Origin of the sequence: Parashewanella curva (genome assembly GCF_003675895.1) — a bacterium.
Taxonomy (GTDB): Bacteria; Pseudomonadota; Gammaproteobacteria; order Enterobacterales; family Shewanellaceae; genus Parashewanella; species Parashewanella curva.
In genome coordinates, this window is the sequence record NZ_ML014756.1 from 1 (window position 1) to 57,671 (window position 57,671).

Sequence of the window (57,671 nt, forward strand, 5' to 3'; positions counted from 1 at the left end):
AGTGGCTAAAGACAGTACCATTAGGCACATTAGTAACGGCGCATTTGGTTTTGTAGGAGGTTATGCGGCCAGCCAAGCGACAGAAGGTGCCATTAATTATGTAGCGAAAAGCATTCCGGTAGAAACAGCCACAAGCACTGGCTCAAGTGATAAGCCAGATGTCGTTACCGATAATAACAGCGATGTCTCTTATGATGCCCCCGAAATGGCTTCATCAATAAATATTACGTCTTCCCCTCAAGATGCTGGATTTAATGCATCTGATGTAGACTCACTCATTGATAAATTGCAGCAAAGGGCGGATAGGCCTCTAATACAAGCAAACGAACCTGTTGAAAACTTATATGCTGCTGGCTCCAAACAGCAGATAACGTCAAGGCGATTAATGGGAATTGCTGAAGATTATAATGAAAAGACAATTGGTGAAAGTCAAACTGAAGCGGCCTCTACGCACACAAGAGTAAAAAAACAACAAGAGTGTGTTAATTGTGTTGAAATGAAAGCTTCGGATAGTCGGGTGTGGTATATGCCCTTCACTAATCATGGTACTAGTGGGTGCGACGCAGATGAGCATCATTCATACTGCCCTGATGAACCATCATATATTTACCCATCATACTACTATGTAAAAGTTGTTAATACTAACTGCGATATAACCGTTCAAGGGGAATTATATTTTTCAACCTGTGGTCCGAGTATTAGCTATAACACGTGGACTGATTATAATAGACGAGATACAGGGAGTTGCTGCGGAGGGGGAAGTGGTGTTGCCATAAATACGGCGTGTGCTGGAAAAGGTGCTGTAGCAACATTGACCGCTAATGCAACACAATCTCCTTGTCGCCCCCCAGATTCAGTTGCCTATAGGTGTAAGGCAACCGAAAGTTATAATCTCATTGATGGGCCTCAATCTGTTTCATTTATATCCACAAGTCACACAGCTGCTCAAGCTAAATCAGGCATAAATAATGCAATATATGCCCCTTCTCGACACACGGTGATGACTAACGGTGGCTATCGACGAGTTTCATTTGGGGCACTTAGAGATAGGCTTATTGCTCAAGGTAAAACAGGTGTTATTTGCTCATCGGGACTACCTCAACAGAATACGATTAACTCGGATTTCATTTCATATTATGATTTGCTTCTGGCATTAAATCACATGGATACACCGCTTAGCCCTAGAATATGCCTCAACCCAAGCGCTATGCCAAGCAGCCCTTATGGAATCGCGGTGTCACTTTCTGATATCGCAAACCAATTTGCATCCGTCAGTAATCCAGTTCAATTTACAAGTGCATTACTCGTCGCGTCTGGAAACCAATTTACCAATTGGCAAAACATGGAAGCGCAGCTTAATGCCGCAAGCCACAATGGGGAAAAGTTATATGCTACCAATGGCTGCGTCAGTGCCGCTAATCGGTGGCGAGGCTTATCCATGCCAGTGTTGCAAGCAGCTTTCAATGGTGCGAGTAAAGTGACTGGGATATCATCGTCTGATTGTTCTTTACGGATTGAAGAGCCAAACCTGACGCCTATCAATGATACCGTTTCTTTGACGGCCATCGCTGAGTCCTATGCTTCCCAAAGCCCCTATTATGGTCAAGTTGGTGTTAAATTGGTCTCAGCAGAGTATATTCAGCATGGTAATGCACATTTACCTAAAAATTTAATAACAGGGTTTCTACCAACAAACAAACTCTGTACCCAACTTCCTTCCCAGCAACCTAGTATAAATGATGCGTATAAAGCGCTAACAAATAATGATTTATCGTCTGCATTTCAGGGGGCATGTTCAACTGTAGATTTAGTTACAAAAGTGTTAACTCTAGATTTTCATTATCCAATACGTTCGATCCCTTTATCAAACATTACTTCTCATCCAAACTATCCCTTTTTGGAATTGGAACCAAGATCCCCTTTTATTCTGTTAAGCTACAATGATAAAGTTGTATGCCTTGATGAATTGCTTGCGGCCATTCGTTCTTTGTATCCTAAGGCGAATAGTTTCTGTGGTGAAAGCAGTTACTCCCCTTTCAATTTTGCATCGATTCTGCAGGGGGATTTAGTGAAAGCGTTTAATGCAACTCCGAGTGCACCTCAGCAGTGTTCCAACTCCATATCACCAAGAAAGTTTGGCAATGTGGTTTCACTCCAAACTGTTGCAGATACGTTTAATCACTCACCATCAGTTAAGCTCGAACCTACCGATGTTGTCTATAGCACAGAATCACACGATGGTGTCACTTGGGGTAATCTAACATCTCACTTAACCAATAATACTCTGATATATAACAGCTGTGTAGATGATGAGTTTGCCTTTAGAAATATCAGTGCTGATGAGCTCGCGCAAGCACATGCTGCAGCTCCAGTAGCGAAGCCAGTCGAATTAGGGGATTGCAGTGAAGGAGTTGAGGTAGTTACAGAAAGTGACATTCTTCCGCTTGCTGATGCGGTCGCAGACGCAACCAGAGGATTTGGCAGTAACGGCGTGACAGGAGGTACACAAAAAATTAATGTTGAGGGAGCAATCGTTAATTGGACTGACATTGCAAAACAGTTGCCAGTAGAAAAACAGTGCCAAACCTTACCTGAAAACTCGACAGCTAATGCTCATACTACCTTTAAAAACTTAACCAAATCTGAAGTGGAAGCCGCTGCGGCTGAACACCTAAACCTACTATGTGATGAAGATACTGCGTTTGTTGCAGAAGAAGAAAGTCAACTTGGCGTACCAATTGAGAGTATACCAACTAAAGCCAATTTTCGAGCGCTAGCCACTGTTGATGAGAGCACCTTATTTTCAGATGGTACTTCAAAGGCGGTTAACCTCAGTCAGTTCACAAAAACATTAAACCAACTCTTTCCTAATGCCATTTGCCTTGGCGAATTGGGAGGCTCGGCACACTTACAAAGACTCACTCAAGCTGATTTACAGCAAGCCTTTGATGCCACGCCTCCGGCACCAATAGCTCAAGAGTGCATTGAAGCTGCACCGCCGAAGAAATACGGTACTGTGGTTGAACTAGAGGAGTTAGAAAATCAAATAATCCAAAACCATACGATAAAGCTCAATGGCACGGATTTAGTATTTGATAATGAATATGTCACTTGGGAAAGTATTGTTGAGCAACTACCCGAAGACTATTTTAAAGAGCATGGCTGCATAAATGATGAGCATACTTGGAGGCAATTGTCTCTTGAAGTATTTCGAGATGCATATGATGCTGCTAACACTACAGCCAACGTCACGCCTGATGATTGCTCAGCACGAATTGATAACTTTATGGCGCAAATGTCACCGACTTCTATCAGTGAAGTAGCATCGGCTTTTAATCGTTATCCTGACTTTGGTAATGCGGGGCTATCACTAGGGCAAGATTTGCAAATTAGGCTGAATGGTAGTGTCGTTCAATTTAAGGATATTTTACCGTTTTTTCCTGAAGAAAAGCGTTGTTACTACTCCCTCAAGCTACGCCTTCCAGTATGAAAGATAATAGATTTAAAGCTATAACAGACGAAGAGTTAACCTCTGCAATTTTAGAATACATCAGATCAGTTACACGCGCACCTACAGATGCTAGCCCTTCCAGTGGTATTCCTACAAACGATATTCCTAGAAATGATAATAACATCGGCAGTATTGTTGGTGGAGTAGTCGGCACAGTTGTAGGTGTAACCCTTATTAGCATTCCAATAGCTCTGCTTATTTATTTTGTAAAACGACAAATGCAGGCTCAAAGTCTTACTTTGAAAAAGACGGAAGAGGGGCTCGATGAAGCCTGTAAAATTACTGAAGGCGCTATACAGCAAGGGAGTGAAGGTATAACAGGGGTAATGCAACAAGCAGCTCGAGATTTGAACGTAAAATCAAATGCACAATATTATGTCGCAAATAATACCCCTCAGCATGATGCTTCTAAAATCCAACCAAGTACTGTGGTTAGCTTTAGAGAGCTTGAGCAAAGAAGCTTAGCGGAAGAAAGACTCTCTATAAAGCCAACAAAACCAAGTGCAACCTCAACTTCAACCAAAGTGCTACCGAGTGCAGTACCGCCAGTCTCACCTTCACCGAAGCAAGTAAAACTTCGGACTTTACCCGCAGCATGCGAATTGAATGAAGAGCTGATTTCAAGCTTGAAAGATGCTTGCTTTAAAGGTGACCTTGTACGATTAAAACGCACATCACCTAAAAACTTTAACGTTAATCAGCTACTACCACATCATAGTACTGGAGATAAAGTTAGCCTATTGCATCTTGCCTGTGCATCAGGGCAAACACATATTGTTCATTATTTGATAGAGCAAGGAGCCGATGTCAACCTTTCATCAGCTTTGAGCATGACACCACTTTATTTGGCCACTCTGCGAAGAAAAACGGAAGTAATAAAACAACTGCTAAAAGCCAATGTCGATATCAGTATTCAATCACAAAGCCAAACGCCACTTGAGTTAGCTATTGCTCAAAAGGATGATGAAACTATTCGTCTGTTACAAGGCAATCAATCAAAAACAAACCCAAAATAGTAGTAAATGACTTTAATGGTAATGCCTAAAATTTAATTAACGTGATTCTTGTTGAGCTGTTAGTTTTTGGTCATAAAAATACTTTTTGATTTTAGGTTTTTAAGTGGGGTGCACTGTATTTTTGTTGTGAGTTTATCCAAGTAATAGCAATGCTTAGAGTTTGTGAACTAGCGCATTTTTGTCCATTTTCGAGTCAATTCTGAACACAGGCTGACACGAAAATGCCCCTAAACTACTTAGTGTTTTCACTCTAACGCTCTTGAATTTAGATCCAGATTTTTCCTTTATTCCATAGACCTATTTTTTATTCTTTTTTAGTCGAAATTGGAGGTTAATTTTTACTCACAAATAGAGGCAGGTAATCAATGTGTTGAGTATATTTAGGCTAGTTCTAGTTATTGATTCAACCAAATAAATAATCGAAGCCTATTATTGGCAGCTTTAACTGATAACCCTACGGATACTGTTAGTATTTGAACAAGGGCTTTAAACAATTTTACTCACCTTTTAACTTAACTTTTCATTCAATATTTATTCATTGTATGTATGGTAAATAAAATACATTCATATATTTACTTAGAAAAAATATGGCGGCTCGGGCTGAAGTTTTATCTTGTGTTTCTCCTGATTCTGGTGCTCCTATTGGATACCAAAGCTACGCAGAAGGAGAAACAAATTATTTCACCTTAGATACAAGGCGTAGGTATATTGCTGAGCAAAAATGTGTTGATGGGGAAACTTTTCTTATAAGTGAAGGGATTAACGGTGGTAGACACTTCAACAGTAGTAATAGTAGAGAAAGAAGCCCTATTTTTTTTCGTTATAATCAAAAAGGTAAACGTGAGCATCGTCGACATCTTGAATCCTTAGATAGATTTCATCCTAGTCCTAGCCCAGAACCTTTCATAGTTGATGAACCATCACATTCACTACCAAGTGAATACGTAATTCAGGCTTTATCTTCACTAAAAAAGAAAGTGCACTCAGCTGATCTTGAGATTCGATTTTATCCTTGTGTTAGCGAATTTTTGCCAACCGATTTTAAAGTCTCTCAAGAGATTATGCGAAGATATTGGGAGCATTTCAATTTGTGTAGTAATGTCTCAATACTTGAACATTGTATGACCATATCTTTAATGGCTTGTTTCAATAACCAGAGATTAGTTTTTTCACAGAGCCTTCCCAATAACTTTCTTAATGATAGTGGCTATATTGCTTTGGCCTATAATGCTGAATACCCTAAGAGGGCATTTGGTAGCGAGCAGGTTTTCTTTAACTATATCGGACTTATTCGATTGTTACAGGATATAAGAAAAAGAGAATTTGCTACAGACGCAATAATCCGTTTTTGTAATGCACATAAAAAATATCCACGCCTGATAAAAGCACTTTTGCTCGAGCTTCATGTTATGGGGTTTCCAATTGAGACAATTTGTCCTGTCGCTATAAATGTTTTTATTGATGCATTAGCAATAGATGATAGGTGGTTAAATGATATTTATCAGCTTACATTGGTTTGTGAAAGCTACTCTTACGAAGTAATGCTTAATCTATACAAAACGATCGGTAACCACCTAAAGTCAAAAGATATTCCTGATAAATGTATATTACATTTGCTTAGGTTTTTTGACGATACAAGGTTCGAAACGCAAGGTAATAGATTGTGTTTTAATAAGATGCTGATTAAAGCATGGAGTAGAGCGATTACTAGAGACGTTACTTATATTTATCGATTTCAGGTTGATCGTTTTCAAACGGCGGATGAGCGAAAACAAGTTGTTAGTTTATATACGGAATGGGTTAAAGCTTTAGTTCGTTTGCAGGATAATGAGCAGCAAAAAGAAATAGTCACTAAACAGCTAGGTCTTTTAGAAGGTGTCTTTGATATTGTAAAGAAATACGTAAATGAATATGCAAATAAATATGATGGAAAAGAGGTTGCTTTCAGATTTAGCTATATAGGCTTGTTGGGTTATAGTTGCTTATTACATCAAGTAGATCATCAACTTATTAGAACCAGATTATCAAACTTTGAAAATGAGGTGCTTAATTTTGAAACGTTTTGTAAAAGGCCGTTAGCGCAATTTTATGCTAATTTATCATTAAATAACCCACAATATACTTGGTTTTCTGAACGTTACTTAGATGATTTAATGAAAAGTGGAAATGTTGATGATGTAAGAAGCGCGTTACATACAATTTCAATTTTACTAAAGTGTGAGTCTTTTACATATAAAAATTTCGAACCAAGAGTATTATGGTGCGTGAATCGTCATGACTTTGCTTTCTTTACACCGATAATCAAAGAAGCTTTAAATCAAAAAAGATATGAAGTTGCTTTGAACATTTTTGAAAAAGCGCGAGGAGTTGGAGTTATAAACGCAACACCTGCTTATGGTGTTAATTCTACTGATACATTTTTATCCCTCTATATGGACGGAAAACGTTTTTTTAAAAATGGATACAGAAAAGTCATACCAATTGAACTATGTTACATTGCGTTACTTTGGTGGGTAACAAAGGGAGTAAAGAGCAGGGGGGTTACACGTATTTCCTGTATTGAATGTATTATTTGTTTTCCGTATCCACCTAACTCTATCGTTGAACTTAAGCAGCTGATTAAAGCTCACCCACTTCCTAAAATAAATTATTTGAGGTTTCATGAAACTGAATCCAGTGTAGTTTTGTTTTGGGATAGTCCCATTAAAGTATCAGGTGATGATTATTATTTCTATTAGTTGTGTTTGCTTTCGGTACTCTGTGTGGTCAGACTAGTGTGATTTTTTATTTATACATTATCGCTACATTCATTGTTTAAAAAACCTCAATTCCTTAACTCTTTGATATTGGATAACAAACAGCATGGTTAGAGTTTATACTCTTTTGGTAGCCGTCTAACTAGATGATTTAATTAGAGTTGTGGCTCTTTTTTGAGCGTGAGTATTCTATTGATTTAAATCACAACAATCTATAACCTCCGCAAAATAACAATAGTTAGAAATCATTGTTTGGAGAGTTTTTATGCTAAAAAGAAATACCAAAATTACGACAATTACGGCATTGTTAGCCTCTGTACTTGTCTGTAGTTCGGCTATGGCTGAGCGGATCACCCTTAACCTTTCAAGTTCCATTTCCAATTTGCCTGTAAATATTGGCGATAACATTGAAGTCGTGTCACCTAAACCGGGCAGATTGATTAATGTATCTAAAGAAGCTTATGATTCTTGTGATATTGATGCTATCAAAGCTAGTCGCAAAGTGATGGGTGATTTTGCGAGTAATGAGGGCGAGTTAAGACCTGTAATATTGTTAATTAAAAAATTTCCACCTTTAGATATTTTCCCGATATATCGTGATGGAAAAAGTAATTATTTCATTGTTCAAGACGATGAGGATTCAAATCAAAGGTGCTTAGCCAATGATGGAAAATTTACTTTAAATATTATTGATCCCAACAGGCCTCCGAAAAGATATTCTTTTGATATTACAAACCCTATCCCAAATCTATCGGTTAGGCTCAATGATGTTTTAGCTGTTAATTCAGTTGAAAAAGGACGATTAATACGTGTATCAAAAGAGGCGTTTGAAACTTGTAATATTGATGCAATTAAACAAAGCCGCCTAACTATCGGTGATTTTGAACCTAAAGATGGAGAGCCGTGGACCTTATATATCAATGTTCGCAAGTTGCACGGTGGTTTAGATGGGATCCCGACTTACAAAAAAGGTCACACGTATTACTACATTGTTCAAGATGACAAAAACTCTAATCAAAAGTGCTTAGATGGTAATGGTAAGTTTACTTTTACAACAGAGGGTAAAGAGCCACTAATTACGCAAGAAGATATTGATAAAAGCCTTGTTGCTGATATCCGCATGATTAACCATGTTGAATTGAACAAACATAAACATACAGGTGAGTACAGAGTACGAAGCATTGATAAAGATGGCCGAATTAAACTCAGTTATTTAAACGGTATTCATTTTAATCATACCAATGTTCCATCCAGAAGAAATAAAGTATTTTGGGTTGTCATGCAAAATGATGTTAGATACGTTTATTCAGGTCAATTAGGTTGGCATGCGAAAGATGGTGGCTATGCTTTCTTAATTCGAGACAATAGTAGTGACCCTTATCCAAAAGTAAATTCTGGGTTTGTAATTGAGTCAATTCATTAAATACTTTTAATGTGCACTGCCTGCCAGTACATATTTTAATTGTCATCCATTTTACAAAATATTAAAGGCATCAAAGTGATGCCTTTTTCTTAGGTAAATCATTTATACCAATTTGCATTCAATAGTGATCGCTCAGCTGTAGCTAAAGGCTTCAAGAGCAAGGCGCAAGTTTGAAATACTATCGGGATAATATAAAAACTTGCAACGAAGCTATAGAAGCCTTTAGCGCAGCCCTTTGGGAGTGTGCCAGTGGCCCAATTACTGTCAAAATTTCTTTGACATAGAGTGGCTATGACTGCAGAAATTTTGTTTGTACTTGAACCACTGGCATCACTCTGAGTCGATCACATTTGAACGCAAATTGGTATTACTTTGAAAGTGAGTGAGGAAAAACCAACAAGCCTCTATTGCGATTACTATCAGTATCTATTTTCTGAGCCGACTCATAGAGTGCATTTGGGGATATTCAAACAGGTGGATATTTGTACCTAGCAACATCTTAAATTAAAAAACGATCAGATTTTGGGTTGTAAGCTGCAATAGGTAAGAAATGTCCACTTCCGACTTGTTTCACATCTTTTCTACCATAATTGATGATCACAAAACCATGGCTTAGGCCATCAATAATGATACGTTTAAATTGCTTTAAATTTGGTATGTTGCTGCCGAATATCATTTTTACATTTGGTACATATTTCTTACTCAGATTGTAAACTTCTTCTAATATTATGCCGTGATGATTAATAATGGCAGGTGGGATTTTTTTTCCAATACCTTGTTGTTATAAACAATGTTGTGTTGGTTGTAAATTTTGTAAGGGAAGTGCTCTGGAGCAGTAGTGGGCTTAAAGCCCATCGCATTCAAAACCATAACAACAGAAGCTGGACCACAGTAAGCTAAACCAGTTTCAGTCACATAATACCGTGACAATGACCAATAATCCTGGCTAAATTTTTGTGGCGATCTGATGAGTTGCAGAATACCATTAGCCGAAACGAGTCGAATTAAATTATGGGGAACGGGCAGGTTGTTGGAACTTGCAAAACAGCCGAAGCTGCAAATAAAAGAGAACAGAGTGATACTAAGTAGCTGTTTTTTCATATCAAATATATGTCCTGATCCTTGCAGATTAAGTTGAGCTTTTTAAAGTAGTAACGTTTTGATATTTCACAGTTTGTTTAATTTCCCAATGCATAAAAAATTTACTGGCTTGGGTAGTCATTACTGTTTTAACTGGAATGAGGAGCTTTGATGCTGGTTGATACCGATACTCGGTTTGAAACTTAAAATCATGGTTATTAATGTTCTTATGATAAACATTAATCACTTTATTATTGCTTACCTTTAAATTACTGCACTCTAATTTTTCTTCTCTAAAATACTCTGTGGCTTTACCTATGTCATCCATACCACCTTTTACCAATATTTTTTTATTTGAGTAACTGGGCTTCTGCTGTTTATAGATTACATGTTCTGTTAAGTCAGAGCGTTTTATGCCATCGACTAATACAGTTACTTGTTTATCGAATGAAAAGTCAGTTTGATTAAGGTGTGCGAGCCCTGCTTGAAATTGAGTGCAGGCTATTGATAAGTTTGATGTTAACAGCAAGCCTACTGCTAATAGAGTTTTCATGGCATATCAATTGAAAGAAATAATTCATTGATATTAGGTTGGTGTTTTATGTGTGTAAATGAATAACTGAGAATCGTTCAGCTTGTATACTCGTGATACTTGAAAGTTGCGTCTTCAGTTATCACGAGCATGATTATTAATTAACGAATTGATAGCAAATAATCTAATCCACCAGTAATTGCTGCTACCTGCGCCAAATTACATTCTTCTTCGGTTACACGAGGGCTGTCGGGATAAACCTCTGTAGTCGTGCAATAAGTGCGATCAGTAAAACCTGCACATAATCCTAGCGTTTTAGTCGGGTAGTTGATAACGCCATCTTGCTCGATGGGCTTACTTAAAATTTGTCCATCTTCTTCAGGTGGAGCAATATGAGTAATCTTGCGAACTGAATCAATAATGGCTTTTTGGAAGTCAGGTTGGGGTATATCTGAATCCCCCACAAGATAAAAACCATCAGGAATAGTGCCGGCAACATAATCTTTACCATCTCTTGCTGCAAGAGCAGGACGAAACTCTTCTTCGTCTGAGTCTGTGGTTTCATGCAGGTCTATATGTGCTAGAACCCTAACATTCAAGCTTTTGACAAACGCCATGGCTTGAGCGGCTTCTTCAGATGGACTGTTTGCATAAAAAGAGCGATTAGGATCCACAGCGTTTGGATTCCAGCGGTTGATGGTTTCATAACCCCAAGGGCTAATGCAAGGTAGAATTATAACGTTGAAGTGTTCAACATAGTATTTTGCATGTTGCTTTGCAAAAAGAATCGCACCTTGCACGCCGCTTGTTTCATAACCATGAACACCACCGGTAATTAAAATGGTTGGTTTATTGTCATGCCAGTGCTTGGAGGTTAACGCGTAAAGAGGGTATCGATTAGGTTTGATAGGCAAGCTACCGTACTGGCTGACTTTGAAAAGCTCTGATACAGCTTCCAGTTTATAGATTACTTCAGTTTTGTATTCGCGTTTAATTTCTGTTTGGGCTAACCAAGCCTGTTTTTCTGCTTGTTGCCAAGGTGTGTTAGGAGTGCCGATTGGGTAGAAGTTACTCATTTTGTCTCTTAATTTAGGATTTTCACATAGCTTAATACGAGAGTGATTTTAGTGGCAACAATTGCTTTTGGATTAAAGTATAAAGCCAACAAAATCAGTGAATAAAAGGCATCAGTATGAAGCAAGTTTAATTTATAAAATATTCAACTGTAATTCTTTAATAAATAGATTTTGATAGATTCATTAACAATCAATTAAGGTTGTGGTGAAAAAAAATTATGGCTTCATGTGGAGTTACACAAATTAGTCCTGTCGTCGACCCCAATGCTCAATTGTCAGATGAACAACAATTATTTAATCAAATAAAACAAGCAATAGCTAATAACAAACTTGAACAGTTCACTCAATTAGTGAACTGCTCCCAATTTAAAGTGGCATATCAAGATAGATCTCCTTCACCCGATCACCCTGCTGGTACACAAAATAATGTCATCCATGAAGTGTTAGGAGCGAGCAGTCATAGAAGAGATGAAATGTTGACTGTTCTTTTGAACAAAAAAGACATAATCCATGAATTGTTTGTTTTAAACGCCATGGGTAAAACAGCAGTACACCTATTATTCTCATCATTTAATAGGTGTACAGAACCTTGCTGTAAGCTACTCGTAAGTCATTTGAATCATGAATATTTAGTTCAAGCTATGAGTATGCCTGATTCTGATGGAAATACAGTATTTCATCTTTTGGTTGCCAGCCTTAAAAGCAAAAACGAATTTGAGTCTACACAAGCAACAGCAGTTATCGCCAAGAAAATGTTAACTTTAATGACAGAGACATTCAAATTAGCGCCTGAAAAACTCCCTTTGCTATTTAATAACAGGAATACCCAAGGTCAGTCAGTTGGTTGCATATTGGATGAGCTGGTGTTTGAGTTGAAAAAAGAAGGCGCGACTTCTCAGCAAAAAAAGTTAGCGGTGCTATTGATGAAAAACCAGCTTAAGCAGCTACTAAAGAAATATAATGTGGTACTTGAGAGCAGTGTTGTTAATAGTTTTACACTTTCTGAGCTGCGAAATGAAACACCTCAAACGGAAACTCCGTCGATGAAAGGTAATGACTATTTAGTAAGCCTGCCCGACGATGGACCCTCCCAAACACAGCCTGACAAATTCAGTATAATGGGGAAGCAAGTTAACCAAGCTTTTCCTTTAAGTGCCAGCGCTCCGAATGCATCGCTTACGCAGTCGTTTTTCATCATGCCAGTGGATGGTGCATCTAACCCTCAATTAATAGATGGGGAAAAAACGAGGGGATTGATTGATTGCTCAATAGCTAAGGTGCCTCAGCCTCAATATTTAACAGAACAAAAACAATGGGGGAATTTTAATCAAATCAAAACATCTTTAGGGGGAACAATACAAGGGAATGAGCAACATTCAAATCCGAGTTTTCAACTTGTACATAAAGCTGATGATTTCACTGCTTCTAGACAGTTGCAACCTAGCACGGTTTCAACATCTACTTATTATCCAAAAGCTTCAGCTTATCCTCAGCTTCATACTCCTTCATATCAAGAATTTGCACATTGGAGTGTAGATACAAGAGGTATTGTTTTAGCTAGACCTGACTTCTGTTTATCTGAGGATTTAATCACATCGCAATGGGAGAAAATGGTAGCGTTGTTTATAGAAGAGGTAAGAAAGACAGATAGAAATTTTTACACTCCAGAGGTATGTGTTCTCTTTCGTCAACTAATAGAAGAAGAAGAGATTAAAGCGTACTTTAAAAAAGACGTTTTTATAAAATGGCCTGGCCACGTTAAAGGTATGGACGCTATTCTTAATTGGTTGAAATTCGAACTCACACAAGACCTTCAAAAAAAACAATCTCGACTTACCAAACAACCTTTGATTGCAAACACTGAAGCCACTGATAGTCAACAACTTGCAGAGATATCTTCGAAACCTCAAATATCAGTCCCTGCAGTGCAGATTAAGTTATATTCAGAAGACCAATGGAATCTCGATAAAAAGCAGTTTATAGACGACTTAATTCGAAAAAAACCAAGAGAATTTTCTCATAAGGATGTCAGAGCATTAGAAAGAACGATTAACGCTAATAGACCTCGATTCGAAGTCTATTTTCAACATCGAGAAATAGGGGAGGCATTTACAGGAACATTTGTTTCATGGCTCAAAGCGGGGGGGGGTAAGTAAATTCGGGATAATGTCTCGTCAAGATTTTAAACCTGAGATATTCCCTGTAGAACTTTCAATTGCACCACAAAGGCCAGAACATCAGACGGCTGGAGATGATTGCACACCAGAGCAGACTTCTATGGCTTCAATGGTGCCTCAAATACCTTTAGAAAATACAAGAATAGTCGATCGACAACAAGGCTCGACAACACCAATAGAGCAAGATGAACCTGTAGTAATAGCAGCTGTTGATGTGCGCCAGCCTATATTTACAGAGGAAAAAAGAGCAATCGATGATGTGACCGAGAAGGAAGATAAGTTACCTACCAAAGGGGTGGTAGATATGTCGGCTGTAGGGGCTAGCATTACATTAGATGAGTTATGGAGAGCCGATAAAGATGAGTTATTTCGAGTCTTAACTACAAAATATTCTGGTACCTTTACAAGTCAAGATCGCCAAGCATTTGATTCTGCATTAGAAGCTAACAAAGATGAGTTTAGTGGCTTTTTTCGAATCTGGGATGCAAAACAACCCATTCACGATTGTCGACTCGCTAAGTTAGTATCGTTGGTTCATCCAAAAACTGTTCATGACAGTCCAAAGGCAATAGCAAAACTGAAAAGCCTTGGTGCAGCTACTCATCGTCACGAACTAGAGACTGTAAGCAAACAAGATAGCTGGGACATGACTAAAACTAAAGTCATGAGTATCTTGTATGAAGAAGATATGATGACATTTAGCTTCACGAATGCTCCTCTAGTAAGTCAAATCTTAGATGAAGTAAAGAAAGAGGCAATGGCGGCATATAACCCAACTCAACAACAACTAACACCTGAATTTGTAAAAAACATTAAAATGCAAATGCAATCTGCTTTGACTCCCCTTCAAAAAGTGATTGCAACCAAAACAGTGGATTCTCAAGCTTCAAGAGTGGTTTCTCAAGGGCAAGCAAAGCTGCATATTGAACAATGGGAGGATGTTAAAAATAGATTTGCAATGGCACTAAATAAGTTCAATGACGGCCTGTTTCCAATGGCTTGTTTAGAAGTGCTAAAACAAATTTTAGAGAACAAGAGAGTACATTATGAAGCAGCATTAGTTGGTTGGAATGGTAAACAACCATTTCCTGAGAAGTTCAATAGCATCATATCTGAATTAGCTGGACATCCAAATATTACGGCCATTTCGAGCTATAAGGCTCCTGTTATTAGAACCAGACGGCCAGAGCAACAACAGGCTGCTCCAAGAATCACTCAAGTGCCAAGATCTGATAATGTCGCTAAGCCTGTAATTCGTGTAGATCATGCGGCACTTTACCAAAAGCTCAATCGAGCTCGCTTGCTTAATGGTGAGCCTTCTTTCGATGAAATGATGCAAAAAATAAAGCCTGAATTCATGGTTGATCATGATGCATTTGCACAAAAGTTAAATATTTTCCGGTTACTGCAGCAATATAGTTTAGGACTACCGCAAGAGTCGATAAGAGGCTCGAGATATCTAATAAGACCAGATGACTTCTTTATGTTGGTGAATAACGATGTTTTAGTGTCAAGTGATTACGCCAGAGTTGAGACCAAACATGATGAACAAATTAAACCGCTAATTCGAAGACTCACTTTGCAGCATGCTGATCCAAAACTTACAGCCATTGGTCTGTCGCATTGGGGAAACACTTGTTTCTTCAATACTGCTATACAAATTATGATAAGAACATTGCCTGAAAGCGTATTATCTGAACTAGAACAAAAGCGTTTTCCTTGCGGCTACACCCAAAATGTTGCTGATGCTTTGGTAGGAATCATTTCCGAAGGCAAGCGAATCCTTAGGAAAGAGCAACCACCAGCTAGGCTTACTTACCATGAAAGGAAATTGCATCGAGCATCACATGAACTAGCAAAACAAGTTGGCTTTAAAAACTGTTTAGATGATGTTTTTACTCATACTAGGTTAAATGAGCAAAGAAAGAGTCAAAACGATTTAGTTAGGAAGCAGGAGATAGATGAATTAGTTAATGGTGATGCAGGTGATACCGTTGATGGATTTTATGAAGTCTTAGGGTTGAATACTAATCCTGTATTTGCTGTGGCTAAGCGTAAATGTGACGTTGCTTTATATGGTAGGAAACAGGTTGTAAGGCCAAGTGGCAGCCCTGAGAAATCTACCAGAAGTGTTGAATTATTTCCTTTTGGGTTTGTTGAGAAGGACAACACCAGAGGGCTTACTATGTTGGATTGGTTTGAAGAATATTGTAACCCTGATTTTGGGGCGAGAACTCCGCAAAGTAAGGTTTGGGAGCTTAGTTCAGCGACTTCCAATCGAGTTGAAGCAGTAAGATTACAGACAAAAGAAAAATCGATTTTAGAAATTGATCGCCAGAACTTCAGCCAATTGGATTTTAGTTTTTGTGTGCAAGATGCGCCTAAATTAAGAGCTATGTTGAGAGAGACATTCTGCAGAACTGGATTCAATTTGACTATTCCTGTTATCGATCATCATGGATGTTTTGGATCTTGTCTCTTAACTACTGAATTGATTGTATTACACCGCAATACTAGAGATGACACCATACGGTCACGTGCTGAAAATAAAAGTGAGCATGCACACGATTCAGGCGGTCACTTTATTTTGATGAGTAGAAGCGTTTCTGATGGCCACGAGTTCGTGACTTTTCAAGATGATTATAGAGATATGTCATTTAAAGATTTTCGTGAACACAACGATCGAGATGGTAGAGTAAAGGGTGAACGCATATGGACAAAGCCAATGGATGTGATTGCTGTAGATAATTTCACACCTGTAAGAGTGATCTATAAAGTACAAAAAATAGATTGGGATCGCTAAGTCAGTTAATATTTGCATTTACAAACCATTTGAGTCCTAGGAATTACCATGAGTAAAACACTATTTATTACAGGCGCAAATAGAGGTATTGGCTTAGCATTGACCAGAACCTATCTAAGTGATGGTTGGCAGGTAATTGCAACTTGTCGGAACCCTGAAAATTCAACAGAGCTAACCACCTTATTAGATGAGTTTGAAAAGCTCGATATCTTTGCTTTAGATGTAACCAATTACGATGATGTGGCAGAACTTTCAATTGAACTTAAAGGCGCCGAATTCGACGTTTTGATTAATAATGCTGGTTACTATGGCCCAAAAGGTTATGGCTTCGGGGAAACTGATATTAATGAATGGCGAAAAGTTTTTGAGATCAATACGATTGCACCACTTAAATTGATTGAATCCTTTTACCCACAATTAAAATCAGCGCGCGGCTTGGTGGTAAATATGTCATCAAAAATGGGCTCAATGGGAGATAACTCAAGTGGAGGAAGTTACATTTATCGCTCCTCAAAAGCGGCATTAAATGCGGTAACCAAATCCCTTTCTCTAGACGGTTTAATCGACGGTGTTAATGCTGTTGCACTTCATCCAGGTTGGGTGCAAACCGATATGGGTGGACCCAATGCATTGATTACACCTTTAGAGTCTGCTACGGGATTGAAATATGTCTTAGATAATTTTACAAAAGAGCAAAATGGGGGCTTTTTTGATCCTAAAGGTAACCCGATTCCTTGGTAAATATAAAAATAATTGGAGATTTGATGCTTACCATGTAGTGACTTTTACATCCTATACAGTCTAAATTAAGGATTGGTGTTGCTTAATAGATATTGGTCATAACTATATGAAGAGAATTAAATTTTGACCGTTCAGTATACAAACATATTTGCTTGTTCGACAGCTTTAAAAGTACAATCAAGATATCTGCAAAACTGTTTACCTGTTGATTCATTACTTTCCAGTTTACGTTATAACGGTATTAGTGGTAATGAATATGAAGAAGTGAAGGCCTGCACAACACCAAGTACACGAGCTGCAAAGTTAATTGGGTATATAATAACAAATACTAATGCTAACGGGGCAGAGGTGTTCTCGAAATTTATGAATGCACTTGAGGTGAATGGTAGTAAGGTAATAGCAGCTCGCTTAAAAGAACAGTATGTCGCATGTCGAAATTCACCTTCGAAATTTTTACAATACCTTGAACATGAAACAACAGTTACTAAACCTGTATCTGCATCTTTTGTACCTTCTGTTAATAAGTCGGAATTGGAGCAATTAATACAGCAGCAGGAAACGGAACTGTCGGATGTGAAAAAAAAAGCTGAAGAATTGGAAGCAAAACGATTAACGTTGGAAAGTAGTGAATACTCTCTTAAAATTAATCTAAGAAAAAGAGAAAGAGAATTAGAAGAAAAAACTAAAGAAAATGAGGTGAAAAATAGAAAGATTACAAAACTTGAAGAAGAACTAAGAAATCCAGAAACGCACCGAGGAGTGCTTCAAACTAATAATGAACTACTCAAAATTGAACTTAAGAAGATGATCATTGAAGCATCAGAGTTGGACGTAAAGCTCAAGAGCACAACAGAAAATTTTAAAGCTGTTTGCGAGCAGAGGGATGAGAATTCAAAGCGAATCATTCAATTAGAAGCAGAAAAGAGCGAATTAACTGGGGTCATCTCAAGGCAGGTCACAGAAAAAGCAGACAAAGACAGAGAAATTGCAAGTTTAAAAGAGCAAAACCGTTTGCTTACGATTAAGTTACAACATACAGAGGCAAAACTAAATCAGTTTAAAGTGAGCAATGGGGGATCTTCAATTGAAATGATGGATACCTTACCAGCTCCAGCTAAATTAATTGACGGCGACTACGCATACACTGATGTTCCAAATATCAGTGTGCGTAAATATGATGCTTGTTATTCGGCTGTAACAACAGCAATAGGCGAATCAGGGGTATCTGAAGCTCAAAAAATTGCTGGAAAATTATTTTCAAATGGCATTATATCAAATCGTCAAAAAGAAGAACTGCAAAAGTATGAGTTACACCGCTTCAGATATGCCGAAAGTCTGTTTGATCTATTGAGAAGGCAAATAAATGCTAATGATGGTAAAATTTCCCAAGATATGTGGAATTGCTTTCCTCTGTGGGTAAAAGACATATATATATCGTAAACATTATCCATTTATAAAAGCAAGCCCGATGTTATATTCGGGCTTATTCATCTATAGATACCTAAGCTAGAGTAAAAGATACAAAGGCCAGCCTAAGATAACCCCTGCCATACCTTCTTTATGCTCAATACGCTCAAGTTTTTCAGGTGTTGCACCTTCAATGACATGCTTTTGATACTTTTTCGCAAATTTGATGGTTTTGATAATTGAAGGCACAAAGCTTTTATTCAATTCACCCAAAACACTTTGTTGGAGTTGCTCAGGTAAAATCGCTAAGTTTTTGTCCATCAAATCGACGATGAATTCAGGCTCTAGCCATTCATCATTAAAATTCACATCAGTAATGCGTTTTTTTAAGTCTTCTTTGACTTTGGCATTAGCCCCAAAAAATAAACGATAGATAAGTGATTCAGCGAACATTTCTTCTAATGTTTCGCACTCTATTGGGTCAAAAACTGGGTTATTGAAAAACATGGCTTTAACGGCTTCAGCCGCTTGATAGCCCTGATGCTCTTTTAATGCATCTTGGTAATTGTCCCAGCCATTCCATTCGTCAGTATCAGCAGGTGCAGAAATGCTTTCAAGTAGTCGTTGCTCAACATCGCCATAGACAGATTTGCTATGCAATAAGCGATACTTACTGACCACAGTTAACATGCTCCAGCCTTTTTGGAAGCTTTTTACCAAGCCATCAGGCTTTTTGAGCAGAAGCATCGCCTTAACTTGATCATGACTCGTCAGTGCAGCAAGACCTAAACTGGCCACACCAATCACATCTTGTGAAGCTTGCTCCAATAAATGCATTTTGTATTTATTGTAAAATTTATCCGCAAGTTTTAGGCTCATAAGCACGCCCTTGTGCTTAATTTGCGCTATGTCTTCCTCGGAAAAAATTTCTTCTTCTTTTGCAAAATTCAAAACTTTAGACAGAAATGGAGCTTGATCCAAATCTCTTAATACGATTTGCATTGAGTATTCCTTAGTCTAAAAAGCTAAACATATCGTCAACTTCCGAATACTCATCTTTTGACTCATTCTTTTCTTTAGCTTGAGTAACAATTTCGCCAACAAATTTATTAATAATGGTTTGCCAACTTGAAGACTCATTTTTTAATAAACTTTTAATTTGCTTTTCTACTTCTGGAGCTAACTCTTTAATGAGCGCCAATAAGCTACGAGGATCGTCAATTTCTAAACTACGAGACTCTTCAGCTTCTGTGCGATCGGTATAGCCAACAGTGGTACCGTCATCTTCATCGTCGAATACATCAGCAATATTATTGTCTAAGTCATCATCAGATGGAGTCATCAGCAGTTCGATAAATGGAATCGATAGATAGAACAAACCCGCTGGTTCTTCTGCAATGCACTCAAGCACTTCAGTTTGTTTCTCTTCGCTTGGCTGAACGCGAATCAAATAAGTCAAAAAATCGAAAGTTTGTTGCATAAGTTCATCTGCATTATTTTTGACTTTTTCTTCCCAATAGAGAGGTTGTTGGCAAACTGTGTCTCGGATTTGCTCAGGTGTCATCAACTCGGACATGATTGATGGGCAAGAGATATCATGGTTACTGTTGATTTGAGTCAGGGTAACAATATCCATATTTTCAATTACTTCAACCAATTGTTCGTCATTCATAGTATTGGCGATCAGCTCGAACTTCTTGCTGGCTTGTTTTGGCTCAACATCGGCTAATTGTTTAATTTCTGCTGCAGTTAGTTCAATAAGACTATTCATTAATATTCCTCATCATAATCATACTGATCTTGGTATTCATCACGGTAATCATTCGAATCTTCATTAAGGTCTTCTAGACCCTCTTTTTTAGCCGTAGGCTTCGAGTTGGCAATCATCAATAAAAATAATGCGGCGCAGCTTTGCTTAAGTAATGATTCAGAAACTTCTTTTACAGCTTTTACAAGTGCAATGTCTTCGTTGTTAAACGCTACACTCACCTTAAATTCATCCCAAGTGGGCATAGTGTTGTTATCAATCCAGTCCTGCCACTTTAATTGCACTTGCTCAGGAAAACGAACATTGCCATAAAGCGCTACCGTGAGATATTCGGGTAGTGAGTTTAACATTTGCGCATCTGCCAATAGCGCTTTTTTCATCTGATTTGTATATTGAGCTAAGGCATCTGGTGTATCAGGGTCTTGATATGACTCAATATTTTCAAGAGCGTCTAATTTTAACTGGTTGACGTAATTAAGATCGAGTTGATCAGTCATAGTAATCTCAAGGTGCTTTTAGAATTAATAATAACCATCCCACAGCTCTTTCATAGCTGCGGTTGGGTCGTTAACGATGACATTATTAAAGTCACGGATGAATGCTTTTCGGGATTTTGGTGAAGATAATACTTCATAAGCATTTTGAATACGCTGTAATAGAGTAGCCGCTTGTTGCTTTTCTTCCTCTGAAGCGTTTAACAGTTTATCGGGGTGATATTTATTGGATAAACGTTTATATGCTTTTTTGATTTCATCGTCTTTTGCGTTGGCTTTAACACCAAGCACACTAAAGTGATTGATCATGTAGGTTCCTGACTTATATATGAAAATATATTTTTGGCAGAATAGTTTTAAAGGGACAAAAACTACCATGACCCAACATAATACCAAACAATTCAGATCTTGTCTCAGTCTGCATAGGTAGCGAGCAGTATTAAGTTAATAAAGTTTAACGGCATACTGGTTAAATCATAACTATTATTAATTAATTCATTGGCTTAATTTCTATATAGAGTGGATCATGGCAGAAATAAGGGTTGGTAGTACTAGTGTTAATACAAAGTTTGGTACAGAAATGGAAGATCTAGAGGCACGTCCATTCTCTAAAGACTTTGTAAAACTTTTTACACCATATCTTACATCTGAGTCAAATATGGCTGAACAGTTAAGACAGCTTGAAAGGGATTTAAAGCAAATCGAATCTGCGGATGATCCTATTAAGGGGAATGCAGAACTGATGGCTCAAGTTCAAGCACTTTCTGAGTTATTAAATTCTAAAGATTATTCAGAGGCTGTGAAAGCTCATGCCATTAAGGAAATGTTTGAAGCTTATGCTGCAGCAAAAGCAGGGGCGTCCAACTATCTACCAGATACTTTGCTTCTTAGTTTACCTGTTGGAATCATCAAGGGAGAAATCGAACTTCAACCTAAGCAGGCACGAAGAGAAATTACAGAAAAACTAATCAGAGCGGCAGTTGATGGATTAGATAGTGCAGCTAAGAGCTCTAGAGTTAGGCTATCGTGTTCGGACAAAAACGAAGCTATAAAGCAACTTATGTTCGAATATGGTGTTAGCGATCGTAGAGGCTCTTCTCACACACGCTCTGTTCCAAAAAGAATTAGTCAGATTAAGGATAAAGTAAGGCAAGCGCTCCCTCTAAGTTCAGTTAGGCATTTATATACCCATAACAAAGCCGTCGTGACAGCTGCAAACGGAGATAAGTTTGGAAGTGATGCACGAGGCGATATAAATACACCTGATGGTGTTCATTTTTATAAGCTTAATTCGCAAGATGGTCTTTATCATTTAGTTAAAGCAAAAGATCTCAAACTAAACGAGCTGAAAACACATGTTTGTGATTTTGGGCCTGCTTTAGGTTTGCAAATGATAGCTTCCATTAATGACTTAAGTGACTGGGGGCGCTTTTATGAAAACCAATTACAAGTTGGTGTTGGAGAACCACATCAACAAGTATTTGAACACGCAATGTTAATGGTTTTAGATAGCTTAGTAAAAGAGAAAAAGATTGAGCTTACTGAGCCTTATCAATGGAAAGATTCAATTCAAACAGCCCCTTTTTTACAAGTTGCCGTGGAATTAAGCTCAAGTCGTTTTGCCGATCGATTTACAGCCAAAGCGGCAAAAAAAATGCAGGGGTCTATCAGTTCAGTATCAATGGCTGTTGAGCTTATCATATGTAAACCAGGTCTTTCTCGCCAAATTGTAGCTCATCGTCGTAAGCAAATTTTAGATTGGTGTCTTGAACAAAAAGGAGCAGGAGCTGCTTTAGAGCGAATCACTAAGCAATCTCACCTTGCTCAGCTTGAGAATGAGCTACTAACGAAAGAACTTAAAGGCCTAGCTGAGAGTTTTGCAAAAAGAGTTGAACAAGAAATAGAAAATGCTAATTCGGTAGCCAAAGTAACAGAGTTGTATGAGAGAGGTTATTTACCAGATAATTTAAGCGCACCTGCTTGGACTTATTTGACTAATTTCTTTCAAGATCTAGCAAAAAAAGATTATCCCGTTACACTTCTTGATGTTCAATTTTGGAAAGAAGTCGTTACTGATATAGAAAAGCAACACAAAGGAAGTGTTAGACAAGGTGTTAAAAAGATCCCTCAATGTATGGATGCAGCAATAGCATCTCAACGACGAAAAGCTGCAGAAAATATAAAAGTAGTAAGAAGCCAACCTCCATTTCAAGATAAACTTAAGGACTTAAAAACACAAACAAATGTGAAAAGCTTTTTAACAGAACTCGCAGTATTGAAATCTGAGCAACCGTCAGAGTTTCAAAAGCATATAGAACAGTTAAAAGATATAGCGAAAGAAATAGATGCAAGGGAGCTGTTATCAGCTCCTAAAGTCAAAGAAATTTTTGTAGATTTTGTCCAACAATGTTCCATTGAAGAGCTACAGGTCGTATCACCATTTTTTATCCATTATGACCTACTTAAGCTAGGTATAAATAGAGCTGATGAGCTAGATGGCTTAGACCAGAGCTCGTATTTATTAAAAGGGAAAAATTTACTTGAGTGGCTGCCAGAAAACATGTTGCGCAAGTGCAGCGTTCATACAAGAGAGGTGCTACTACAACACGCGGTGGCAGCTAAAGTTGAAAAAATTGAAAAATTTTCTGATTTCCAAGATATCGATACAAACGTCCAAGATGAACATGGCAATACACCATTAATGAATGCTGTTCTTCATGGCAATATAAGTGCAGCTAAATTCCTTATGTCTCGCCTAGCATCAGACCTTAAACTTGTAAATAATAAAGGGCAGAACTTGCATCATTTGATCTTATTACATGGAAATGCAGAGCTTAAGCAATTATGGTTCAACGTTCAGAAGCCTATACCTGATATCAATGATGTAGACAAGCAAGAAGTTTCTCCACTTATGATAGCTGTCAGACAAGGAGATATGGAAATGATCGATGCTCTCATTGTAAGGGGAGCAAAAGCAGAAACATCAGTGGACAAAGATATCCTCGTACAAAGAGCGATTCTTTCAGGTAACCCTGAAGTGTTACATAAAGTGGTGAAACACTTTCAATGCAATATTCTATCGCTTGATCGCAATGGTAATAATTACCTGCATTTTGCTGTTGCCGAAGGAAAACCTGAATGCTTAACATTTCTTTTAGAAGCAGGAGTGTCATCATCCTTAAAAAATAATGTGGGCAGAACTCCGCTGGAGACTGCGGTTTATAGGAACACTGAGAGTTGCATAATACCATTATTAACTGAGCTTGATATGGGTAAAGTAGTTGCAAGTGATGGTAATCCATTGTTGCTCTACGCCATAGCTCACAACCATTCAGTGGCTGCCAGAGTTTTGATGGATAATACTACTTTTGATGAAACCTTTGTGGATAGAGATGGTTATAACGCTGCACACCTAGCTGCAATGAATACTGACTCTGATATAATGAAGCTACTCTATGAACGGGGATTTAACATTGATGCTGTAGTTGGTTGGGGTTTGCCACAAAACTCAATCACACAAAGTTCTCCTTATGTGGGTAAAACTTTTACTGAAATTGTGGAAGGGCGATATAGCGGTTTAGAATCAAATGCTGCTCGTTCAAGATATAGAAAGTTTTTAGAAGATGTGGTTAAGATTAGGGATGCCCAAGAATAAAACTTGTAAAAACAAAGCATTCTTTATAGGGAATGCCTTGTTATTTGGTATGTAAATTAAGAGGTTATTTCTTCAATAATCTTTCAATTTCGCTCCAAGGTACCCATTTAAATACTTGATTACCATCAGGCAATCGATTACGTCCATCTTGAACCGCTATCATTCCTTGTTGCCAAGCTCCTGTGCCAACTGCTTTTGAAGTTACGGCAAGCCCGTCGGTTTCAGAGCTTCCATCAATCCCTTTCCCAAAATTAGTACCAATTCTAAAGCGACCTTTATATTGGTAAGGGGCTTTGGCATCGTAAATCACATACGAGTCATTACCTTGGCTAGAAACAACAAGATAGGTTGTATCCTTACCATGGTACAAAGCCAAACCTTCAACATCGTCTGCAAGCTGATCGCCATCGACTTTAAGGATTAATTTTCCTTTATTGCTGGTGTTTGCACCTGCATTAAAGTGCCATACGCCGACATCTTCTTCACCAATGTATAAATCACCCGTTGCGTCATTAGCAACACAACCTTCAACTTGAGTGGGGACAGACAAGGTGCGTACTTTATTAATGCTTGGTTTCAAGCCTTGCCATTCAATTTTATATTGAATAGTTTTACCTGATTTTTCATTGGTAAAGGCATACAAGTCCTTGTTGTCGTAGTACAAGCACATACCGTATATATCAGAGTGTTCAGTATCTAACACTGCAAGTTGAGACACTTTACCATCAGCTACAATATCGTAAACCGCTAGCTTGTCACCATCACGTAAACTGGCAGCAGCAATATCATGATTTTTTCCATTGATATTAACACTCTGGCGAATATCAATATTGTTAATACGACCAGTAGCAATGCTTTGAACTTCATTGCCTTGCATATCAAATACCATCAAACCCCAACGCTTTTGTGCTCCAAGGACTAAACTTTTTTCGGGTTCAGTTGGGTGAACCCAAATAGCTGGATCATCCATGGTGTCACCACTGCGATCAGACGTATCACTTTCAACCCAAGCTGGAATTTCAGGCAAGGTATCAGTCGGTTTATCGGCCGTAATTGATGATTTAACTGATGCAAAACGATAACTATCGGTTTCATCGTCAAAGCTAACAAGCTCTAGTTGATCTGGTGTTTGTTTTGCTGAAAAACGCTCTACTTCTTCACCTTTGATTAAAGCAATAGGCGAATTACCATCATAGATTTCTCCTTTCTCAGTTTGATAAAGGAGCTGTCCATTTATTGAAAACAGCGAAGTGATGTCATTATCTGGCTTTGATAAAAACAACTTTGTTTCTGTTGCTGCTTGTGGTTGTGCTGGGTATTGCCAAATTCCGGCATTTTGTTCAGTAACAAATAAACTATCGGTTTCAGCTTGATAGGCACAATCTAAAGAGCCAACGGGCACAGATAATTGGCGAACTAATTTAGGCTTGAGTTCAGAGCCATTCGACAATAACCATTGCTCAGCTTTACCGTGCTCTCCACCTAACCAAAGGTAAGTCAGCTTATCGGCTGCTCTTGGTTGTAAACAAAGCCAATTAATTTCAAAGTCTCGCTTAGGAAGCTGAGAAACAGGAAAGGCCTCATTTTGCTTTACCAAAATTGGCTGCACTCTGTCGCTTCGGCGGTCATAGGTAACGACTAAGTTCTTATCGGTCGCAAGTAAAGTGAAATCACCTTGTAGCCAAAGCTTTGCTTGTGCAGAGTCAGTGTCGTTCATCCAAAGCAAACCTTGTTTTTCACTACTTACCAACCAGCCATTGTTAAAGGGCTGAGCTTGACCACCTTTTACTGATAGAAGCTCGGAATAAGCTGGAGTAGGAATTGCAGCAACAGATTGCTCAGCTTGAGATTGTGTGCTTGATTCGCCTTGGCAAGCCGTTAAGGTCAAAAGACCTGTAACAACCGTTGCCACTAGGCTTGATTTAGCAAAGTTTTTCATCGTCTTATGATTATTGTTATTCATATTTTAAACCTAAAGTAAAAAGCTAAAAGTGTTCTAGTCACAACCGAATTCACAGCTGTGACTATCCATGCGTCGACTTAAAGCCAATACTTAGAAGCTGACCATTTGTACACCAAGCTGGAAAGTTCTGCCATAGGCTTCATATTGGTTATTGAAGCGGCGAGAACCTGTATAGCTATAGAATGGTTCATCTGTAATATTGATGGCTTTGAAATATACCGTCACTTGCTCTGTAACATGAGCTTTAGCTACAAAATCCCACTGCAAATGGCTGTCTTCATATAAGTCATAGCGTGCATCTTCAAAATCAGAGACTTCTTGCAGGTATTCAGATTTATAGGCGGCGGATAGCCATACACTCGTATAAGCATTTTCGTAACCCAGAGAGAAATTAGCGGTTAAGTCTGACTGGCTTGGCAAAGGAATGACACGTTCCATTCTCTCACCGTCATCAAACCAATCAATAGTTGCTTCTGAGTCTGTATATGTGACGTTTGTGTTTAAAATCATGTCGCTGAATGGTTCAGGTAAGAAATTAAATTCTTGAACGTATACCAGTTCTAGTCCTTTAATTTCTGCATCAACTCCATTAGCAAAAGTCACTGCTTCATCGAACTTTTCAAAACGACCTTTTTGACCAGCTAAATCTGTTTGGTAAATGAAGTTCTCAATGTCTTTGTAGAAGAAGCCAGCAGAAAGTAAGCCAATGCCATCGAAATAATGCTCAATACTTAGGTCAAAGTTTACAGACTCAAGTGATTCTAGGTTAGGGTTACCAAATTCAGCTTTAATATCGCCATCGTCATCTTCAACAAAATACCCAGGGGCGATTTGGTCGAAAGTAGGGCGCGTGATGGTATTTGTCCATGCTGCTCGAACAATAGTGCTATCGTTGATGTTATATTTAGCGTGAAGAGCAGGTAGCCAGTGATCTTCATCTTTGTTGAATGAAGAGGAAGAGTAGGTTTCGTCTTCTTTAAATTCAACACCCGTTGAATATCTGTCCATAGATTCATAACGAACACCCGCTAACAAGCGAAGTTGGTCAAAATCCATGTGGCCCATTAGATATCCAGCGTTAATTTTTTCTTTGATGTCAAAATCGTTGATTACTGATTCTACTTCGTCTTTAAAGTCATCTGGATTCAGCTTATTCACTAAATCCCAAACTGGAGCTGCGTTGATTCTAGGTCCAAATTGACCAAGACGGTAATTAATGCTTTCATCAGCAAATTTGCTCATGTTGAGTGCATCTTCATTAATTCCGCTTTCATCAAGATCTTCAAATTTCCAAATGTCTTCACGGTTGGTTTTATCACGACTGCTGGTTTTAAAACCAAACTTAATGCCACCACTGTTCGAACCAAGTTCAAAGCTGCGACTAAAGTTAAGTTTGGCTGAAGTCATTTCGTCTGTGGTTTTAGAGTCAGCGACTTCAATCTCTTTCAGCTCGTACTCACCTGTATCGTAATATGCAGCAGGACCGATTAACCTTGAGATTTTTGTTTCAGAGTAACCCATGTTGTCTATGTCTGCCTCAAAATCGGCACCATCAATATGTCGAGGTTTTGCTGCAGAAGCTTCAGAATAGGCAACTTGGTAGTCAATCGTCCATTTAGTTAAGCGACTTTTACCACCTAATGCATAAGAAGTAATGTTTTGCTCTTCAGTACGAGATTTTAAAGAACGTTTTACTTCAGCTTCATGGCGTTGACCTAGTGGTAAGCCTTCTTCATCATCACCCACTTCCCAGCTGACTTCAGAACCATAGCGAGATTCCACATCATCGAATTGGCTATAAAGGGTTCGAAGATAGAGGTCATTATTGTCATTTGGACGATAGTCGAAGTTTGCTCCGATACCTAAACGTTCACGAGTAATGTCATAACTACGTGCTTCTATTTCTTCAAGAACAGCATTGTCATAGCCTGTGTCTTCTGGGAAGTCCCACTTACCACCAGTTTCAACATTGTCTGAACCAAATTTACGCTTATACCAGCTTGCAGCAATTGCGAAACCAAACTTGTCGTTAATCACATCGCTGAAACTGAAGGCAATCTTCGGGCTGGCTTTGTCTCGCAATTGGTTATAGCTGGCTTCTGTTGAAACATTGTAGAAACGACCGTCACGGTCGAACGCTGATAAACTTTTTACTTCAACAGCACCACCTAATGCATCAGCATCCATATCCGGTGTTACTGTTTTGCTTACTTCTACCGATTGAACTAGGTCAGAAGGAATAACGTCAAGTGCCACAGCGCGGCGGTCGTCTTCGGGTGCTGGCAGACGTGTACCATTCATCGAAACAGAGTTGAAATCAGGCGCAAGGCCACGAACACGAACAAAACGGCCTTCACCTTGATCACGTTCAATTGATATTCCCGGAACACGTTGCAGTGCTTCACTAACGTTACTATCTGGGAAATTACCCAAAACGTCAGAGCTGATCACACTTAATAAATTATCGGCACTGCGCTGGCGGTTTAAGGACTTACTTAAAGAGCCACTTTGACCAATAACTTGGATGCGTTCAATTTCACCACTGGTTAGCTTTATATTTAGGCTAGTGGTGCGATTGTCTTTTACTTGGATAGTTTTGGTTTGAGGAGCAGCACCAAGGTAAGTAATGGTTACGGTATAAGTGCCAGCCTTTAGCCCGTTGAAGAAAAATCGACCATCACGACCAGCGGTTTGTGTTTGGTTTAGTTCTTTTATTGAAACAATAGCGCCTGCCAAAGGTTGTTGGCTGTTAATATCACGAATATTACCTTCGAACTTTCCTGCTGCGACAGCAACATTAGTCATCCCCGCTGCAATCAATGACAGCGTAAGCATGGATAATTTAGTTGGCTTTTTCATCATTTTCCCTTTGAGTTCATGTCAAGTTGTGGCAAAAGGTAGAAAATGAAGTTTTCAAATTTGTGACCGTTATATTTCTTCTTTGTTTAAATGGCACTTTTAAAGGCATTTCAAACTAATGATGAGCTTAAATGACTTGCTCCAAACCCTTTGATAAGGGGACTACCTAAGCTGCAAGCGATAATTTCAATAAAATATGATAATTGATTGAGCTGATTTGACTGTGTGGATTTTATTACCAGAGATTGTTTTAGTAATAAATGTTTAATATCCCGAAGCTAACTTCATTCTAATGGCAAGCGCTCCCTAGGCTTCTATAAGGATTAAGATAATGAAATTTGGTGTAAACCCAATTAGCTGGTTATGGGTAGCAATGAGCATCACATCATTGCTACTGCCACTAATGCTTATGTTTCAGTTTTTACCAATAAAAGACAGTATTGCAGTTGACTGGTTCGATATTGTGACTGAGGGTGCATTATTTGTGGTCAGTTTTTGTTGGTTATTGGTCGTTTATAGTGCTAGACCCAAAGGAAATGTGACAAGCCTATTATTGGTTGGTCTTAGTTTTTATACTTTTGGTTGTTACTTAGATATTTTAGATGAAATCTTTATCCGTAATGATTTAGGCATTGCTCTGAATATCATAGAGAAATTACCCACACCTCTCGGGTTAACTATTCTAACATATGGCTTATGGCAATGGCGTCTAGAGCAAAGGGTTATCAATCAACAGTTACATAATCGTGAGCAGTTTATTCGTCAACATTATTTAGTTGATCCACTTACTCAGCTTAATGACATTCGAGGGTTTGAAGTCCATTTAAAACACTCTCTCGATAAAGGTTCAAAGTTCGGTTTAGTAATGTTTGATTTAGATAATTTCACAGAATTTAATCAAACTCACGGAATGGCTAATGGTGATAAGTTTCTTAATGAGGTCAGCCATTGGTTAAGTTATCGAGCTCGAAATTGCGATTTAATTTGTCGATATGCAGGGGATAGATTTATCGCAATGATTGATTCGAGTGATGATTATTTTGTCCCAATATTAGCACAGGAAATCACGGAGTCATTGACAGCTCAGAAAATACAAGTCAGTAGCTCTTGGATGCTTCCGACTGAAATACAGTCAGTTACAAATAACCAATGCTTTGAAGATGAAATAATGTTGTTCCGATTGATTGGTGTTTTAAACCAAAAAATGGAAACCATCAAATTTAGCAATACAGCTGTAAATAAATGGAAGCTGCAATGCTAGTTCCTGCGTTTTATCGTGATAAGTCCTTAAAATGTCAATCTCTTGTTGCCAGCATGGTGGCATTGTTTAAACAAAGAGGGATTTCGGCAGACAAACTTTTTAAAGGGACGGGGATTTTTGTTGCTGATTTAAAGCAAATGGACAAGTTGTTATCCCCACAGCAATTAAACCAGTTAATTGAAAATGCCTTGAAACTTTGGAAAGGCGATGATCTATCGTTTTTACTAGGGCAATTTTGGCTAGCTGAGCAATCACAACAGCTTGCAACTGGACTTATTTCATCTAGCGATATTTCTCAAGCATTTGCTTTTTGGAATAAATTTAAGTGGTTAACTCATCCTTGGCTACAGATACATCTATTAGAAACGCAAGATTATTGGCATGTCATTTTTAGCCTTGATGTCGGCGCTCAGCAACACCAAGATTTTTTTTATGAAAATCTGTTTGCAACCTTTCAGTCAATGTATAAACAGATGACTAAGCAGCAACTTAAGGCGGTATACAGTTTTCCATACCCACAACCTAAGCAGCTCGCTTACTATCATAAATATTTTGGTCAGGATATAGAATTTTCTGCTCCCGTTTGCAGAATGTCGATTTGTAAAGCTGCGCTGCAACCTGTGTATTCTCAAATTAGCCACAACACGTCTACAAGGTTAATTGAGCATAATGTTTACAAGGTTTTAAAAGAGCAGCCATTTCGTAAAGGTCTTCAGGGTTATATACGTAAACAGTTAAAGCAAAATAAAGTTAGCTTAGATGAAATGGCTGAGCAATTAGCATTAAGTCCTGCTTCTTTGAAAAGAAGGTTGAAAGAGTGCCAAACAAGCTACCAAGCTTTGCATGACGAGGCTCAGTTAATCAATGCCTTAATGGCTTTGTCTCAACATGAACCGAACGACGTAGCCAAACAATTGGATTATCGAGACAGTAGTAATTTTCGTCGTACTTTTAAGCGTTGGACAGGAGAGTTACCAAGCAATTATCGGTTGTGGTTGGCGTAGACCGCGTCTGAAAAGATAGTACAACTCTGAGTCTCGCCATTTTGAAAAACAACACGAATTTTCTCGCTTTGTTCATTAGATCTAGTTGTGGATTTTTTCTCAGGTGTCTTATTTTCTTTCCTATTGAATAATACTTTTGGTATTGAGCCAAGCCTAATGCTTTCAGGGACATTTCCTGCATCTTTAAATTGCTTCCAGTGTGGGATTACCAGTGTGGCAAGCTGATTTTTTTTAGTATCAATTATGCTAAATGGTAATAACTTGCTTGCCTCGTCCCAGTTTTTGAACACCGCTAATGCTTCAGGACAACAAGTAAGAATTTCATTAACGGTATTAATTTGCCCTTTTTTTATTGCGATGATTAATGGCGTTCCTTTTGGGGCGACTATTGAACGACTTTGGATTGCTGCTTGTCTAGCACTAGCTTCGTCAAAAATAGAGTCTTGATTATTTGTGTGCATAAGAGTGGAAAGTAAACCAGCAATTTCTCGATCAATGACTAAATGAAGGAGTGATGTGCCATTTTTATTAACAATAAAAGGATTCCAGCCGTTTCGAAGCATTAGATCAATCAATCTGGCAGTGCTCGGATAGTGTTTGATTAAGCTCGCCATAAATTCACTATCATTTTGAACTGGGTAGTTTAAGTCAACTCCGGAGATAATGTATTCTTCCATGACTCTCCATTTTTTCTGAGTCAATAGCTTTGGAAGATCCATTGTTTTTTTTAATTGAGTAGATAATTGGTGGAATGATGCAGAAATGTCTCTAGCTTCTTCTTGACTGATGTTAAGTGTGTACCAGAGTGCTTCTTGCTCATACTTTGTGACTGAGTTACCAGAATATAATATTCGGCAACTCCTGTTAGTATCTGTAATTATCGAATCAACTGTGAAAGTTGGGGGATGCTTAAAAGCTAAAGGCGTTTCATTTTCTGGTGATATAACAAAAAACTTAGCTAAATACGGTTTGTGCAAAGGGTCACTTTTATCAATAACTACTCTAAATACAACTTCATTCCCAAGCTTTGTAGTAAATGAAACATTGCAAGTATCAGTTTCACTCATTAATGAAAATGCAGACAACACGTTAGAAGTGAAAGTATTTTCATTTAACTTGAAGTTATAGTTTGCTGACGATGTTTGGTTTTGAACGTTAGCTGCAGTTGCCATACCCAATCCGTAAGTGATTAATATTCAATTAAATATCTAGGATTCTATAAGCTGTTTGATGTAGTTAGAAGTTAAATGAATGAAAATTCATAAAGTGTTCGAAGAAAAAACTTTTATGGTTTTCATTGATAATACGATTAAGTTATGAATATACTAATTTCACTCAAAAACAATTTGAGATAAAAACTTGTCGGAGTGCCAAATGGCTGAGATCGCACTTTCCTTATTGGAAACAGAAAGCGGGATCCGTTGAACCTGATTGGGTTAAGACCTACGAAGGAAACAAGAAAATTTGATTTAAAGGAATAACATCACATTGTCAGTGTGTGCGTTATTATTTAATCTTTTTTCCAGTCAATAAATCAGACCTTACTGGCTAACAGACAAGCAAACTCAAGAATAATATAATTGTGAGATTGCTTATGAGCACCAATATTCGAAAAGAGAGCCTTCATTCAGAAGGTCACTTTGAAAACAGTAACAAACAGCCACAAACTCGTCGTGAACGTCGTGAATCCGCAGAGCAATACATTAATAATTTACGACCTGAGCAATTTCCCAATTCTGAAAAAATTTATGTAGAAGGCAGTCGCCCAGATATTCAAGTGGGGATGCGCCGTATTCATCAAACCGATACCATTCTTGGCGGTACTAAAGAAAATCCTATCACTGAGCCAAATCCACCTCTCGATGTGTATGATTGTACAGGCCCATATTCCGATTTTGACTATGAAATCAATGTTCACAAGGGGTTGAAGCAAGTTAGAAAAGGCTGGGTTGAAGAGCGTGAAGATACAGAACTACTACAAAAAGTATCTTCAGAGTATACCCAGCAACGATTGGCTGATGATGGATTGGACCATATTCGTTTTGAAGATTTACCTATTCCTCGTCGTGCTAAAAAAGGTAAGCGTGTTACTCAGATGTACTATGCTCGCCAAGGTATCATCACTCCAGAAATGGAGTACGTCGCTATTCGTGAAAATATGGGGCGTGCAGAACTGGCTAAAACAGAGCTAGGCAAGCGTGATAAAGGCGAGAGCTTTGGTGCAATCATGGAGCCGATTACCCCAGAGTTTGTACGTTCAGAAGTCGCACGTGGCCGCGCGGTAATTCCATCAAACATTAATCATCCTGAAGCTGAACCTATGATCATGGGGCGTAACTTCTTGGTGAAAGTTAACTCTAATATCGGTAATTCTGCTGTGACTTCTTCAATCGAAGAAGAAGTGGAAAAAATGATTTGGTCAGTGAAATGGGGGGCAGACACCCTTATGGATCTGTCTACAGGTCGTTATATTCACGAAACCCGTGAGTGGCTGGTGCGTAACTGCCCAGTGCCAGTTGGTACAGTACCAATCTACCAAGCGCTCGAAAAAGTAAATGGTGTGGCTGAAGATCTCACTTGGGAAGTTTTCCGTGATACTTTGATTGAACAAGCTGAACAAGGGGTAGATTACTTTACGATTCATGCTGGTGTACTACTACGTTATGTGCCTATGACGGCCAAACGTGTAACAGGTATCGTGTCTCGTGGTGGTTCTATCATGGCGAAGTGGTGCTTAAGTCACCACAAAGAAAGCTTCTTATACACTCATTGGCGTGAAATCTGTGAAATTTGTGCAGAATACGATGTATCGCTTTCGATTGGTGATGGTATGCGTCCGGGCTCGATTGCCGATGCCAACGATGAAGCGCAATTTTCTGAGTTAGAAACTCAGGGGGAATTAACTAAAATCGCTTGGGAATACGACGTTCAAGTATTTATTGAAGGTCCTGGTCATGTGCCAATGCACAAGATCAAAGAGAACATGGAAAAGCAGCTTACACATTGTGAGGAAGCGCCTTTCTATACGCTTGGTTGTCAGGTAACGGACATTGCGCCAGGATATGATCACTTTACTTCCGCAATGGGAGGGGCGCAAATCGGTTGGTATGGTGTGGCAATGCTGTGCTATGTCACGCCAAAAGAGCATTTAGGTTTACCGAATAAAGAAGACGTTAAGCAGGGTATGATTGCCTATAAGATTGCAGCTCATGCTGCTGATATTGCGAAAGGTCACCCAACCGCTCAAATTCGCGATAATGCACTTTCTAAAGCTCGTTTCGAATTCCGTTGGGAAGATCAAATCAACCTAGGTCTAGATCCTGATACAGCGAAAGCGTATCACGATGAAACTTTGCCTCAAGAGTCCGCAAAAGTGGCTCACTTCTGCTCTATGTGTGGACCTAAGTTCTGCTCAATGAAGATCACTCAAGATGTTCGTGAATATGCGGCATCACTAGAGCAGGGCGTGGAAGTACAAAGTCATCAAAACTACGTTAATGCCATTGAAGAGGAAGTAATGGCTGGGTTTGAGCAAAAAGCTAAAGAATTTAATGAGTCAGGTGCTGAGGTTTACCGTGCGCTTAAGTCCGAAGAAGTATAAGGGGACTTAATGACTTCTTCACAAAGTAAAACTATAGGGCGGATTACCCGTCCTGTGGTCTGGACAATTGCTGGTTCTGATAGTAGTGGCGGCGCAGGGATTCAAGCGGACGCGGCAACCATTAATGATTTAAACAGCCATGCCTGTACTGTGGTCACCTCTGTGACGGCACAAAGTAGTGTCGCTGTAGACTTTGTTGAGCCAGTTTATCAGCAAATGCTAAAGCAACAACTTAATACGCTTAATGCTGATCTACCACCTAAAGCCATCAAAATTGGTTTGCTGGTGGATCAAAAACAAATTGAGCTCATTGCTGAATGGTTAAAGCAAAAACGTGCTATTTATCCAGATTTAGTTGTGGTGCTTGATCCTGTTTTGATTGCCAGCAGTGGTGATATTCTTGCAGAATCAAAAGGTTTAGATTTTTCGCCGCTCAAAGGCTTAATTGATCTAATCACACCAAATTTCTTTGAGTTGCAACAACTATCAGAAATCATTGTTACTGATAAAAGCGATATTGTTTCGGCAGCTTGTGCTTTATCGAAATCCTTAGCTTGTAGCGTGTTAGCTAAAGGCGGTGATAATTATGAATTTGTCGATAATCAGCTAGCGTTAGATTTTTTGGTTTGCCATCAAGTTGCTCATTGTTCCGATAATCATAACAATGCTAAATTCTGGTTTGCCAGTGAACGTATTGATACCGTTAACAATCATGGAACGGGTTGCACACTGTCATCTGCAATCGCGTCTGTTTCAGCATATGGTTATAGCATTTTAGATGCAGTTTCTATTGCCAAAGCTTATGTCTCTAGAGGCTTAAACCAAAGTTATCAGCTTGGTAAAGGCCCAGGTATTTTAGCTAGAACGGGCTGGCCGAAAGACATTAGTTTTTTCCCTACAATAACTTCTACCCAATCAGAGCTAGTAGCTATCAAACCTGAGGGTGGCTTTAAAGCATTAGGCATAGACTTAGATGTTTACCCTGTTGTTGGCAGTGTTGAGTTGATTGAAGATTTGCTTAAAGTAGGCTGCACAACCGTTCAACTGCGTTTAAAAGCAGAGGATCTTAACGATAAAGAATCTGAATGGCTCGAAGCGCAAATTGTTAATGCGATAGCACTTGGAAAAGAATATAAAGCTCAAGTGTTTATTAATGATCATTGGCAGCTGGCTCTAAAGCATAATGCTTATGGCATTCACTTAGGGCAAGAAGATGTCATTGGTGTTGATTTACAGGCTATTTCTGATGCGGGTATTGCATTAGGTCTTTCTAGCCACGGAACTTTCGAGGCATTATTAGCATACCAACTACAACCATCATATTTAGCGATTGGCCATATTTTTCCTACTTTAACTAAAGATATGCCTTCACTGCCTCAAGGCTTGGTTAAGCTTCAACAAAATACCCAGCTTTTTAAGGGACATATTCCCTTAGTCACAATTGGTGGGATAAATAAAGACAATTTGTCCGAAACAAAAGCAACAAATGTTGATTCCATCGCTGTTGTGCGCGCAATTACGCAAGCCGAATCCCCTCAACAAGCTTTTAAAGAATTAAAAGCAATGTGGATGGAGGATAAATGATCACTGATAACGACTTCATGCGCTACTCACGGCAAATTTTATTGCCAGAAGTAGGAGAGCAAGGGCAGTTAAAAATTAACAAAGCCTCAGTGGTAATAATCGGTGTTGGTGGTTTAGGAGCCTTAGTTGCCCATTATTTGATTGCAGCAGGTGTTGGAAAAATACACCTGTTTGATGGTGACAATGTCGAGCTAAGTAACTTACCAAGACAATTATTGTTCGCCGATGAAGATATTGGTCAGAATAAAGCGGAAACTGTGGCTGATAAGTTGTGGACACAATATGAAAAGTGTGAAATTAATGTGACTAACAAGCACTTCGATAAGCAAACGCTTCAAGAAATTGATGATACTGCTAGTGTGGTTATCGATTGTTGTGACAACTTTACTGCTCGCCGTAGTATTAATCAATTTTGTGTAGAACAGGAGATAGCACTAGTTTCTGTTGCGGTAGCCAATTTCAATCTTCAAGCCATGGTTTATCAACCAAATGTTTCGGGATGTTACCAATGTCTTTATCCTGAATCTACTCAAACCGCAGAAAACTGTTCAACCGTTGGTGTATTAGGGCCAATGGTGGGTATTGCAGCATCTATGCAAGCCTTGCTCGCTTTAAAGCAAATTTTGGGATTACCCAATATTTCAGGGAAGTTGTGGCACTTTGATGGTATCAATTTTAACTGGTTTGCAGCGGTGTTAGAGCGTGATCCTGAGTGTCCAGTTTGCAGCATTATAAAATGTGAAGAGGACAGTGTGTGATTCAAATAAATTACAATGGTGATCAAATTAGCATAGACAAGAATAGCACCATTTTATCTGCTATTGAGCAAGCGATTTTGCTCAGAGATGAGTCAATAAGTTTAAAAGGTATCGCAGTAGTTTATAACAACAAAGTACTACCAAGAAGATTATGGACTGAAACTGTTTGTCAGCAAAGTGACGAATTACAAGTTTTTCAAGCTGTGGCAGGAGGATAGGGGAGAATTATGCTTACAATAGCCGATCACCAATTTCAATCAAGGTTGTTTACTGGTACAGGAAAATTTAGTAATTCCAAATTGATGTTAGATTCTATTGCCGCATCAGAAAGTCAGCTAACCACATTAGCCATGAAGCGTATTGATGCTAAGAATGGTACTGATGATTTAATGCAACCTTTATTGGATTCTGGTGTTAAATTGCTGCCTAATACTTCGGGGGCTCGCAATGCCAAAGAGGCAATATTTGCTGCGGAACTTTCACGAGAATTGTTTAAAACTAACTGGGTTAAGTTAGAGATTCATCCTGATCATCGGTATCTGATGCCAGATCCAATTGAAACCTTACAAGCAGCAAAAGAATTGATAGGACAGGGCTTTGTTGTTCTACCTTATGTCCATGCTGATCCCGTTTTGTGTTGCCGATTACAAGAAATTGGCATTCATGCTGTCATGCCTTTGGGGAGTCCTATTGGAAGTAATCAAGGATTGGTATCTGAAGAATTTCTCAAAATTATTATCGAGCAAGCTCATGTGCCAGTCGTCGTTGATGCAGGAATAGGCGCACCTTCTCAAGCTGCTAGAGCCTTGGAGTTAGGTGCCGATGCGGTTCTTGTAAATACTGCAATCGCTAGCAGTTCAGATCCAATCACTATGGCGAAATGCTTTAAATATGCTGTAAATGCAGGGCGCTTAGCTTACGAAGCTGGATTAGGGGGTATATCAACAAGAGCGCATAATACCAGTCCACTGACCGGATTTTTACATGATAGCCAGTTGTCACCTGTATAGTGAGCTGTTTGAAATATAGAGAATCTGAGAAATGAATATTAGAAGGAAGGAATAGTGAGAACGCCAACGGAAGCGCACATCCATGTGCTGACGACCGTGACATCCTGTCACGGACGGTTGCCTTATCTCACAATCCCTCCCTCGGGTTTAGATAATCTGTCTTAGATACAGGCTTTTGTTGTATTCTGTGAGAAATAAATATGAGCTTTACAGAAAAATTTAATCAAATCGATCTTGACGATTTGAAACTAAGACTTTATTCAAAAACTCAAAAGGATGTTGATCGAGCATTACAGCGTCCCGAACGAAATCTTGATAACCTAATGGCGTTACTTTCACCAGCGGCAGAAGATTATATCGAGCAAATGGCGCAAAGTTCAGTCGCTTTAACACGCCAACGCTTTGGTTCAAATATTGGTATGTATCTACCAATGTATTTATCAAATTTGTGCGCTAATGAATGTGATTATTGTGGTTTTAGCATGAGCAATCGCATAAAGCGTGTGATCCTCAATAAAGAAGAAATTGAGGAAGAGTGTAAGATCTTAAAATCTTGGGGCATTGATTCCATTTTATTGGTTTCTGGTGAGCATGAAACCAAAGTGGGTATCGAATATTTCAAAAAAGTGGTATCCCAAGTTAAAAAGCACTTTAGCCATGTAGCGATTGAAGTACAGCCACTTACACAAGATGAATACCATCAATTGGTTGAGCTAGGACTCGATGCCGTGATGGTTTATCAAGAAACTTATCAACCTCACACTTATGCGCAACATCATTTACGTGGTAACAAATCTAAATTCGATTATCGACTAGAAACACCGGATAGGTTGGGTAACGCTGGAGTCGATAAAATCGGACTTGGTGTATTACTTGGGCTTGATGATTGGCGACTCGATGCTTTAATGATGGGCCACCACCTAGATTATATGGAAAAGAAGTATTGGCGCAGCCGTTATAGTATTTCGTTACCAAGGCTACGTCCGTGTGTTGGTGGTGTGCATCCTAAAGTGGAATTAACCGATGTAGGCTTAGTCCAACTAATATGTGCCTTTAGATTGTTTAATCCGCAACTTGATATCAGTTTATCTACTCGTGAAGAAGCAGGATTTAGAGAAAACCTGTTACCTCTTGGAATCACTCATGTAAGTGCTGGTAGCTCAACGGAACCCGGTGGCTATTTACACCCAAAAACTGAGTTATCACAATTTGAGATCAGTGATGAACGAGGCGTTTTAGAATTTGCTAATGTTATGAGGGCGAGGGGATTGAATCCAGTGTTTAAGGATTGGGAAGCTGAGTGGGTAAGCTAGTATTTGATTTAATTTTCTGACATTAAAAAAGCCAGTCAGAGACTGGCTTTTTGTTATCAGGTTCTAAGTGATATTAGAACTTGTATTTAATACCAACTTTCATTTCCCAGTTTGAACGACGAGAGTTGATCTCGTCATAAGTCTTACTATCAAATTCTCGAGGGCCATAAGTATATGACTTGGTTTGAGGGTTATAATCGAATTCAAGTATAGCTTTGTTTCCAAAGCGGCTTCGTTTATTGATACCCCAATCCTTATTCAACATATTAAGGACATTGCGGATATTGAAATATAAAACACCACGATGCTCTTCACTGAAGCCTGGAATTTCTTGAGAGAAATTCAAGTCAAGCTGCCTTGTCCAAGGTGAGTTTAATACACCTTTAGGAAGTATTTGCCCTTGGTACTTAGAGATACCAAGTTCGTCAATGACCTTCTTGAGGTCAGCATAGCTAAAGCCATCTTCATAGTTAACTTTCGCATCGTCAGCACCTGTTGGCAGGTACGGCAGATAAGCTCCGAATGAGAACAAACGGCTTTGCTCTTTAAAGCCGCCATTTCGAACTGGAATCATGGTCAAGCTAAGTGGGCGGCCTTTTCTCGCATTATAGAACAAATTAACATTTGTTTTATAACCAGAAAATAGTTCGGTTTGATAGCCTAGAGTGATGTTAAAGTTATGCGGTGTTTCATAACGACCTGTGCCAACATAAGCTTCGTTACGATCATAAGCCGTTGCAGTGTGCTTATAGTTTGACGATGCTTGAGATGAAGTACCTGGGAAACCTTCTTTAACACGGTTATGAGCATAACTAGTTCTAAATCTGAAACCATTATCCCATTCTTTAGCAAGAGTCAAAGCAATTGTAGCACTGTGACCATTGTTTTTAGCGTTAGTAAATAAGATGTCGTAGCGTGAAGTAGAGCAATCATCATTTGGACCGTGTGGCTTTAAGAAATCACAGGTTCTGTATACGGTTCTACCCGTACTATCTTTGCCTTGAGATTGACGAGCCAAATCCTTCCAAGCAACATCGTTTTCTTGCTTGATGTATAAGAAATCAGCAGCAACTTCCCATTTATCCCCTAGGATACCCCAATTCCATTCAGAGTTAACACCTAAGTTGAAACGCCAGTCTGAAGGGAGTTTAAAGTCAGGAGCAAGGGCATCAACATTACCGTCACCACCTTTTAGACCACTGTGAATGTCACTTGGAATAGTGTCAAAGTTTTGTGGTACTGTTTTATTCCAGCGGAAGTTAGAAAGACGCGTAACTCCATCACCTGAAAGTGTATTTGCAATCCAAACGGTTGGTTTTCCACCACTAAAGCGACCGATTCCACCCTTAACTGTAATATCGTCAGTTAGGGTATAGTTGAAGCCAATACGTGGTAGTAGTATATCTTTACCATCTAAGGTTGCATTATTTGCAAAGCCATAACGTTTTACAAAGTTTTGGTTTAATTGAGGCTCATTGCTTACAAAGATTTTCTCGTAGCGCAAACCAAAGTTTAATTCTAAATCATCGGTTACAGTCCAAGTATCTTCAACAAATAGTGCAAGTGTGCTCATGTCGATCTTGGCCGAAAGTTGATCTAAGTTTTTAGAAGCCGCATTGTTATATGCAAAGCGGCCAACTTTGCCAGCTTCAAAGTCAGCAATACTGAAGAATCTCCAATACCCTTTTTGTGCAGGAACAAAAAGATTCTCAACATCAAGTTTATTAAATTGGAAACCAAAACCAATGCTGTGTTCTTCTAATAGGTAATCACCCGCGAAGTAAACTTCAAGATTTTGGTTTTCAAGAGCATTAGCCTGACGATATTGATCTGTACCAAAGTGCACTGATACACCACGGTCTGTGTCAACTTGAACGTGGCCAATATTTAAGTTTTCAACAGGCTGTTGACTTGTTTGTGTATTTTTATGCGCAATTTTGAACTCAGTCGAAAAGTCATCATTCCAATCACTATATAAGTTGAAGGAATAAGTCTTGAGATCCTCTTCTTTGTCGTACTGATTACTCGAAAGGTTTAGACGACGAGAATTACTTGTGTTATGAGTTCTGTTACCAACGGTGCTTTGGTGAGTAAAAGATGCGCGGTGTGCATCATTAATAGTCCAATCAACCTTGAGAAGAAGTTTTTCGTCTTTTTCAACTGGAGTGTTATCTGCTACACCAATATTGCTCAAGCCATATTTGTTTGCAGCAATTTGCTTAACTTGGGCAAGTTGCTCTGGTGTTGTTTTAGTGGGGTTTGCACCACCTGGGGTATATTCTTGAACAGTAGGGGCATCGAATTTTTCATAGCTACCAAAGAAGAACAACTTGTCTTCAATGATTGGCATACCAAGAGTCAAACCATAAGTTTTTTCTTGGAATCGATTTTCTAATACATCGCCTTCATCATTTTCAGCCTTGCGACCGGCAAGCTTGTCACTAGAATATTCATAAAATACTGAGCCTTCAACTTCATTGGTACCAGACTTAGTAACAACGTTTACTTGTGCGCCACTAAACCCACCTTTACGGGCAGAAAATGGAGCAATATCTAATGCAACACTTTGAACTGCATCAACGGAAATTGGTGAACGCTGTGATGGATAGCCGTTACCGTTTAGTCCGAAGTCATCATTCTGAGTTACACCATCAACAACGAATGAGTTGTACTTAGGATTAAGACCTGCAACAGATAGAATTGAGCCATCACCGCCATCAGATACAACTGCAAATGGATTTTGACGAAGTGTGTCTTTAAGATCACGGTCAATGCTTGGAGAGTTTTCAATTGCTTGTGCACCAAAGTAGTTTGCATCTGCATAATCTACAAGTGATGCTGAACCAACAACACTAAAGCTCTCAATTTGATCTTGGCTTGAAAGAGAACGGTTTAATCTGAACGTTTCACCAACGTTTAAATAAACACCTTCAATTGTGTCATCAGCTAAGGACTCGGAATCTAAGATGATCTTATATGGACCACCAACGCGTAGACCCCTTGCGCTGAAGTTACCATTTGAATCAACTTTAACTTTACGGATAGAGCCAGTTGGTTCGTGAACAATAGAAACAGTAACATCGGTTACAGCCACACCTGATGTATTAGTAATATGCCCTCTCATATTACTTGCGGTATCAGCCATTGCTGGAGCAGCAAGGCCGTACGCCATACACAAGGCTAAGGCTACAGAGCTTATTTTACGATTTCGCGTTTTCATCGCTTTATTTCCCTTTATGTAGGTATTTAGGTTATTTATCTTGGTGAATTTTAAACATCTGTTAATTACAGGTTTATGACACTTCTTATTCGTGGCGTATTTTGATATCTTTGCAACAATTTTGCAATCTAGGTCACAGAATTTTTGCTGAAATAAATGTAAGAGGTTAAAAAGTGATAAATCAAAAAATTGGATGTTTGTTGGTTTCTGGTCTGATGTGTGGAATGGGGATTTCGAATAGCTATGCACACGGGCAAAATGGACATCGAATTATTGGTGAAATAGGGCAGTTAAACTTAACCCCTAAGGCTAAACAAAAAATAATGGCGATTACCGATAGTCAATCACTGGCAAAGCTGTCTACTTGGCCTGACGAAATCCGATCTTCTGGTATGTGGGACCATGCTTCACCTTGGCACTATATTAGTGCTGATACGGAAGCTGATTTAACAGGAAGTAATCGTAATCCCAGAGGTGATATTTTATCCACTCTTAACACACTGGAGCAGAAGCTAAAAAATCCAAGATTGTCTAAAAAAGAGAAATGGCAGTCACTGGCTTTTTTTGTTCACATGGTCGGTGATTTACATCAACCACTTCACGTAGGTTTTGCTGAAGACAGAGGTGGTAACAAAGTTAAAGTCAAATGGTTTAATGAGCATTCAAATTTACATCGAGTATGGGATACTCATTTAATTGACAATCAAAAATTAAGCTATAAAGAATACGTTGAATTTCTGCCCGTTTCTAAAAAAGAAAAACTTAAATGGCAACAGGGTACCTTTTTAGATTGGGCTAAAGAGTCTCTCCGGTATCGAGAGCAAACTTATAAATTTGATAGAGTTGAAAAAGGTATCCCAAAGTTAGGTTATAAGTATATTTATAACAATCGTGAGCTTTCTGAACAGCGTTTAAAACAAGCAGGTATTCGTTTAGCCTATAAGCTTAATCAAATTTTTAAATAATCAAGTTGATTAAATATGCAAAATAAAGGCCGCTTTGCGCGGCCTTGTGGTTTAGCTTGAGTAGTTGGTCACATCAACATAAAGACTTAAAGTCTGCCCTGGTTGTAAATATTTTTTAGCATCCAGTTGGTTCCATTTTACTAGGTCTTTAATACTCACTTTAAATTTGTTTGCAATCCTTGCCAAAGAATCACCATTTCGTACTTTATAGTTTACAGTTCGAATGATTCCAGATTTCTTACCTTTTTTCAGCCAAACTACCAATTTCTTGCCGACACTTAAGGTATCCCTTGGCGCCATGTGGTTCCAACGTGCTAAAGACGTCGACTTTACTTTAAATTGACGGGCGATTGTCCATAATGAGTCACCAGATTTTACGCGGTAATTGACCTTCACCTGACCGCGAGGCGTATTTTGTTTATGCGCCAGTCGAGAAGGTAAAGATAAGGTGTAATCTTCCCTTTCTCTCGCTGATATCGGAATTAATAAATGTTTACCAACAACAATAGTGTTGCTTTTTAAATGATTCGCTTTTTTTATAAAACCTATAGAAGTGTTATGGCGTTTTGCTATAAGACCTAAACTATCACCTGACTTGATTTTATAACGTGTCCATTTCAAACGCTTTTCAGGGCCATTTTCATTGAGAGCAAGCTCAAAGCGTTCAGCATTTTCAATTGGGAATAATAGGTTGTAAGTTCCATCAGGCCCTGTGGCCCATCGGTTAAAGCCTGGATTTAGTTTATAAAAATCGTCAATGCTCAAACCTGCAAAATCAGCAGCTAAAGCAAGATCGATTTGAGAATCGATTTGCACAACTTTTAACTGAGGCTTGTTTGGAATAGGGGCTAATTTTAAGCCGTATTTGTCTGAGTGTTTGATAATATCTGCTAAAGCAAGCAATTGAGGAACATAACGTTCTGTTTCCGTAGGCAAATCTAAGCCCCAAAAACTGGTGCTTTTACCTTCACGTCGATTGTTTCTTGCTGCGCGTAGTACTCGACCTTCACCTGTATTGTATGCTGCGATTGCATATAACCAGTTACCCTTGGTTTTTTTATGAAGGTATTCAAGCATATCGAGAGCTGCAATAGTCGCAGCATAGACATCCCGCCGACCGTCATACCACCAATCAATATCTAGTCCGAAATGACGTGCCATAGGTGAAGTAAATTGCCATAAGCCTGATGCTGAACCGTGAGAATAAGCAAAAGGATCAAAAGAGCTTTCAACAATAGGGAGTAGTGCAAGTTCAAGCGGTAAACCACGTTTTTCAATCTCTTCTACGATCAAATACATAAAAGGCTGGGCACGCTCGGAGACTCTAAGTAAATGCTTTGGGTGTTTGAGATACCATTTTCGATATTGCTTGACTAACTTTTCATTCGGAACTTTAAATTGAAGTCCGTCTCGAATGCGTTGCCACACATCTATTTCAGTAACAGGAGTTGCTGTAGGCTCTATTAAGGTTTTTGTCTCTTGGATATCCAAGACAGCCGCTTGAACATTGGTTTTAGCTTCTTCTTTTGGGGCTGTATTAAACGTTGATTGACAACCTGTTAGTAGAACAAGGCTTCCTGCAAATAAGCAATGGGACACACGCATAAAAAAATGTTTTCTCCAAACTTCACATTACAAACATTCAACAAATCAGATGAAGTTTGAAAGTATATTAGGTATTAATTTTTCGAGTATATATAGAAAATAAATAATATAAAGATCAAAAATTGGAATTGATTTTAACGGATTGATTAAAAAATGTCTTTCCATTTTCGCAAATATGTGAAGCAATCTATCGTATCCAATGAAGTTGAGAGGTTAAACTTTGTACTAACCTTGGATTGAATTTCTGCTTGGTCGCATCGCAAGAATGGGTTTATTTCTAATTCTTTTCCAATGGATGACGGTAAAGTTATTTCATTGTTTTGTCGTTGTTGTTTAACTTGATCGTAATAATCTAGTAGCAAAGAATTACTTGGCTCAGCCATTAAGGCAAATGTTAAGTTACTTAAAGTGTACTCATGGGCGCAAAACACTTTAGTCGCAGATGGCAGAGCACTAAGTTTTTCTAGCGAAGTGAACATTTGTTCTGCTGTTCCCTCAAAAATTCGACCACAACCACCACTGAATAAGGTATCGCCGCAAAATAAATTCCCATCAATTAGATAAGCTATATGTTCAAGTGTATGGCCTGTTACATTGATAACTTGGGCTGATACACCAAGCTCATTAATAAATATGGGAGTCTTATCATCAACAATATGGGTTATTTGAGGAATACGTTTTGAATTGGGTCCATATACTTGAATGTTGGTATCATAAGATGAAAGTAGTTCTTCAATACCACCGATATGATCGGCATGATGATGTGTAATTAATATACCCACTAAAACCAGTTGTTGTTTTTCGAGAAATCTTATCACTTCTACTGCCGAGCCAGGATCGACAACAACTGCTTGTTTTTGTTGATTACTGATGCACCAAATGTAATTATCGTTGAAAGCGGGTATGGGCTGGATTGTAAGCATATATCTTAATATTGTTTTAAAATTCTTATTTAATAATATACCCAAAAGGAACTTTGAATAAAAACTATGATTACTTCTAAACCTAAGTCTTGGTTGGAGCTGCCTAGTGGTGAGCAGGCACTTAGATCATTGTGTCCATACATCAATGAGCAAATGTCACAGGTTTTTGGGTACCACCTATTAAAGCTTGGCGCTTTGTCATCTGAGCTAGATACTAAAAAGTCAAGTATTGCACACCATTTCTCAATCGTAGAAAAAGGCAATGCAAGCTTATTGGCAGATTACACTCACTTGCCATTACAAAAACGCTCTATTGATTGTGTGTTAGCAGCATTATTATTGGAATTTGAAACCAATCCTTATCGAGTGTTACGTGAGGTGAGCAGAGTTTTGATCTCTGGCGGGCATTTAATTTTAGTTGGTTGTAATCCATTAAGTCCTCTTTTAGTCGGTAAAGCTTCACCTAAACATCGCCAGTTATACCCATGGAATGGTCGTTTTTTTACAGCACATAGGGTGAGGGACTGGTTAGAGGTTTTGGGGTATCAAGTTATAGATCAAAAAAAAGAAGTTTATCACCCTTTGATTGGTAAATTTTCAGATAATAGCTTGTGGCAACAATGGATGAGGAATTGGTTACCTTTCTCAGGCTCATTTTATGTAATTATTGCTAAAAAGGTGGAGTGTCCTTTAACTCCTTCAAAAGCTTGGAAAAAGCAACGTGCCACCAACTGGTCGACGGCACCAAGTGCAGGCAGGGTGAATAGAGGTTAGCCTTGATATGCTTCGTCTATTTGTGTGGGATTTGATTCGGCGGCTTCTCTTGCTAATTGATCACAGCGTTCGTTTTCGGCGTGACCTGCATGGCCTTTAACCCATTTCCAATCTATTTGATGGAGTTGTTGAGCTTTATCTAATCTTTGCCATAAATCGACATTTTTAACTGGTGTTTTATTCGAGGTTTTCCAATTATTTTTTTTCCAATTGTGTATCCATTGGGTGATTCCTTGACGCATGTATTGGCTATCACTAGTTAAAGTGACATTGCATGGTTCCTTTAATGCTTCAAGTGCGATAATCGGTGCAAGTAATTCCATGCGATTATTTGTGGTGTTTGCAAAGCCATCCTTGAGCTCTTTGCGATGCTGTTTGTAAATCATCACAATGCCATAGCCACCTGGACCAGGATTTCCTAAGCAAGAACCGTCGGTATATATACTGATTTGTTTCCGTTCTGCCATCAAATTGCTACCATAGTTAATAAATTAAGCCAAATTATACAAATTTTATTAATCTTAGCCTATGAATATTGTTTCCAGCGCATCACGACAGATTATTCTTGATACCGAAACCACGGGGATGAATCAAAGTGGAGGGCCTGTTTATATTGGTCATCGAATTATTGAAATAGGATGTGTCGAAGTGATCGACCGTAAATTAACGGGTCGCCATTTCCACGAATACATAAACCCAGGACAGGAAATTGATGAAGAAGCAATTGCCGTCCACGGTATCACTAATGAAAGAGTGGCAGATTGTCCGAGATTCCATGAGATTGCTCCAGCGTTTTTAGACTTTATCCGTGGAGCAGAAATTGTGGCGCATAACGCTCCATTTGATATTTCATTTATGGATCATGAGTTTTCATTATTAAACCCCAAAGGGCCGATTACCGCGGATATTTGCTCAATTGTTGACTCTCTTGATATTGCTAAGCATAAGCACCCAGGCGAGCGAAATAGCCTTGATGCGCTATGTAAGCGCTATTTTGTAGACAATTCACGCCGTGAGCTTCACGGAGCATTATTGGATGCCGAGATTCTAGCAGATGTCTATCTGCTAATGACAGGTGGGCAAACTAAGTTAAATCTTTCTGCTGATTCCGTCGGTGGGGACTCAGGAGGGATCCAAAGGTTAGCTCCAGATAGACAGATAGGTAAAGTTTTAATGGCTACAGCCGATGAACTTACTAATCATACCGAGCGACTCGGATTAGTCGCAAAAGGTGGGAAATGTCGTTGGAGCGACTAAGCGTCTATGAAGCAAACAGTATTATTATTTTTACAGGCATGTTTGGTTTCATGTCTATCTTACTCGTTTTCAGTGAAAGCAAACGATATCTCGACCGCTAGTGAATTACAAAATCGATTTAGAATCGATCACATGGTTTCAAAACTCACCTTAGTTGTGCAAAGAGAGTATGGTTCTCCGCCAGTGGTCATTGTATTGCCTGATGGCCGCAAATGGTATGCCCATCGTCACCCTGAGAATGTTAAATGGCATGATGGTATGACGGGCGATATGATTGAGATCACAAAACCTCAAGCTGGTCCATGGCAGTTACTAGGACGTATTGTTGATGGTTCAACAATCACAAAAATAAGTGAATTGAGTATTGATGTTGAACCTCTGCCCCGCGAGCTTTATGTAGGAGAACGTATTAAAGCAGTAGCTCAGTTAAAAGATAATGACTTGAAGGTCAGATTGCCTGGCTTAGATTATTTAGTCGAATGGTCAGTTGCATTTAAACGGCTCGCAGAGGGTGACGGGAAGCAGAATATCATTGGAAACCGCAGAATTGTAACATACAAAGATGACGGTAGATTATTAGATGAAAAGCCTGATGATGGAATATTTACAAGTACTTTTCATTTAGATCTTGAACCAGGTAAATACCTCTTTGATGTTAATGCCCATAACGAAGTATTTCAGAGACATTATACGAATACAATCGTATTAAAGCCTTCGCCAGTAACTACATCCATTATTGATTCAGCTATAAATTCTGCAGAACGTCATATTAAAATAAATAGTAATACAGCAGAAATTCAAATCGCAGATACCGTAATTGAATATAAAATTATGGGTCCAAATAATTTAAATGAGAGGTTTTCCGTTCAGGGACTCAAATCCAGCATCGAGCAGATTAAAATTCCGAGTGTAGAAGAGTATGGTAATTATATTGTTTCGGTTATGGCCGCTTCAACAACAGTTGGCGGTCGAGAGATATTAATTAAGTTGCCAGATATATCATTCAATCATGAGCCACCACCTGCACCTGCAAAATCAGCACTCGAACTAGCACAAGAGGAGGCTCAGAAACTTCAACAAAAAGAGAAATCAGCCAAACGTACTATTTTGACTTGGGTTATTGGTTTGGTTCTTTTGTTCACTTTGTTAATTGCCACTGGAATAGTTGTTGGGCGTAAATTGAAAGTAAGAAAACGAGCTTTGAAGACGGCAGAAAAAATGGCTGAAATGAAAAGTGGCTTGACAAAAGAGAGTGCCCCCGTAGAAAACATGAGCCTGAATGATATTGATTTGACCATGCCGGAAGATGTTGAGAGGTAAAAATCTTCTGTATTAGCTAAAAATACAATTGTTTAAATATTGGACATTTGGTGTGTTTGGAAACAAAAAGAGATTGACCCTTAATAAGTGTATTAGTAGTATTCAATCCCATTGGAGCGGTAGTTCAGTTGGTTAGAATACCGGCCTGTCACGCCGGGGGTCGCGGGTTCGAGTCCCGTCCGCTCCGCCAAATTTTTACAGCCTTGTCAGAAATGACAGGGCTTTTTAATTTCTAAAGCTAGGGTTATCTGACAGAGTAATGTTTGGCGTGAGTTTGGCGCATTCTAATAATAATGCATTTTTAATGCGTCTGTATTTGATTCATGAGTTGAACAAACTATATTCAAGGAATCAAGGACGCTTAAAAATGCTAGTTCATTATAATTTTCTATCTGGATATGAGGAACTTCCCCATTAATGCTTTTCAAGCAAACCTTCCATAATTCGTCTGATTTTTGCAATGCTACAGGTATGTTCTGTGGCAGATTTCCTTTAGCAACCTCGACATCTATATGTGCAATTATGTCATGGTCTTCTTCGGTGATTAGTCGATCTGCAAATAGTCGACGATTAAGATAGTCTGGGAACCCTTGAATTGCATTAATAAAGTTTACTCGTTCATCATCCCAAATTTTAACTTCAAGTATCACTGTCTGATGGGGTAGAGGTTTCATTGCAATCGAAGTGGCTGCTAAATCGGCAGTTTTTTTCGCTGGTTCCGCTTGTTTAGCTGTCGGTTTTTTAAAAAAATCTCTCAGCTTTGTAGCTGGTTCTGCTGGCTTAGCTTGAATATCAGTCCCATTAGCGCTTGTAATTCCGTCTCGTTTCCCTTGATTGGTAGATGGTGGAGGGAGGGGGTTCGAAGTAGTAGATGTTGTACGAGTCAACATTGTGTCGCTTCCTCCAGTTTGCTATTTGAATAAAAAAGCCTCAGGTAATAATACTGAGGCTTACAATTGGTGACAAGTTAATTTATTACGTTTATTCGTCTTTGTATTCTTTACCGTAGAAGCTATCTAACAAGATTTGCTTTAACTCTGCAATCAAAGGGTAACGAGGGTTTGCACCAGTACATTGATCATCAAATGCATCTTCTGCAATTTCATCCAGCTTAGCCAAGAAATCAGCTTCGTTTACTCCGGCATCTTTGATCGATGCTGGAATGCCAATCGTCGCCTTGATTTGTTCAATTTTTTCAATGAGCTTTTGGACTTTTTCATCATCAGTAGTACCTCCAAGACCAAGGTGGTCCGCAATTTCAGCGTAACGGCATAGTGCTTTAGGGCGGTCATATTGACTGAAAGCAGCAATCTTCTTAGGCATATCTGTCGCATTGAAACGGATCACGTTTGAAATTAACAAGGCATTAGTTAAACCATGTGGGATATGGAATTCTGCACCGATTTTGTGTGCCATCGAGTGACAAATACCTAAGAATGCGTTTGCAAATGCAATACCAGCAATAGTTGCACCATTGTGGACGCGTTCTCGGGCTACAGGTGCTGCTGAGCCTTTTTCGTATGACTCTGGTAAATATTCAGTAAGCAAGCTCAATGCTTGTAATGCCTGACCGTCAGAGTACTCATTTGCCATTATGCTTACATAAGCCTCAAGTGCATGAGTAATAGCGTCAATACCACCAAATGCTGTTAATGACTTAGGCATATCCATCACAAGATTAGGGTCGACAATTGCCATATTAGGTGTCAGCTCATAGTCTGCAATTGGATATTTTTGGCCTGTAACTTCGTCAGTTACTACTGCAAAAGGAGTAACTTCTGAGCCTGTTCCTGATGTCGTTGGAATCGCAACCATAGTCGCTTTTTTCCCCATTTTAGGGAACTTGTAAATACGTTTACGTATATCCATAAAGCGTAAGGCAAGGTCTTCAAAATGAACATTTGGATGCTCGTACATTACCCATAAGATCTTAGCCGCATCCATAGGAGAACCGCCACCTAGCGCTATTATTACATCTGGCTGGAAGCTTTTAGCAACGTCAGCACCGTGTTTAACCACCGAAAGAGTAGGGTCGGCTTCAACTTCGTAGAATACTTCAGTTTCAAGACCTTGAGCTTTCAAAACCTTGATAGTTTCATCACAATAACCGTTATTGAATAAGAATTTATCAGTAACGATAAGTGCACGTTTTTTATTGCTTAACTCTTCAAGTGCGATGGCTAAGCTGCCACGACGGAAATAAATTGAAGATGGTAACTTATGCCAAAGCATGTTTTCAGCCCTCTTAGCAACTGTTTTCTTATTGATTAGATGGCTTGGGCCAACGTTTTCAGAAATTGAGTTACCACCCCAAGAACCACAGCCTAATGTCAATGAAGGTGCAAGCTTGAAGTTGTATAGATCACCAATACCACCTTGAGAAGCTGGCGTATTGATCAAAATACGTGCGGTTTTCATACGGAAACCAAATTGTTTAACTCGTTCTTCTTGAGTATCTTGGTTGGTGTATAAACCAGAGGTATGACCGATTCCGCCTAATGCTACAAGGTCTGCTGCTTTATCTAGTGCTTCTTCAAAGTTGGCCGCTCGATACATGCCTAGAAGTGGTGATAATTTCTCGTGGGCAAAGGCTTCCGTTTCAGAAATTTCGGTTACTTCACCAATAAGAACTTTTGTTGAGCTTGGAACTTTTATGTCAGCCATTTCAGCAATGGTAATTGCACTTTGACCAACGATGTCAGCGTTTAGCCCACCATTTTTCAAAATGACTTTTTGGATAGCTTTGGTTTCTTTCTTATTAAGAATATAACCGCCATGAGTACCTAAACGTTCTTTAACTTGATCGTAAATGCTATCAACAATAACAACGGCTTGTTCAGATGCACAAACAACACCGTTATCAAACGTTTTTGACATTAAAATTGAACTTACTGCACGTTTAATATCAGCCGTTTCATCGATAATGATTGGTGTGTTACCAGCACCAACGCCAATAGCAGGTTTACCTGATGAGTAAGCCGCTTTAACCATGCCTGGGCCGCCAGTGGCTAGGATTAGGTTAATTTTATCGTGAGTCATTAATTGATTTGAAAGAGCAACGCTTGGTTCATCAATCCAGCCGATAATATCTTCAGGTGCACCGGCTTCAATAGCGGCATTTAATACTAAGCGGGCAGCTTCCGTAGTGGATGCTTTAGCTCTTGGATGTGGAGAAAAGATAATGCCGTTACGGGTTTTTAAGCTGATTAATGCTTTAAAAATAGCTGTCGAAGTTGGGTTAGTGGTTGGAACAATACCACAGATGATACCAACAGGCTCAGCGATTGTGATAGTTCCGAATGTGTGGTCTTCTTCAAGAATGCCACAGGTTTTATCATCTTTATATTTGTTGTAAATATATTCAGATGCAAAGTGGTTTTTGATCACTTTGTCTTCAATGATACCCATGCGGGTTTCTTGAGCAGCCATTTTGGCTAATGAAATTCTTGCATCAGCGGCTGCTAGTGCTGCAGCACGAAAGATTTTATCAACTTGCTCTTGTGAAAAGTTTGCGAATTCAGATTGGGCTTTGGCAACTCTTTCAACGAGTAGATCGAGTTCTTCAGCGTTTGTTACAGTCATGGAATGGATTCCTATAAAAATATTTAGCTAAATTCTTAAGGTTATTATTTGGCTAAATGTTCTTTTACTTACGAATTTACAGCTAAGTAGGACTTGAGTCTGTGATCTATGTGGCAAAAGAAAGGTCTGTATGTAATTTTATTACACTTTGTAGTGAAATTGTGACTATTGGAACATTATTAAGGCTTATATTCCAATCTAATCCTAGGAATTTAAAATAAATTTTTATAGTTAGCTATCAATATACAGATTTAACAAATTCTGACAGTTTAATTAAAATTCTTTTTGCTGAATCCAAGTGCGGGTCTTGTTGGAATCCGTTAATGTTCATCTTGAGGTGTTTATCATAAGTCTGATTAGCTATGGCAAGCGGACTTTGATCCTTTCGATTTCTGATTGTTAGATTTAAATTAGGTGTAGCTAATAGGTCTGTAACGAGATCTAAATGGGAATATAAGCAAGCTGTGTGAATAGCTGTGTTTCCGTTGATGTCTTTACTATTAACATTGATTCCCTGTTCCAATAAAGCGCGAATTATTGGGCGGAAGTTACGTGAAGCAGCAATGTTAAGTAGCTCAGCATTAAGTTTTGGGCTGAGTAACTCATCAGAAGTTGCCAGTAGTGTTTTTAGAGCATATAAATTATTTGAATATACCGCAGTTTTAAGGTGTTTATCTCTTGGCTGGATATTGGGGTGAAGAATAAGTTTATTAATCAACTTATTCTGTTTTGCTTTGATTGCTAAAGTTAATACATCGAGATTTGTATCGTTTGCAAAATTAATATCAGTTCCGATGTTATCAGACAGTTTTAACACAAAGTCCCAAGCTTGAAATATTGCAGCCGTTAATATTGGAGTATTGCCTCTATTATCAACGGCATTCACATCACACTCATTATGGCTTTCAAAAATAGGCAATAATGAATGTCGATCATACTGCGCCGCTATATGAAGAGGTGTTTTACCGTCATGGTCTACATCATTGATATTTGCGTGACGTTCTAGCAATAAACTCAGTGACTCAGGGCTGTTGTTTAATGCACACACATGCAGCCAAGGAAACTGAAACTGTTTTAGTCGTTCAATGGTGACGCCAGCATCTAATAGTTTATTCACTGCTTTTGTATTGTCATCACAAATTGACCGAAGCATGGCTGATTCAAGAGATTTGGGGCAAAGTGCACGAGCTAATAAAAAAGGCTCAATTTGTGCAATGATCTGAGGTTCAAATAATTCAACAGCTGTCCAAATATTTTTAGATTCATTTCTATGCTGTGGTTTGAGGTCTTGATTAATAAAATCAACAAATCTGCATTCGTTGGGCATTTGTTTTATCAAGGGAGATTTTGAGGTTGGTAAAGCGCCAATCTCAGGATTATGTACTTGATATTTCTGCGTGTTTGCCATGGATCACATTGAGTTGAACAGTAAACCAAAAATTACTGCTGATTATTCGATTATTGGATTGTGCAAGCTTACCTATGATTAGGGAAGTGAATATTTATTAATTGCGATTTCAGGAAAAAGCATGCTTACTTAGGTCAAGGTATTGAAAATAAGGCATAAAATAAGTTATTTTCTTAATGGTAATATATTAAATAAGCATGAAAGAGAGTGGTAATCAGCAAATGTTAGGGCACGCCCTAGGTTATTTGCTGAATATGACATGTTCTTTAATCCATTTCACCACATAGGTTTGTAGCAAAATCCTGTTTTACCTGTTCGGTCGTGAGGTTTCTTGACAACAGTATGTGAAGTTTGGCTAAAGCCGCTTCTATAGTTAGGTTTCCACCACTAATAACGCCTGCTGATGCAAGCGCATTGCCAGTGGCATATCCAGACATATTGACTCGCCCTTGAAAACACTGAGTAAGATTGACTAAAATTATTCCACGCTCATTTGCTTCTTTTAATACTGAGAGTAGTTCAGGGCTTTCGGGAGCATTGCCGACACCAAAACTCCTGATGATCAATGCCTTTACAGGTTGCAATAAAATGTTTTGGATTAATTCAGTAGATATACCAGGATAGAGCATCACCAAGCCAATGGGTTGTGGTTGGATGTCGATGACTTTGAGTGCGGATTTATTTTTAGGAAATGGCGTATTAATATGCTGTCGAATTTTAATACCTGCTTCAAGCATTACTGGGAAATTAGGTGAAGCGAAGGCATCAAAGCCATCCGCGTGAGCCTTGGTTGTACGATTTCCGCGAAACAGTTTGTTATTAAAGAATAAGCAAACTTCTGGAATAGGGTGGTTAGCCGCTAAATACAATGCGTTCAATAAATTTGCTTGTCCGTCAGAGCGCAGTTGTGCCAAAGGGATTTGTGAGCCTGTTACGATAACCGGCTTTGTTAACCCTTCAAACATGAAAGATAATGCTGAAGATGTGTAAGCCATGGTGTCTGTACCATGTAAGATCACAAAGCCATCATAATTATCATAATTAGCTTTAATATCATCAGCTATCATTTGCCAATCTGATGGCATCATATTCGAAGAATCGATCAATGGGCTGTATTCATTAATGGTGAAATTAGGCATTTCTTGATGATAAAACTCAGGCATGTTTTCAACACATTGTGTTAGAAACCCAGCTACTGGCACATAACCCTGCTCAGTTTGCTGCATACCAATTGTCCCGCCTGTATATGCAACATAAATTGACTTCTTGCCCATACTATTCTCAAATTTTTAAAGTATAGATAGATCTTACTATTGGCCAATAAAAAAGGGCAACTTAAGTTACCCTTTTTTTGTAATTATTATCCTTAACTTAGGCTATTGCGAACATTCTTCACAAAGCATATACAGATGATTAGGATCGTTAAATTGTTTAAGAGACTTGGTAGCATCTTCCACCTGAAGCAATAAACTATCAACTGGGGAGTGTGATTGACTTACTTGTGGTAAATAAACCGACACCTTGGCAAACATTTCTTGTAATAGCGCTTCTTCAGCGCTCAGTTCTTGTTTGATCTCTTTAGTGTGATAATTATCTAGATTCGCAAGTTCAGCTGCTTTGGTAATGGCGGTATTCATATCACCAATAGCATCAACTAACCCTAGTTTTAATGCTTTACTACCACTCCACACACGGCCTTGCGCAATTTTATCGACTTGCTGTAGAGACATGTGGCGTTCATTAGCTACTAATGAAATGAATTTATGATAGCCAAACTCTACTTTCTTTTGAATAACACGTGCCACATCAGGAGTTATACCTCTTACAGCAGACAAGCCTGCCCATTCAGAAGTCGATACTCCGTCAGCGTGGATACCTAAATAAGATAAAGAATCTTCGAAAGTATTAAACATACCGAATATGCCGATAGAGCCAGTTAAGGTTGTAGGTGTTGAATAAATATAATCAGCACTGGCTGAAATCCAATAGCCACCAGATGCCGCATAGCTACCCATACTCACAACTACAGGTTTTCCTGCTTTTTTCAGCTCAACAATTTGCTGTCTGATTTGCTCAGAAGCGAAAGCACTGCCTCCAGGGCTATCTACTCTTAGTACAACTGCTTTCACATTGTCGTCAAATCGAGCTTTACGTATAAGCTTGGCTGTACTGGTGCCACCAATATTACCGGGTTTTTGGTTGCCATCAAGGATTACGCCTTTGGCAACGATAATGGCTACTGAATCACCTGTTGAAAAGCTATGCTTAGGTTTTACAAGTTTCAAATAATCCAGCATATCAACTTGTTTAAAACTCTGGCCAGTACGAGCTTGACCAACTTCATTGATCATTTTGGTTCTAAACTGATCAATGGTTGCAAGTTCATCTACAAGTTTTCTTTTTAATGCAAGTTTCGCATCATCATTGCCAACTTTATTAAGTTCGGCTAAATAGGCTTTAGGCTCAAGAAGAACTTGGTTTGCTTTGATGTTTCGATTTGAAGCAACAATATTTGTGTAACTGTTCCAAATATCACTTAGTAGAGCTTCGTTAGCTTCTTTTGCAGCAGGGGACATGTCATCACGCAAATATGGTTCAACAGCAGACTTAAAAGTACCTACTCGAAAGACATGAGTTTTGATCTTAAGTTTCTCTAACGCTGACTTGTAATAAAGTCGATAACGACCCAGCCCCTCTAGAGCAATCATACCTTGAGGGTTTAAATAGATTTTGTTGGCGTAACTAGCTAATAAATACTGTTGTTGATTGTAATAATTACCGAAAGAAACGATAGGCTTGCCAGAATCTCTGAACTTTTGTAGCGC

The 57,671-nt window shown here is 38.8% G+C and carries 41 protein-coding genes, 1 tRNA gene and 1 riboswitch (1 of these 43 running past the window's edge); of the genes, 22 read left to right on the top strand and 20 right to left on the bottom strand.

Going from position 1 to position 57,671, the window contains the following annotated elements; translation table 11 throughout:
* From D5018_RS21600 to D5018_RS02620, 4 genes are all read left to right on the top strand, one after another.
* Positions 1-3,490: hypothetical protein (locus D5018_RS21600; protein ID WP_165904983.1), on the top strand; the 3,490-nt coding region annotated here is incomplete at its 5' end.
* Positions 3,487-4,527, top strand: a complete 1,041-nt coding sequence (locus tag D5018_RS02610) for an ankyrin repeat domain-containing protein (RefSeq protein WP_121837429.1) — start codon at positions 3,487-3,489, stop codon at positions 4,525-4,527. The genes D5018_RS21600 and D5018_RS02610, both read left to right, overlap by 4 nt.
* A 587-nt stretch (positions 4,528-5,114) precedes the next feature.
* Positions 5,115-7,265, top strand: a complete 2,151-nt coding sequence (locus D5018_RS02615) for a hypothetical protein (RefSeq protein WP_121837430.1) — start codon at positions 5,115-5,117, stop codon at positions 7,263-7,265.
* Positions 7,266-7,548: 283 nt separating this feature from the next.
* Entirely contained in the window at positions 7,549-8,706 is a 1,158-nt protein-coding gene (locus D5018_RS02620) for a cupredoxin domain-containing protein (protein ID WP_121837431.1), read from the top strand.
* Positions 8,707-9,205: 499 nt separating this feature from the next.
* Here the strand turns inward: D5018_RS02620 and D5018_RS02625 are convergent, their stop codons facing one another.
* The 4 genes from D5018_RS02625 to D5018_RS02640 form a co-directional block, all read right to left on the bottom strand.
* Positions 9,206-9,478, bottom strand: coding sequence for a phytochelatin synthase family protein (locus D5018_RS02625; RefSeq protein ID WP_121837432.1), 273 nt, complete (start codon positions 9,476-9,478; stop codon positions 9,206-9,208).
* Complete coding sequence (locus tag D5018_RS02630; protein ID WP_121837433.1) at positions 9,433-9,807, bottom strand: phytochelatin synthase family protein; 375 nt, start codon at positions 9,805-9,807, stop codon at positions 9,433-9,435. The genes D5018_RS02625 and D5018_RS02630 overlap by 46 nt, the downstream gene beginning before the upstream one ends.
* Positions 9,808-9,835: 28 nt before the next feature.
* Positions 9,836-10,339: a hypothetical protein gene (locus D5018_RS02635; RefSeq protein WP_121837434.1), complete on the bottom strand. Its 504-nt coding sequence runs from the start codon at positions 10,337-10,339 to the stop codon at positions 9,836-9,838.
* Positions 10,340-10,479: 140 nt separating this feature from the next.
* Positions 10,480-11,394: a M14 family metallopeptidase gene (locus tag D5018_RS02640; RefSeq protein ID WP_121837435.1), complete on the bottom strand. Its 915-nt coding sequence runs from the start codon at positions 11,392-11,394 to the stop codon at positions 10,480-10,482.
* 218 nt (positions 11,395-11,612) lie between these two features.
* Between D5018_RS02640 and D5018_RS02645 the strand changes: the two genes are divergently transcribed.
* The 4 genes from D5018_RS02645 (at position 11,613) to D5018_RS02660 (ending at position 18,555) form a co-directional block, all read left to right on the top strand.
* Positions 11,613-13,550 (top strand): MOLO1 domain-containing protein, encoded by a 1,938-nt coding sequence (locus tag D5018_RS02645; RefSeq protein WP_121837436.1) that lies wholly within the window; start codon positions 11,613-11,615, stop codon positions 13,548-13,550.
* A 10-nt stretch (positions 13,551-13,560) separates the two neighbouring features.
* A complete protein-coding gene (locus D5018_RS02650) occupies positions 13,561-16,374 on the top strand; it encodes a hypothetical protein (RefSeq protein WP_121837437.1) in 2,814 nt (937 codons plus the stop codon).
* A gap of 48 nt (positions 16,375-16,422) precedes the next feature.
* Positions 16,423-17,115 carry an SDR family oxidoreductase gene (locus D5018_RS02655; protein ID WP_121837438.1) on the top strand — a complete coding sequence of 231 codons (693 nt, stop codon included), beginning with the start codon at positions 16,423-16,425 and terminating at the stop codon, positions 17,113-17,115.
* Between the two features lie 123 nt (positions 17,116-17,238).
* A complete protein-coding gene (locus tag D5018_RS02660; RefSeq protein ID WP_121837439.1) occupies positions 17,239-18,555 on the top strand; it encodes a hypothetical protein in 1,317 nt (438 codons plus the stop codon).
* A 66-nt stretch (positions 18,556-18,621) separates the two neighbouring features.
* Here the strand turns inward: D5018_RS02660 and atcC are convergent, their stop codons facing one another.
* Genes atcC through atcJ form a run of 4 tightly spaced genes read right to left on the bottom strand, consistent with a single transcriptional unit; the run spans position 18,622 to position 21,093 of the window.
* Positions 18,622-19,524 carry a cold adaptation protein AtcC gene (gene atcC / locus D5018_RS02665; RefSeq protein WP_121837440.1) on the bottom strand — a complete coding sequence of 301 codons (903 nt, stop codon included), beginning with the start codon at positions 19,522-19,524 and terminating at the stop codon, positions 18,622-18,624.
* A gap of 10 nt (positions 19,525-19,534) precedes the next feature.
* Positions 19,535-20,293, bottom strand: a complete 759-nt coding sequence (gene atcB, locus D5018_RS02670) for a cold adaptation protein AtcB (RefSeq protein WP_121837441.1) — start codon at positions 20,291-20,293, stop codon at positions 19,535-19,537.
* Complete coding sequence (atcA, locus tag D5018_RS02675) at positions 20,293-20,787, bottom strand: cold adaptation protein AtcA (RefSeq protein ID WP_121837442.1); 495 nt, start codon at positions 20,785-20,787, stop codon at positions 20,293-20,295. The genes atcB and atcA overlap by 1 nt, the downstream gene beginning before the upstream one ends.
* A gap of 24 nt (positions 20,788-20,811) precedes the next feature.
* Entirely contained in the window at positions 20,812-21,093 is a 282-nt protein-coding gene (gene atcJ / locus D5018_RS02680; protein WP_121837443.1) for a cold adaptation protein ActJcold adaptation protein ActJ, read from the bottom strand.
* Positions 21,094-21,310: 217 nt separating this feature from the next.
* Between atcJ and D5018_RS02685 the strand changes: the two genes are divergently transcribed.
* Complete coding sequence (locus D5018_RS02685; protein ID WP_121837444.1) at positions 21,311-24,439, top strand: ankyrin repeat domain-containing protein; 3,129 nt, start codon at positions 21,311-21,313, stop codon at positions 24,437-24,439.
* Positions 24,440-24,503: 64 nt separating this feature from the next.
* Here the strand turns inward: D5018_RS02685 and D5018_RS02690 are convergent, their stop codons facing one another.
* Together D5018_RS02690 and D5018_RS02695 are read right to left on the bottom strand one after the other, a co-directional pair.
* On the bottom strand, positions 24,504-26,402 hold the full coding sequence (locus D5018_RS02690) for a phytase (RefSeq protein WP_243637367.1): 1,899 nt from the start codon (positions 26,400-26,402) through the stop codon (positions 24,504-24,506).
* Between the two features lie 90 nt (positions 26,403-26,492).
* The gene (locus D5018_RS02695; RefSeq protein WP_341538258.1) at positions 26,493-29,264 is read right to left on the bottom strand and encodes a TonB-dependent receptor; all 2,772 of its coding nucleotides are present in this window, start codon (positions 29,262-29,264) and stop codon (positions 26,493-26,495) included.
* 328 nt (positions 29,265-29,592) lie between these two features.
* Here D5018_RS02695 and D5018_RS02700 point away from each other — a divergent pair, with 328 nt between their 5' ends.
* Both D5018_RS02700 and D5018_RS02705 read left to right on the top strand, forming a co-directional pair.
* Positions 29,593-30,522 (top strand): GGDEF domain-containing protein, encoded by a 930-nt coding sequence (locus D5018_RS02700; RefSeq protein ID WP_121837446.1) that lies wholly within the window; start codon positions 29,593-29,595, stop codon positions 30,520-30,522.
* Positions 30,516-31,526 carry an AraC family transcriptional regulator gene (locus tag D5018_RS02705; RefSeq protein WP_165904984.1) on the top strand — a complete coding sequence of 337 codons (1,011 nt, stop codon included), beginning with the start codon at positions 30,516-30,518 and terminating at the stop codon, positions 31,524-31,526. Before D5018_RS02700 ends, D5018_RS02705 begins: the two co-directional genes overlap by 7 nt.
* Here D5018_RS02705 and D5018_RS02710 read toward each other — a convergent pair.
* A complete protein-coding gene (locus D5018_RS02710; protein WP_121837448.1) occupies positions 31,505-32,698 on the bottom strand; it encodes an ankyrin repeat domain-containing protein in 1,194 nt (397 codons plus the stop codon). The genes D5018_RS02705 and D5018_RS02710 overlap by 22 nt on opposite strands.
* Before the next feature lie 181 nt (positions 32,699-32,879).
* Positions 32,880-32,997: riboswitch (TPP riboswitch) on the top strand.
* Positions 32,998-33,120: 123 nt separating this feature from the next.
* On the opposite strand from D5018_RS02710, the gene thiC reads away from it, so the two are divergent.
* From thiC to thiH, 6 genes are all read left to right on the top strand, one after another.
* The gene (gene thiC, locus D5018_RS02715) at positions 33,121-35,127 is read left to right on the top strand and encodes a phosphomethylpyrimidine synthase ThiC (RefSeq protein ID WP_121837449.1); all 2,007 of its coding nucleotides are present in this window, start codon (positions 33,121-33,123) and stop codon (positions 35,125-35,127) included.
* Positions 35,128-35,136: 9 nt separating this feature from the next.
* Positions 35,137-36,711 carry a bifunctional hydroxymethylpyrimidine kinase/phosphomethylpyrimidine kinase gene (locus D5018_RS02720; RefSeq protein WP_121837450.1) on the top strand — a complete coding sequence of 525 codons (1,575 nt, stop codon included), beginning with the start codon at positions 35,137-35,139 and terminating at the stop codon, positions 36,709-36,711.
* Positions 36,708-37,469, top strand: coding sequence for a HesA/MoeB/ThiF family protein (locus D5018_RS02725; protein ID WP_121837451.1), 762 nt, complete (start codon positions 36,708-36,710; stop codon positions 37,467-37,469). The genes D5018_RS02720 and D5018_RS02725 overlap by 4 nt, the downstream gene beginning before the upstream one ends.
* A complete protein-coding gene (thiS, locus tag D5018_RS02730) occupies positions 37,466-37,687 on the top strand; it encodes a sulfur carrier protein ThiS (protein ID WP_121837452.1) in 222 nt (73 codons plus the stop codon). Before D5018_RS02725 ends, thiS begins: the two co-directional genes overlap by 4 nt.
* A 9-nt stretch (positions 37,688-37,696) precedes the next feature.
* Positions 37,697-38,479 carry a thiazole synthase gene (locus tag D5018_RS02735; protein WP_121837453.1) on the top strand — a complete coding sequence of 261 codons (783 nt, stop codon included), beginning with the start codon at positions 37,697-37,699 and terminating at the stop codon, positions 38,477-38,479.
* Positions 38,480-38,679: 200 nt separating this feature from the next.
* The gene (gene thiH, locus D5018_RS02740; protein WP_121837454.1) at positions 38,680-39,792 is read left to right on the top strand and encodes a 2-iminoacetate synthase ThiH; all 1,113 of its coding nucleotides are present in this window, start codon (positions 38,680-38,682) and stop codon (positions 39,790-39,792) included.
* Between the two features lie 73 nt (positions 39,793-39,865).
* Here thiH and D5018_RS02745 read toward each other — a convergent pair whose 3' ends face one another.
* Entirely contained in the window at positions 39,866-43,012 is a 3,147-nt protein-coding gene (locus tag D5018_RS02745) for a TonB-dependent receptor (RefSeq protein WP_121837455.1), read from the bottom strand.
* A gap of 173 nt (positions 43,013-43,185) precedes the next feature.
* On the opposite strand from D5018_RS02745, the gene D5018_RS02750 reads away from it, so the two are divergent.
* Positions 43,186-43,977 carry a S1/P1 nuclease gene (locus D5018_RS02750; protein ID WP_121837456.1) on the top strand — a complete coding sequence of 264 codons (792 nt, stop codon included), beginning with the start codon at positions 43,186-43,188 and terminating at the stop codon, positions 43,975-43,977.
* Between the two features lie 51 nt (positions 43,978-44,028).
* On the opposite strand, the gene D5018_RS02755 is transcribed toward D5018_RS02750, so the two are convergent.
* Together D5018_RS02755 and gloB are read right to left on the bottom strand one after the other, a co-directional pair.
* A complete protein-coding gene (locus D5018_RS02755; protein WP_121837457.1) occupies positions 44,029-45,582 on the bottom strand; it encodes a lytic transglycosylase in 1,554 nt (517 codons plus the stop codon).
* Positions 45,583-45,728: 146 nt separating this feature from the next.
* Positions 45,729-46,505 (bottom strand): hydroxyacylglutathione hydrolase, encoded by a 777-nt coding sequence (gloB, locus tag D5018_RS02760; RefSeq protein ID WP_121837458.1) that lies wholly within the window; start codon positions 46,503-46,505, stop codon positions 45,729-45,731.
* Positions 46,506-46,571: 66 nt separating this feature from the next.
* Between gloB and D5018_RS02765 the strand changes: the two genes are divergently transcribed.
* Positions 46,572-47,279 (top strand): class I SAM-dependent methyltransferase, encoded by a 708-nt coding sequence (locus D5018_RS02765; RefSeq protein ID WP_121837459.1) that lies wholly within the window; start codon positions 46,572-46,574, stop codon positions 47,277-47,279.
* Here the strand turns inward: D5018_RS02765 and rnhA are convergent.
* The gene (gene rnhA / locus D5018_RS02770; protein ID WP_121837460.1) at positions 47,276-47,746 is read right to left on the bottom strand and encodes a ribonuclease HI; all 471 of its coding nucleotides are present in this window, start codon (positions 47,744-47,746) and stop codon (positions 47,276-47,278) included. The genes D5018_RS02765 and rnhA overlap by 4 nt on opposite strands.
* 61 nt (positions 47,747-47,807) lie before the next feature.
* Here rnhA and dnaQ point away from each other — a divergent pair, with 61 nt between their 5' ends.
* From dnaQ to D5018_RS02785, 3 genes are all read left to right on the top strand, one after another.
* Positions 47,808-48,536 (top strand): DNA polymerase III subunit epsilon, encoded by a 729-nt coding sequence (gene dnaQ / locus D5018_RS02775; RefSeq protein ID WP_121837461.1) that lies wholly within the window; start codon positions 47,808-47,810, stop codon positions 48,534-48,536.
* 6 nt (positions 48,537-48,542) lie between these two features.
* Positions 48,543-49,856, top strand: coding sequence for a TIGR03503 family protein (locus tag D5018_RS02780; RefSeq protein ID WP_121837462.1), 1,314 nt, complete (start codon positions 48,543-48,545; stop codon positions 49,854-49,856).
* A 113-nt stretch (positions 49,857-49,969) separates the two neighbouring features.
* Positions 49,970-50,046 (top strand) — tRNA-Asp (locus D5018_RS02785).
* 94 nt (positions 50,047-50,140) lie between these two features.
* Here D5018_RS02785 and D5018_RS02790 read toward each other — a convergent pair.
* The 5 genes from D5018_RS02790 to sppA all read right to left on the bottom strand — a co-directional run.
* Positions 50,141-50,746: a hypothetical protein gene (locus tag D5018_RS02790; RefSeq protein WP_121837463.1), complete on the bottom strand. Its 606-nt coding sequence runs from the start codon at positions 50,744-50,746 to the stop codon at positions 50,141-50,143.
* Positions 50,747-50,837: 91 nt separating this feature from the next.
* Positions 50,838-53,438, bottom strand: a complete 2,601-nt coding sequence (gene adhE, locus D5018_RS02795; RefSeq protein WP_121837464.1) for a bifunctional acetaldehyde-CoA/alcohol dehydrogenase — start codon at positions 53,436-53,438, stop codon at positions 50,838-50,840.
* A 238-nt stretch (positions 53,439-53,676) separates the two neighbouring features.
* Positions 53,677-54,846 (bottom strand): ankyrin repeat domain-containing protein, encoded by a 1,170-nt coding sequence (locus tag D5018_RS02800; RefSeq protein ID WP_121837465.1) that lies wholly within the window; start codon positions 54,844-54,846, stop codon positions 53,677-53,679.
* Positions 54,847-55,112: 266 nt separating this feature from the next.
* Positions 55,113-56,120, bottom strand: coding sequence for an asparaginase (gene ansA / locus D5018_RS02805; protein ID WP_121837466.1), 1,008 nt, complete (start codon positions 56,118-56,120; stop codon positions 55,113-55,115).
* A 102-nt stretch (positions 56,121-56,222) separates the two neighbouring features.
* On the bottom strand, positions 56,223-57,671 hold the 3' portion of the coding sequence (gene sppA, locus D5018_RS02810; protein WP_121837467.1) for a signal peptide peptidase SppA. 408 nt of this gene lie beyond the right edge of the window; the window shows 1,449 of its 1,857 coding nt (coding positions 409-1,857); its start codon lies beyond the right edge, outside the window; it ends in the stop codon at positions 56,223-56,225.

Coding starts and splice junctions, on each gene's coding strand:
- D5018_RS02700 (WP_121837446.1), top strand. CDS start 29,593: ATGAAATTTGGTGTAAACCCAATTAGCTGGTTATGGGTAGCAATGAGC.
- D5018_RS02790 (WP_121837463.1), bottom strand. CDS start 50,746: ATGTTGACTCGTACAACATCTACTACTTCGAACCCCCTCCCTCCACCA.
- D5018_RS02635 (WP_121837434.1), bottom strand. CDS start 10,339: ATGAAAACTCTATTAGCAGTAGGCTTGCTGTTAACATCAAACTTATCA.
- D5018_RS02725 (WP_121837451.1), top strand. CDS start 36,708: ATGATCACTGATAACGACTTCATGCGCTACTCACGGCAAATTTTATTG.
- thiC (WP_121837449.1), top strand. CDS start 33,121: ATGAGCACCAATATTCGAAAAGAGAGCCTTCATTCAGAAGGTCACTTT.
- D5018_RS02720 (WP_121837450.1), top strand. CDS start 35,137: ATGACTTCTTCACAAAGTAAAACTATAGGGCGGATTACCCGTCCTGTG.
- D5018_RS02615 (WP_121837430.1), top strand. CDS start 5,115: ATGGCGGCTCGGGCTGAAGTTTTATCTTGTGTTTCTCCTGATTCTGGT.
- D5018_RS02780 (WP_121837462.1), top strand. CDS start 48,543: ATGAAGCAAACAGTATTATTATTTTTACAGGCATGTTTGGTTTCATGT.
- D5018_RS02735 (WP_121837453.1), top strand. CDS start 37,697: ATGCTTACAATAGCCGATCACCAATTTCAATCAAGGTTGTTTACTGGT.
- D5018_RS02610 (WP_121837429.1), top strand. CDS start 3,487: ATGAAAGATAATAGATTTAAAGCTATAACAGACGAAGAGTTAACCTCT.
- D5018_RS02745 (WP_121837455.1), bottom strand. CDS start 43,012: ATGAAAACGCGAAATCGTAAAATAAGCTCTGTAGCCTTAGCCTTGTGT.
- dnaQ (WP_121837461.1), top strand. CDS start 47,808: ATGAATATTGTTTCCAGCGCATCACGACAGATTATTCTTGATACCGAA.
- D5018_RS02655 (WP_121837438.1), top strand. CDS start 16,423: ATGAGTAAAACACTATTTATTACAGGCGCAAATAGAGGTATTGGCTTA.
- D5018_RS02645 (WP_121837436.1), top strand. CDS start 11,613: ATGGCTTCATGTGGAGTTACACAAATTAGTCCTGTCGTCGACCCCAAT.
- D5018_RS02695 (WP_341538258.1), bottom strand. CDS start 29,264: ATGATGAAAAAGCCAACTAAATTATCCATGCTTACGCTGTCATTGATT.
- D5018_RS02710 (WP_121837448.1), bottom strand. CDS start 32,698: ATGGCAACTGCAGCTAACGTTCAAAACCAAACATCGTCAGCAAACTAT.
- atcC (WP_121837440.1), bottom strand. CDS start 19,524: ATGCAAATCGTATTAAGAGATTTGGATCAAGCTCCATTTCTGTCTAAA.
- thiH (WP_121837454.1), top strand. CDS start 38,680: ATGAGCTTTACAGAAAAATTTAATCAAATCGATCTTGACGATTTGAAA.
- ansA (WP_121837466.1), bottom strand. CDS start 56,120: ATGGGCAAGAAGTCAATTTATGTTGCATATACAGGCGGGACAATTGGT.
- D5018_RS02765 (WP_121837459.1), top strand. CDS start 46,572: ATGATTACTTCTAAACCTAAGTCTTGGTTGGAGCTGCCTAGTGGTGAG.
- gloB (WP_121837458.1), bottom strand. CDS start 46,505: ATGCTTACAATCCAGCCCATACCCGCTTTCAACGATAATTACATTTGG.
- D5018_RS02705 (WP_165904984.1), top strand. CDS start 30,516: ATGCTAGTTCCTGCGTTTTATCGTGATAAGTCCTTAAAATGTCAATCT.
- D5018_RS02755 (WP_121837457.1), bottom strand. CDS start 45,582: ATGCGTGTGTCCCATTGCTTATTTGCAGGAAGCCTTGTTCTACTAACA.
- D5018_RS02620 (WP_121837431.1), top strand. CDS start 7,549: ATGCTAAAAAGAAATACCAAAATTACGACAATTACGGCATTGTTAGCC.
- atcA (WP_121837442.1), bottom strand. CDS start 20,787: ATGACTGATCAACTCGATCTTAATTACGTCAACCAGTTAAAATTAGAC.
- D5018_RS02800 (WP_121837465.1), bottom strand. CDS start 54,846: ATGGCAAACACGCAGAAATATCAAGTACATAATCCTGAGATTGGCGCT.
- adhE (WP_121837464.1), bottom strand. CDS start 53,438: ATGACTGTAACAAACGCTGAAGAACTCGATCTACTCGTTGAAAGAGTT.
- D5018_RS02640 (WP_121837435.1), bottom strand. CDS start 11,394: ATGAGTAACTTCTACCCAATCGGCACTCCTAACACACCTTGGCAACAA.
- D5018_RS02630 (WP_121837433.1), bottom strand. CDS start 9,807: ATGAAAAAACAGCTACTTAGTATCACTCTGTTCTCTTTTATTTGCAGC.
- rnhA (WP_121837460.1), bottom strand. CDS start 47,746: ATGGCAGAACGGAAACAAATCAGTATATATACCGACGGTTCTTGCTTA.
- D5018_RS02650 (WP_121837437.1), top strand. CDS start 13,561: ATGTCTCGTCAAGATTTTAAACCTGAGATATTCCCTGTAGAACTTTCA.
- atcJ (WP_121837443.1), bottom strand. CDS start 21,093: ATGATCAATCACTTTAGTGTGCTTGGTGTTAAAGCCAACGCAAAAGAC.
- atcB (WP_121837441.1), bottom strand. CDS start 20,293: ATGAATAGTCTTATTGAACTAACTGCAGCAGAAATTAAACAATTAGCC.
- D5018_RS02685 (WP_121837444.1), top strand. CDS start 21,311: ATGGCAGAAATAAGGGTTGGTAGTACTAGTGTTAATACAAAGTTTGGT.
- D5018_RS02690 (WP_243637367.1), bottom strand. CDS start 26,402: ATGAATAACAATAATCATAAGACGATGAAAAACTTTGCTAAATCAAGC.